54 protein-coding genes, 2 pseudogenes and 1 riboswitch are annotated in these 55,325 nt (G+C 69.3%); of the genes and pseudogenes, 27 read left to right on the top strand and 29 right to left on the bottom strand.

Annotated elements, in window-relative coordinates; genetic code table 11:
* Positions 1-405: 405 nt before the first annotated feature.
* The 3 genes from gcvP to gcvT are packed head-to-tail and all read right to left on the bottom strand — an operon-like array spanning position 406 to position 4,988.
* On the bottom strand, positions 406-3,381 hold the full coding sequence (gcvP, locus tag E3T24_RS16825) for an aminomethyl-transferring glycine dehydrogenase (protein WP_134366486.1): 2,976 nt from the start codon (positions 3,379-3,381) through the stop codon (positions 406-408).
* A gap of 29 nt (positions 3,382-3,410) precedes the next feature.
* Positions 3,411-3,782: a glycine cleavage system protein GcvH gene (gene gcvH, locus E3T24_RS16830; RefSeq protein ID WP_134366487.1), complete on the bottom strand. Its 372-nt coding sequence runs from the start codon at positions 3,780-3,782 to the stop codon at positions 3,411-3,413.
* Positions 3,783-3,815: 33 nt separating this feature from the next.
* Positions 3,816-4,988 carry a glycine cleavage system aminomethyltransferase GcvT gene (gene gcvT, locus E3T24_RS16835; RefSeq protein WP_134402764.1) on the bottom strand — a complete coding sequence of 391 codons (1,173 nt, stop codon included), beginning with the start codon at positions 4,986-4,988 and terminating at the stop codon, positions 3,816-3,818.
* Positions 4,989-5,168: 180 nt separating this feature from the next.
* Positions 5,169-5,266: riboswitch (glycine riboswitch) on the bottom strand.
* Positions 5,267-5,491: 225 nt separating this feature from the next.
* On the opposite strand from gcvT, the gene E3T24_RS16840 reads away from it, so the two are divergent.
* Positions 5,492-5,836: a LysR family transcriptional regulator gene (locus E3T24_RS16840; protein WP_134366489.1), complete on the top strand. Its 345-nt coding sequence runs from the start codon at positions 5,492-5,494 to the stop codon at positions 5,834-5,836.
* Here the strand turns inward: E3T24_RS16840 and E3T24_RS16845 are convergent.
* From E3T24_RS16845 to E3T24_RS16860, 3 genes and pseudogenes are all read right to left on the bottom strand, one after another.
* Entirely contained in the window at positions 5,833-7,071 is a 1,239-nt protein-coding gene (locus E3T24_RS16845) for an FAD-binding domain-containing protein (protein ID WP_198416026.1), read from the bottom strand. The two genes, E3T24_RS16840 and E3T24_RS16845, sit on opposite strands and share 4 nt — an antisense overlap.
* 38 nt (positions 7,072-7,109) lie before the next feature.
* A pseudogene (locus E3T24_RS18135) lies at positions 7,110-7,829 on the bottom strand (DUF2461 domain-containing protein).
* A 59-nt stretch (positions 7,830-7,888) separates the two neighbouring features.
* The gene (locus E3T24_RS16860; protein WP_198416027.1) at positions 7,889-8,083 is read right to left on the bottom strand and encodes a hypothetical protein; all 195 of its coding nucleotides are present in this window, start codon (positions 8,081-8,083) and stop codon (positions 7,889-7,891) included.
* 88 nt (positions 8,084-8,171) lie between these two features.
* Here E3T24_RS16860 and E3T24_RS16865 point away from each other — a divergent pair, with 88 nt between their 5' ends.
* Positions 8,172-8,978, top strand: a complete 807-nt coding sequence (locus tag E3T24_RS16865; RefSeq protein WP_134402761.1) for a 2'-5' RNA ligase family protein — start codon at positions 8,172-8,174, stop codon at positions 8,976-8,978.
* A gap of 245 nt (positions 8,979-9,223) precedes the next feature.
* Here E3T24_RS16865 and E3T24_RS16870 read toward each other — a convergent pair whose 3' ends face one another.
* Positions 9,224-9,793: an HhH-GPD-type base excision DNA repair protein gene (locus tag E3T24_RS16870; RefSeq protein ID WP_174235670.1), complete on the bottom strand. Its 570-nt coding sequence runs from the start codon at positions 9,791-9,793 to the stop codon at positions 9,224-9,226.
* A 185-nt stretch (positions 9,794-9,978) separates the two neighbouring features.
* A complete protein-coding gene (locus E3T24_RS16875) occupies positions 9,979-10,290 on the bottom strand; it encodes a hypothetical protein (RefSeq protein ID WP_134366493.1) in 312 nt (103 codons plus the stop codon).
* Between the two features lie 274 nt (positions 10,291-10,564).
* Between E3T24_RS16875 and E3T24_RS16880 the strand changes: the two genes are divergently transcribed.
* From E3T24_RS16880 to E3T24_RS16910, 8 genes are all read left to right on the top strand, one after another.
* The gene (locus tag E3T24_RS16880) at positions 10,565-13,279 is read left to right on the top strand and encodes a LuxR C-terminal-related transcriptional regulator (RefSeq protein ID WP_134434886.1); all 2,715 of its coding nucleotides are present in this window, start codon (positions 10,565-10,567) and stop codon (positions 13,277-13,279) included.
* Between the two features lie 127 nt (positions 13,280-13,406).
* Positions 13,407-14,096: a hypothetical protein gene (locus E3T24_RS16885; RefSeq protein WP_134366495.1), complete on the top strand. Its 690-nt coding sequence runs from the start codon at positions 13,407-13,409 to the stop codon at positions 14,094-14,096.
* 33 nt (positions 14,097-14,129) lie between these two features.
* Positions 14,130-14,342 (top strand): hypothetical protein, encoded by a 213-nt coding sequence (locus E3T24_RS16890; protein WP_134366496.1) that lies wholly within the window; start codon positions 14,130-14,132, stop codon positions 14,340-14,342.
* 5 nt (positions 14,343-14,347) lie between these two features.
* Entirely contained in the window at positions 14,348-15,040 is a 693-nt protein-coding gene (locus E3T24_RS16895) for a DUF2306 domain-containing protein (RefSeq protein ID WP_134366497.1), read from the top strand.
* Positions 15,037-15,414 carry an alcohol dehydrogenase catalytic domain-containing protein gene (locus E3T24_RS17715; RefSeq protein ID WP_198417467.1) on the top strand — a complete coding sequence of 126 codons (378 nt, stop codon included), beginning with the start codon at positions 15,037-15,039 and terminating at the stop codon, positions 15,412-15,414. The genes E3T24_RS16895 and E3T24_RS17715 overlap by 4 nt, the downstream gene beginning before the upstream one ends.
* Before the next feature lie 45 nt (positions 15,415-15,459).
* A complete protein-coding gene (locus E3T24_RS17720) occupies positions 15,460-16,059 on the top strand; it encodes an NAD(P)-dependent alcohol dehydrogenase (protein ID WP_198416907.1) in 600 nt (199 codons plus the stop codon).
* Positions 16,060-16,229: 170 nt separating this feature from the next.
* Positions 16,230-16,502, top strand: coding sequence for a DUF2277 domain-containing protein (locus E3T24_RS16905; protein WP_134366498.1), 273 nt, complete (start codon positions 16,230-16,232; stop codon positions 16,500-16,502).
* Between the two features lie 152 nt (positions 16,503-16,654).
* A complete protein-coding gene (locus E3T24_RS16910) occupies positions 16,655-17,086 on the top strand; it encodes an SRPBCC family protein (RefSeq protein ID WP_198416030.1) in 432 nt (143 codons plus the stop codon).
* A 24-nt stretch (positions 17,087-17,110) separates the two neighbouring features.
* On the opposite strand, the gene E3T24_RS16915 is transcribed toward E3T24_RS16910, so the two are convergent.
* Together E3T24_RS16915 and ychF are read right to left on the bottom strand one after the other, a co-directional pair.
* The gene (locus E3T24_RS16915) at positions 17,111-17,890 is read right to left on the bottom strand and encodes an SDR family NAD(P)-dependent oxidoreductase (RefSeq protein ID WP_241978729.1); all 780 of its coding nucleotides are present in this window, start codon (positions 17,888-17,890) and stop codon (positions 17,111-17,113) included.
* A 759-nt stretch (positions 17,891-18,649) separates the two neighbouring features.
* The gene (ychF, locus tag E3T24_RS16920; protein WP_134366499.1) at positions 18,650-19,723 is read right to left on the bottom strand and encodes a redox-regulated ATPase YchF; all 1,074 of its coding nucleotides are present in this window, start codon (positions 19,721-19,723) and stop codon (positions 18,650-18,652) included.
* Between the two features lie 83 nt (positions 19,724-19,806).
* Between ychF and E3T24_RS16925 the strand changes: the two genes are divergently transcribed.
* Entirely contained in the window at positions 19,807-20,424 is a 618-nt protein-coding gene (locus E3T24_RS16925) for an exonuclease domain-containing protein (RefSeq protein ID WP_134366500.1), read from the top strand.
* Between the two features lie 89 nt (positions 20,425-20,513).
* Positions 20,514-21,851 carry a DNA recombination protein RmuC gene (rmuC, locus tag E3T24_RS16930; RefSeq protein WP_134434887.1) on the top strand — a complete coding sequence of 446 codons (1,338 nt, stop codon included), beginning with the start codon at positions 20,514-20,516 and terminating at the stop codon, positions 21,849-21,851.
* A gap of 101 nt (positions 21,852-21,952) precedes the next feature.
* Here rmuC and glpX read toward each other — a convergent pair whose 3' ends face one another.
* Positions 21,953-22,885: a class II fructose-bisphosphatase gene (gene glpX, locus E3T24_RS16935; protein WP_241975912.1), complete on the bottom strand. Its 933-nt coding sequence runs from the start codon at positions 22,883-22,885 to the stop codon at positions 21,953-21,955.
* Positions 22,886-23,131: 246 nt separating this feature from the next.
* On the opposite strand from glpX, the gene fbaA reads away from it, so the two are divergent.
* The 3 genes from fbaA to E3T24_RS16950 all read left to right on the top strand — a co-directional run bounded on the left by fbaA (position 23,132) and on the right by E3T24_RS16950 (position 25,297).
* On the top strand, positions 23,132-24,157 hold the full coding sequence (gene fbaA / locus E3T24_RS16940) for a class II fructose-bisphosphate aldolase (RefSeq protein WP_134366503.1): 1,026 nt from the start codon (positions 23,132-23,134) through the stop codon (positions 24,155-24,157).
* 12 nt (positions 24,158-24,169) lie between these two features.
* Positions 24,170-24,739 (top strand): DUF6264 family protein, encoded by a 570-nt coding sequence (locus tag E3T24_RS18140; RefSeq protein ID WP_241975909.1) that lies wholly within the window; start codon positions 24,170-24,172, stop codon positions 24,737-24,739.
* A 129-nt stretch (positions 24,740-24,868) separates the two neighbouring features.
* The gene (locus tag E3T24_RS16950) at positions 24,869-25,297 is read left to right on the top strand and encodes a VOC family protein (protein ID WP_134366505.1); all 429 of its coding nucleotides are present in this window, start codon (positions 24,869-24,871) and stop codon (positions 25,295-25,297) included.
* Positions 25,298-25,315: 18 nt separating this feature from the next.
* On the opposite strand, the gene E3T24_RS16955 is transcribed toward E3T24_RS16950, so the two are convergent.
* Positions 25,316-26,356 carry a 4-hydroxy-3-methylbut-2-enyl diphosphate reductase gene (locus E3T24_RS16955; protein WP_134366532.1) on the bottom strand — a complete coding sequence of 347 codons (1,041 nt, stop codon included), beginning with the start codon at positions 26,354-26,356 and terminating at the stop codon, positions 25,316-25,318.
* 90 nt (positions 26,357-26,446) lie between these two features.
* Here E3T24_RS16955 and xseA point away from each other — a divergent pair, with 90 nt between their 5' ends.
* From xseA to E3T24_RS16980, 5 genes are all read left to right on the top strand, one after another.
* Positions 26,447-27,679, top strand: coding sequence for an exodeoxyribonuclease VII large subunit (gene xseA, locus E3T24_RS16960; RefSeq protein WP_134366506.1), 1,233 nt, complete (start codon positions 26,447-26,449; stop codon positions 27,677-27,679).
* 1 nt (position 27,680) lies between these two features.
* On the top strand, positions 27,681-27,923 hold the full coding sequence (locus E3T24_RS16965) for an exodeoxyribonuclease VII small subunit (RefSeq protein WP_198416031.1): 243 nt from the start codon (positions 27,681-27,683) through the stop codon (positions 27,921-27,923).
* Complete coding sequence (locus E3T24_RS16970) at positions 27,920-28,579, top strand: DUF4245 domain-containing protein (RefSeq protein WP_166789230.1); 660 nt, start codon at positions 27,920-27,922, stop codon at positions 28,577-28,579. The genes E3T24_RS16965 and E3T24_RS16970 overlap by 4 nt, the downstream gene beginning before the upstream one ends.
* Entirely contained in the window at positions 28,576-29,217 is a 642-nt protein-coding gene (locus tag E3T24_RS16975) for a carbonic anhydrase (RefSeq protein WP_134366509.1), read from the top strand. Before E3T24_RS16970 ends, E3T24_RS16975 begins: the two co-directional genes overlap by 4 nt.
* Positions 29,218-29,327: 110 nt before the next feature.
* Complete coding sequence (locus E3T24_RS16980; protein WP_134366510.1) at positions 29,328-30,743, top strand: class II fumarate hydratase; 1,416 nt, start codon at positions 29,328-29,330, stop codon at positions 30,741-30,743.
* Positions 30,744-30,871: 128 nt separating this feature from the next.
* Here E3T24_RS16980 and E3T24_RS16985 read toward each other — a convergent pair whose 3' ends face one another.
* From E3T24_RS16985 to E3T24_RS16995, 3 genes are all read right to left on the bottom strand, one after another.
* Positions 30,872-32,224: a PhoH family protein gene (locus E3T24_RS16985; RefSeq protein WP_241975908.1), complete on the bottom strand. Its 1,353-nt coding sequence runs from the start codon at positions 32,222-32,224 to the stop codon at positions 30,872-30,874.
* Between the two features lie 215 nt (positions 32,225-32,439).
* On the bottom strand, positions 32,440-33,561 hold the full coding sequence (locus tag E3T24_RS16990) for an aminotransferase class V-fold PLP-dependent enzyme (protein WP_134366511.1): 1,122 nt from the start codon (positions 33,559-33,561) through the stop codon (positions 32,440-32,442).
* An 8-nt stretch (positions 33,562-33,569) separates the two neighbouring features.
* On the bottom strand, positions 33,570-34,355 hold the full coding sequence (locus tag E3T24_RS16995; protein WP_134366512.1) for an isoprenyl transferase: 786 nt from the start codon (positions 34,353-34,355) through the stop codon (positions 33,570-33,572).
* A 70-nt stretch (positions 34,356-34,425) separates the two neighbouring features.
* On the opposite strand from E3T24_RS16995, the gene E3T24_RS17000 reads away from it, so the two are divergent.
* Positions 34,426-35,127 carry a hemolysin III family protein gene (locus tag E3T24_RS17000; protein WP_134434888.1) on the top strand — a complete coding sequence of 234 codons (702 nt, stop codon included), beginning with the start codon at positions 34,426-34,428 and terminating at the stop codon, positions 35,125-35,127.
* A gap of 24 nt (positions 35,128-35,151) precedes the next feature.
* On the opposite strand, the gene E3T24_RS17005 is transcribed toward E3T24_RS17000, so the two are convergent.
* Both E3T24_RS17005 and mca read right to left on the bottom strand, forming a co-directional pair.
* On the bottom strand, positions 35,152-35,424 hold the full coding sequence (locus tag E3T24_RS17005; RefSeq protein WP_241975907.1) for a hypothetical protein: 273 nt from the start codon (positions 35,422-35,424) through the stop codon (positions 35,152-35,154).
* A complete protein-coding gene (gene mca, locus E3T24_RS17010; RefSeq protein WP_174776564.1) occupies positions 35,421-36,284 on the bottom strand; it encodes a mycothiol conjugate amidase Mca in 864 nt (287 codons plus the stop codon). The genes E3T24_RS17005 and mca overlap by 4 nt, the downstream gene beginning before the upstream one ends.
* A gap of 76 nt (positions 36,285-36,360) precedes the next feature.
* Here mca and E3T24_RS17015 point away from each other — a divergent pair, with 76 nt between their 5' ends.
* Both E3T24_RS17015 and greA read left to right on the top strand, forming a co-directional pair.
* On the top strand, positions 36,361-36,756 hold the full coding sequence (locus tag E3T24_RS17015; RefSeq protein WP_166787177.1) for a DUF4307 domain-containing protein: 396 nt from the start codon (positions 36,361-36,363) through the stop codon (positions 36,754-36,756).
* Positions 36,757-36,923: 167 nt separating this feature from the next.
* Positions 36,924-37,415 (top strand): transcription elongation factor GreA, encoded by a 492-nt coding sequence (gene greA, locus E3T24_RS17020; protein ID WP_134366515.1) that lies wholly within the window; start codon positions 36,924-36,926, stop codon positions 37,413-37,415.
* Between the two features lie 254 nt (positions 37,416-37,669).
* On the opposite strand, the gene ilvA is transcribed toward greA, so the two are convergent.
* From ilvA to E3T24_RS17050, 6 genes are all read right to left on the bottom strand, one after another.
* Positions 37,670-38,905, bottom strand: coding sequence for a threonine ammonia-lyase (gene ilvA, locus E3T24_RS17025; RefSeq protein WP_134366516.1), 1,236 nt, complete (start codon positions 38,903-38,905; stop codon positions 37,670-37,672).
* On the bottom strand, positions 38,898-40,202 hold the full coding sequence (locus tag E3T24_RS17030; RefSeq protein WP_241975906.1) for an AI-2E family transporter: 1,305 nt from the start codon (positions 40,200-40,202) through the stop codon (positions 38,898-38,900). The genes ilvA and E3T24_RS17030 overlap by 8 nt, the downstream gene beginning before the upstream one ends.
* Positions 40,203-40,264: 62 nt before the next feature.
* A complete protein-coding gene (locus E3T24_RS17035; protein WP_134366517.1) occupies positions 40,265-41,392 on the bottom strand; it encodes an ABC transporter ATP-binding protein in 1,128 nt (375 codons plus the stop codon).
* Complete coding sequence (locus E3T24_RS17040) at positions 41,389-42,252, bottom strand: ABC transporter permease subunit (RefSeq protein ID WP_134434889.1); 864 nt, start codon at positions 42,250-42,252, stop codon at positions 41,389-41,391. The genes E3T24_RS17035 and E3T24_RS17040 overlap by 4 nt, the downstream gene beginning before the upstream one ends.
* On the bottom strand, positions 42,249-43,112 hold the full coding sequence (locus E3T24_RS17045) for an ABC transporter permease (protein ID WP_174235672.1): 864 nt from the start codon (positions 43,110-43,112) through the stop codon (positions 42,249-42,251). The genes E3T24_RS17040 and E3T24_RS17045 overlap by 4 nt, the downstream gene beginning before the upstream one ends.
* Positions 43,099-44,235, bottom strand: a complete 1,137-nt coding sequence (locus tag E3T24_RS17050; protein WP_134366519.1) for an ABC transporter substrate-binding protein — start codon at positions 44,233-44,235, stop codon at positions 43,099-43,101. Before E3T24_RS17050 ends, E3T24_RS17045 begins: the two co-directional genes overlap by 14 nt.
* A 197-nt stretch (positions 44,236-44,432) precedes the next feature.
* On the opposite strand from E3T24_RS17050, the gene E3T24_RS17055 reads away from it, so the two are divergent.
* Positions 44,433-45,302 carry a crosslink repair DNA glycosylase YcaQ family protein gene (locus E3T24_RS17055; protein ID WP_134434890.1) on the top strand — a complete coding sequence of 290 codons (870 nt, stop codon included), beginning with the start codon at positions 44,433-44,435 and terminating at the stop codon, positions 45,300-45,302.
* A 41-nt stretch (positions 45,303-45,343) separates the two neighbouring features.
* Here E3T24_RS17055 and E3T24_RS17060 read toward each other — a convergent pair whose 3' ends face one another.
* Positions 45,344-46,228, bottom strand: a complete 885-nt coding sequence (locus E3T24_RS17060; RefSeq protein ID WP_134405487.1) for a M48 family metalloprotease — start codon at positions 46,226-46,228, stop codon at positions 45,344-45,346.
* Positions 46,229-46,240: 12 nt separating this feature from the next.
* Entirely contained in the window at positions 46,241-46,807 is a 567-nt protein-coding gene (locus E3T24_RS17065; RefSeq protein WP_134366522.1) for a LemA family protein, read from the bottom strand.
* A 221-nt stretch (positions 46,808-47,028) separates the two neighbouring features.
* Between E3T24_RS17065 and E3T24_RS17070 the strand changes: the two genes are divergently transcribed.
* Together E3T24_RS17070 and E3T24_RS17075 are read left to right on the top strand one after the other, a co-directional pair.
* A complete protein-coding gene (locus tag E3T24_RS17070) occupies positions 47,029-47,796 on the top strand; it encodes an ABC transporter ATP-binding protein (protein WP_134366523.1) in 768 nt (255 codons plus the stop codon).
* Complete coding sequence (locus E3T24_RS17075) at positions 47,793-48,527, top strand: ABC transporter permease (RefSeq protein WP_134366524.1); 735 nt, start codon at positions 47,793-47,795, stop codon at positions 48,525-48,527. Before E3T24_RS17070 ends, E3T24_RS17075 begins: the two co-directional genes overlap by 4 nt.
* Positions 48,528-48,735: 208 nt before the next feature.
* Here E3T24_RS17075 and E3T24_RS17080 read toward each other — a convergent pair whose 3' ends face one another.
* The 4 genes from E3T24_RS17080 to E3T24_RS17095 are packed head-to-tail and all read right to left on the bottom strand — an operon-like array spanning position 48,736 to position 54,021.
* Complete coding sequence (locus E3T24_RS17080; protein ID WP_134434891.1) at positions 48,736-50,205, bottom strand: family 1 glycosylhydrolase; 1,470 nt, start codon at positions 50,203-50,205, stop codon at positions 48,736-48,738.
* A complete protein-coding gene (locus E3T24_RS17085) occupies positions 50,202-51,515 on the bottom strand; it encodes a D-arabinono-1,4-lactone oxidase (protein ID WP_134434892.1) in 1,314 nt (437 codons plus the stop codon). The genes E3T24_RS17080 and E3T24_RS17085 overlap by 4 nt, the downstream gene beginning before the upstream one ends.
* Positions 51,512-52,747, bottom strand: a complete 1,236-nt coding sequence (locus E3T24_RS17090; protein ID WP_134366527.1) for an amino acid deaminase/aldolase — start codon at positions 52,745-52,747, stop codon at positions 51,512-51,514. The genes E3T24_RS17085 and E3T24_RS17090 overlap by 4 nt, the downstream gene beginning before the upstream one ends.
* Positions 52,747-54,021: an MFS transporter gene (locus E3T24_RS17095; RefSeq protein ID WP_134366528.1), complete on the bottom strand. Its 1,275-nt coding sequence runs from the start codon at positions 54,019-54,021 to the stop codon at positions 52,747-52,749. Before E3T24_RS17095 ends, E3T24_RS17090 begins: the two co-directional genes overlap by 1 nt.
* Positions 54,022-54,179: 158 nt before the next feature.
* Here E3T24_RS17095 and E3T24_RS17100 point away from each other — a divergent pair.
* Positions 54,180-55,325 (top strand): annotated as a pseudogene (locus tag E3T24_RS17100) (hypothetical protein); the annotation flags it as partial.

The following is a 55,325-nucleotide window of genomic DNA, read 5'->3' on the forward strand; positions in this document are numbered from 1 at the left end:
ACCTGCCCGCCGCGCCCCGCCTCCCCTGCCCGCCGCGCCCCGCCTCCCCTGCCCGCCGCGCCCCGCCTCACCTGCCCGCCGCGCCCCGCCTCCCCCGCCGAACCTCGCCCGCCGGTGCCCGTGCGAATTCGACGGAGATTCTGCTGCAAAAGGCTCAAATCGGGCCGAAAAGCGGCCGGATGCTCAAAATCTCCGTCGAATTCGTCCAGGAGGCCTGGCCGACCGGCGCCGGCCGTGCCGCCCGGCAGGGTGTCTGCGAAAGCAGGCACGGAGACGCAGGGTGCACCGAAACCTCGCCGAGCCGTGAGTTGCGACTCTCTATTTCCAAAAAAGAGGAGCTTTCCTCACGGCTCCGCGGACGCGGGCGGGGCCTCTGCGAAGCAAGGGGGGGCAGGGGCCGCCCTACTACTCGAAGGCCTCGGGCGGCGGGCAGGCGCAGACGAGGTTGCGGTCGCCGAAGGCGTTATCGATGCGACGCACCGGCGGCCAGTACTTGCCACGGATGAGCGAGCGCACCGGGTAGACCGCGGTCTCGCGGTCGTAGGCGTGCGTCCACTCCCCCTCGATCACCGACTGCGCCGTATGGGGGGCGTTGTGCAGCGGGTTGTCGTCGGCCGGCCAGCGACCGGAGGCCACGGCATCCGCTTCGGCCTTGATCGCGATCATGGCCTCCACGAACCGGTCGATCTCGCCCAGGTCCTCGCTCTCGGTGGGTTCGATCATCAGCGTTCCCGACACCGGGAAGCTCATGGTCGGCGCGTGGAAGCCGTAGTCGACGAGGCGTTTGGCGACATCATCGACGGTGACCCCGGTGGCCTCGGTGAGCGGGCGGAGGTCGAGGATGCACTCGTGCGCGACCAGCCCGTTGTCGCCGGAGTAGAGCACGGGGAAATGCGCGTCGAGCCGCTTGGCCACGTAGTTGGCGGCGAGCACAGCGGCGCCGGTGGCCTCCTTGAGCCCCTCGGCCCCCATCATCCGCACATAGGCCCAGGAAATGGGCAGGATGCTCGGGCTGCCGTAGGGCGCCGCCGAGACGGGTCCGCCGGCGTGCACGATCGTGCCGCCTGATCCATCGCCCGAACCGGCACCGGCACCAACACCGGCACCCCCGCCGGCACCGAGCAGGTAGTGCTCGTCGCTCTGTGCGAGCGGGTGGCCGGGCAGGAATGGGGCGAGGTGCGCCTTGGCCGCGACCGGCCCGACGCCGGGTCCGCCGCCGCCGTGCGGGATGCAGAAGGTCTTGTGCAGGTTCAGGTGCGACACGTCGCCGCCGAAGTCGCCGTAGCGGGCGAAGCCGAGCAGCGCGTTCAGGTTCGCACCGTCCACGTAGACCTGGCCGCCGGCGTCGTGCACGGCACGGCAGATGGCGCCGACCTCGTGCTCGTAGACGCCGTGCGTGGAGGGGTAGGTGATCATCAGCGCGGCCAGGTTGTCGGCGTGAACGGCGATCTTCGCGCGCAGGTCGTCCAGGTCGACGTTGCCCAGCTCGTCGCAGGCGACGACGACGACCTTCATGCCGGCCAGCACAGCGGAGGCCGCGTTCGTGCCGTGGGCGCTGGACGGGATCAGGCAGACCAGGCGCTCCGCGTCGCCGTTGGACAGGTGGTAGCCGCGGATGGCGAGCAGGCCGGCCAGTTCGCCCTGGCTGCCCGCGTTGGGCTGCAGCGACACGGAGTCGTAACCGGTGACATCGCTCAGCCAGGTCTCGATCTGGCGGACCAGTTCGAGGTAGCCCTCGACGTCGGCGCGCGGGGCGAAGGGGTGCAGCCCACCGAATTCGGGCCAGCTGACGGCCTCCATCTCGGTGGCCGCGTTCAGCTTCATCGTGCAGGAGCCGAGCGGGATCATGCCCCGGTCGAGCGCGTAGTCGTAGTCGGCGAGGCGCTTCAGGTAGCGCATCATGCTCGTCTCCGAGCGGTGCGTGTTGAACACCGGGTGGGTGAGGAACTCGCTGGTGCGGTGCAGCTCGGGCGGCAGGCCGGCCTCGACCATGCTGAAGTCGACGAGGCCGAAGGATTCCCGGCCGCCGAACGCCCCGACGACCAGGGCGAGGTCGGCGAGCGTCGTCGTTTCGTCGACCGAGATCCCGATCGTGTCCGCGTCGACGAGGTGCAGGTTGACTCCGCCGTCGGCGGCCGCGGCGACGATCTCGGCGGCGCGACCCGGGCTCGACACCCGGACGGTGTCGAAGAAGGTCGCGGTCACGACGTCGGCTCCGGCGGCGAGGAGCGCCACAACGAGCTGGCCGGCCCGTTCGTGCACCTGACGTGCGATCGTCTTCAGCCCGTCGGGGCCGTGGTAGACGGCGTACATGCCGGCCATCACGGCCAGCAGCACCTGGGCCGTGCAGATGTTCGACGTGGCCTTGTCACGACGGATGTGCTGCTCACGCACCTGAAGCGACAGTCGGTAGGCCGGGTGGCCGACCGCGTCCACGCTGACGCCGACGAGCCGGCCGGGAAGCTGGCGTTCGAGGCCCTGGCGCACGGCCATGTAGCCGGCGTGGGGACCGCCGAAACCCATCGGCACGCCGAAGCGCTGGCTGGTGCCGACGGCGACGTCCGCGCCGAGCTCGCCGGGCGAGGTGATCAGGGTCAGGGCGAGCAGGTCCGCAGCGACGACGGTGAGCGCGCCCTGCGCCTGGGCGGCGGCGATGACGGCCGCCGGGTTCCAGACCCGGCCGGACGCGCCGGGGTACTGCACGAAGATCCCGAAGTGCTCGCCGAGGTCGGCCACGGTGGCCGCGCCGGTCGCGACCTGGCCGGCGCCGCCGGTGCTGACGTCGGCGAGGGCGATCTCGACGAGGTCGATTCCGAGTGCGGCCGCGCGGTTGGCCAGCAGCGCCTTCGTCTGCGGCAGGGCGTCGGCGTCGACGATGAACCGGTTCGACTTCGACTTCGACGCGCGGCGGGTGAGGAGCATGCCCTCCACGACGGCGGTCGATTCGTCGAGCATGGACGCGTTGGCCGTGGACAGTCCGGTGAGGTCCGCGATCATGGTCTGGAAGTTGATCAGGGCCTCAAGCCGGCCCTGCGAGATCTCGGGCTGGTAGGGCGTGTACGCCGTGTACCAGCTGGGGTTCTCGAACACATTCCGCTTGATCACCGCCGGGGTGACGGTGTCGTAGTAGCCCTGCCCGATCATCGACCGCTTGACGGTGTTACGGTCCGCCAGCGTGCGCAGTTCGGCGATCGCCTCCCGCTCGGTGGCGGCCGGCGGCAACGTGCTGTCGCCGAGCACCCGGAACTGGTCGACCTGGATCGAAGCGGGCACGGCGGCGTTGACGAGAGCGTCGACCGAGTCGTAACCGAGGATGGCCAGCATGCGGGACTGGGCGTCGGCATCCGTGCCGATGTGGCGTTGGGTGAAGGGCTGTGACATGTGTCGGGAACCTGTGCTTCTTGTTTTCGTTACTCGCCGACGAGGGCGGAGTACTCGGCGTAGCTGAGGAGGGGAGGAAGCTCGGCGTAGGTGACCTTGATCAACCAGCCGGCGCCGAACGGGTCGCTGTTGACGAGCTCGGGGCTGTCGACGACGGCGTCGTTGGTCTCGGCGACGGTGCCCGTGACGGGGGCGAACAGCTCGCCGACCGACTTCGTGGACTCGATCTCGCCGACGACGCTGCCCCCGGCGACATCGCTGCCCACGGCGGGCAGCTCGACGAAGACGACGTCGCCGAGCTTGTCGGCGGCGTAGGCGGTGATGCCGACGGTGACGGTGTCGCCGTCGACCAGCACCCACTCGTGCTCGGCGGTGTACTGGAGTTCAGTCTTGTCTGCCATGGGGTTTCCTCTCGAGGGATGGATTAGGGGTGTCTATTTCTGGCGCTGGTAGAACGGAAGGGCGGTCACGGTGGCGGGGATGCGGGTGCCGCGCACGTCGATGAAGACCTCGGTTCCGAGGCGGGCGAGGCCCGGCGCCACGTAGGCCATGGCGATCGGATGTCCCAAAGTCGGTGACAGCGCCCCGCTCGTGATCACGCCGTCGGCCACGGTCGCGTCGGCGCTGCGGAAGATCGCGTAGTCGGCCCGGCCGGCGCGTTTGCCGGCCGAGGCGAGTCCCACGAGCACGCGGGCCTCGGCGCTGGGACCTTCCTCACTGGCTTCGCGGCCGATGAAGTCGACCTCCTTGGCCAGGTTGACGACCCGGCCGAGCCCGGCCTGGGCCGGGTAGGTGGAGGTTCTGAGTTCGTGGCCGTAGAGGGGCATGCCGGCCTCGAGCCGCAGGGTATCGCGGCTGGCGAGCCCGGCCGGGACCAGCCCGTGGACCTCGCCGGCGACGAAGAGGGCGTTCCAGAGAGCCAGGGCGTCGGGCACGTCGACGTAGAGTTCGAACCCGTCTTCGCCGGTGTAGCCGGTGCGGGCGATCAGTACCGAGGCGCTCTGGAAGGTGCCGCCGAGGGCGCGGTAGTACTTGAGCGCGGCCAGGTCGCCGTCGACGGTGAGACCCGCGGTGGCTTCCAGGATGGCCCGGGAGTTCGGGCCCTGCACGGCGATCAGGGCGACTGCGTCGCTCCGGTCGGTGACGGTGACGTCGAAGCGGGCGGCGCGCGCGGAGAGCGCTTCGACGGCCTGGAACCGGTTGCCCGCGTTGGCGACGACGAGGAACTCCTCCTCCGCCGTGCGGTAGACGACGATGTCGTCGATGATGCCCCCGGCGCGGTTCAGGATGAGGCTGTACTTGGCCTGCAGCAGCTCGATCACGGAGAGCTTGCCGGCGAGCGCGTAGTCGAGGAACGCCCCGGCATCCGGCCCGACGACGACGATTTCGGCCATGTGCGAAAGGTCGAAGATGCCCGCGCCGGTGCGCACCGCGTGGTGCTCGGCCAGGTCGCTGGAGTACCGCACCGGCATCTGCCAGCCGGCGAAGTCCGTGAAGCTGGCGCCGGCTTCGACGTGCGCCTGGTGCAGCGGGGAGAATCGCTCCGTGGCGGCGGGAGCGGAATCGGTGTCGGCAGAAGAAGTGAGGGCGGCGTTGTCCGAGGTCATGAGTTCTCCAGGTCGTCGTCGGCTAAGAGCCGAGCGAGATTCTCCGGGGCACGATCGAGCGATCGAACTCCTGGGAACTCCCCCTCTGTCGTCAGGCCTGAGAGCTTCACCGCATCCGTCGGGACGTGACTTTCACCATGGGCGAGCCGCGTTGGTGCCGCGACTACTTTTCAGAGTGGCCAGTTCGATGCGGTACGAGTACCTGAGAGATTGTCGGGGAGGATTGCTCCTTCGGTGTTCGCTCGCCTCCCGGCGTCGAACTCTCCCGCATCGACCTTGATGGCCCGGTATTCACTTGAGGGTATTCACTTGATGCTGGTGCTGCGCGCTTGGGCGTGTGCGCTCTCAGCCTAGCGTGCGCCGGGCACCGGGCGAGCGGGCAGCGGACGAGCCGGCACGGGGGCCGTGACGGATGCCGCGGCCTCCGGGCGACGCCCGCGGGAGGGAGCGCGTACCCTGTTACTCTGCCCGCGATTCATGCGGGGCACGAAGAAAGGCGTTCCGTGGACATCACCCTCCTCCGGCATTTCATCGCCGTCGCCGAGGAGTTGCATTTCCCGCGCGCCGCGATGAACCTCAATGTCTCCACCCCGAAGCTGCGTTCCTCGATCGCGAAACTCGAGACGAACCTCGGCGTCGTGCTCATCGACCGCACCACGGAGACCACCCGGCTGACCACGGCGGGCAACCTGTTTCTGACGGAGGCCCGCGCCGAGCTGGCCGCCTCGGATGAGCCCTGGCAGCCGCCGCTGCCCGCGGGCGGCAAGGCCAAGGCCTCGAAGGGCAAGGGCCGCGCGCCCGAGGTCAAGGGCCAGCCGCGCCCGGGGAAGCGCCGCCAGGGCCGCTAGCCCGCGCCCGGATCGTCGGCGACGACCCCGGCCGAGGCTCGGCGCCAGGCCGAGAAACTGGCCACCGAGCCGCTGTGCGGCGCCACCAGCCACGGCCACGGATGCAGTTCGGCCGCGCCCTCCGCGTAGCGCGCGAAGCTGGGCACCGGCGCGGACGTGACGGCCGCGTCGAGGCTCGGAACGACCACCCGCGGGTCGCCCAGGTGCACGACCACCTCGCGCCGCCGGGCCAGATCCTGCAGGGTTTCGACGGTGAAGATCAGTCTTTTGCTCGAGAGCCGCAGCCGGGCCAGGGCCGGCTCGTCGAAGACGAAGACGACCGGAAGCGCGGAATGCGCCTCGAGGGCCGGATCGGCGTCGCCCAGGGAATCCACCGTCAGCAGGACCGACCGGGCCGCGCGGCGCCGGACGGCGACGGAGGGTCCCCTTGTGGCGGCCAGGTGCGGATCGCGTGTCAGGTTCGCCGGCGCATCCGTCACCGGCGCCGGTGCGGCGGCCGCCGGGAACTGCTCGATCGGGCAGGCCTGGGCGAGCGGGCAGGCACGGCAGAGCTGCGGGGCCCGTTTCTCCACCTGCCAGCGGGCGAAACCGTAGGGGCTGCCGGTCCCGGCGCCCACGGTCCACTGCCAGCCCAGCAGGTTGGCCGCGCGCGAGCCGTCGAGCAGGTGCCGGTAGAACTCCTCCTGGCCGGCATGCCACCCGGCGCCAAACCTCACCGTGTACTGGGAAGCCAGCCACATCCGGGTCTGGTTGACCAGCCAGCCGTCGGTTTCCAGCTCCGACACGACCGAATCGACGCAGTGCATGCGCCGCGGCCAGGCCTCGGGTTCGAACCCTCCGGCCCAGGGCGCCGCGAACCGCAGGTTTCGGTGCAGGGCCACGCCCACCCGCGCATAGAGATGTCGGGCGTATTCCTGCCAGAGCAACTCGTCCCGGAATTTGCGGGTGTCCCGGGCGGGTCCGTCTGCGACGTGATCCCACGCCCGGCCGAGCGGCACCAGCCCGTGCCGGATGTACGGGGAGAGCCGGGAGGCCCCGCGGTCGGTTTCCGGCAGTACCTGACTGCGCCTGGCCGCATAGCCCGCGACCGAGAACCCGGCCAGGGCACGGTCGGCGCTGGTCTGGCCGCCCCGGATGCCCGGACTCGCCCGCACCTCGTCGTCGTCGTCGACCAGGTGGCGCAGGTGGCGGCGCACGACGGCTTCCGCGGTTCCGTCGTTCAGGGCGATGAGCACGTCTGATTTTAGACTCCGCCCCACGGCGCCAGGAAGCGCTACGCCTGCTTGCGGCGACCGGCCGCTGCCTCGCGCTGCAGGGGCGTCACCGAGGCCAGCGGCACGTTCAGCCGCTCGACCAGCGGGGCGAACGCCCGGAACCGCTCGAGCACCAGGTCGGTGAAGTCTTCGCCGAGGGCCACCGCGCCGGGCAGGGTGCCGGTCAGCGCCCAACTGCGGTTCTGCAGCAGGTCGGCTGCCGGGTGCTCCGCCGGGAATCCCTTGGGCGCCCGGATGAGCGGGTTGCCGTCCAGCGGGTCGGCCAGCCCGGTGCGCGACACGTCGGCGAGCACGCCTCTCATGGCGCCGTGGTGCTCGAGCAGGTAGTCGCGGATGGCCCGCAGTTGCTGCGGGCCGGGACCCCAGGAACCGCCCGCGACCATCACGCTCTGCACGCCCACCTGCAGGAAGAAGCCCGCTCCCCCGCTCTTCTCCAGACCCTGGCGCGGCCAGAACGCCGCCAAATTGGTCTTCTAGGGGGTCTTGTCATGGGAGAACCGCACGTCGCGGTAGATGCGCATCATGGCCTTGTTCGGCGGGCGCAGATGGTTTGGCGCGAACTCGGCCAAGCTGACGTTCACCGCCTCGGCGACGGCCAGCATCCGTTTCTTCAATTCGAGCTCGTAGGTCGGTTTGTGCTCTTCGAACCATTCGCGGTTGTTGCGGTGCTCCAACTCCTCGAGAAAATCGAAGGTCTGTTCGCTGAAATGGGGACCCACTGCACGCTCCTTGACGTGGCCGGCGGCGCCTAACCGCGGGGCCGTCCTTCTTAGCCACCCTACGCAGGAACAGCAGCGGCAAGGTCACGGTCGCGAGGGCCGTGACCAGCCACACCACCAGCGTGGCCAGGACCCAGGCCTGCCAGCCATCCCTGCCAGGTGAGGGTGAAGCCGTCGAGCACCAGCGACGCCACCCAGAGGCCGAGAGTGCCGGAGCCGAGGAAGATGGCCGTGCGAATCAGAAAGCGGATCATGACTGCCCCTTTCGTGGCCGCGGCCTTCGCCGCGTCCGAGCATTGTGTCACCCGCGGCGCTCCAGCGGGAAGCACCTAGAATCGGCGCATGTCCCGCCTCGTCGTCGTCCTTCCGCTCACGGCGCTGCGCACCGGTGACAGCTTCCCGGTGTCGGAGTGGCCCCTCCACATCACCGTGCTGCCTCCTTTCCACACGGATGCCGCGGCATCCGTGATCGCCGGCGTCGTTGCCGGCGTCGTTGTGGGCGTCACCGGAGGTGTCGACGCCGTCTCGGCCGGCGGCCGCACCGCCATCACGGCCGTCGCGGGCGTCGAAGCGCTGTTCGGACGGCGTGAGGACGTGCCGGTGACCCTGGTCGTGGACGACGCGGCCCTGACCGAGCTGCACCGGGCACTGGTGGACGCCGTGCGGCCCTTCGCGTCCTCCCCGGACGAACCCGCGTTCACCGGCCCCGGCTTCCGGGCCCACATCACGATCAAGAACGGCGCCCGCGTGCACGAGGGCGAGGTGCTCACCCTCGCCCAGATCGCCCTCGTGGACATGGCGCCCCGGGCGGCGGCCGGCGGCCGGAGCGTGCTCGCCGTTTTCCCCCTGGCGGCTCCCGCGGCGACCGCGCTCGGCCCAGGCAACGGGGTTTCAGGCTCCGCCCAGGCCCTCGCCGACCACGAAGACGGTGAAGAACAGGGCGGCCGGTACCGCCACGGCGAGGGCGATGATGTTCAGCACCGAGCGCTCCCGCCACAGCCAGACGCAGAGCAGGTTCACGATGGCCGCGGCATCGATCAGCACGGTTCCGATCGCGGGCATCACCCAGGTGTCGGTGACCGGGTAGGTCTCGCGGAAGAGCGTCGTGATCAGCGGCAACACCAGCCAGGACGCCAGTCCGAGGGCTGACAGCACGATCGCCCAGCAGCCGATCGGGCTGCGCGGAAACGCCTGGGTGATGCCGCCGCCCTGGCGGGGTGAGGTCGAGTGAGGGGGGGTGGTATCGGGGCCGGGGGCGGGCTCGTCCCGTGGATTCGACACGAGCATCCACCTCTTCTCCCTGTGCACGCTTCTCCAAATGCGCGGCCGCGGCTGCGTAACCGGCTGGCGGCCACTGTATTCCCCGGACGCGGGCCGCGCGAGGTTGCGCCCGGTTAGGCCTTTTTCGCGGCTGCCTTGGCCGCCCGCTTCGTCTCCCGCACCAGGGCGAGCGATTCCGGGTCGACGATGTCGGCGACGGAGCGGTGCGAGCCCTCCTCGCCGTACGGGGCGCACACTTCCCGCCACCCCGGCGCCTCGACCCCGAGCCGCTTGCCGAGCAGGGCGAGGAAGATCCTGGCCTTCTGCTCGCCGAACCCGGGCAGCCCCTTCAACCGGCGGAGGATCTCGGCGCCGTCCGGGGTGCCGGTGGTCCAGATTGCGGCGGCGTTGCCGTCCCACTCTGTGGCCACGACTTCGGCCACGGCCTGGGTGCGCGCGGCCATCGAGCCCGGGTAGCGGTGCACGGCCGGGGTGCTCCGGAACACCTGGGCGAAGGCGTCAGCATCGAAACCGGCGATCACCCCCGGGTCGAGGGTCCCGATCCGGTCGCGGATCTTGGCGGGACCGGCGAACGCCGTCTCCATCGCGATCTGCTGGTCGAGGAGCATTCCGACCAGGAGGGCGAACGGGTCCTCGCTGAGCAGGGTGTCGGCGGCGGCGTCACCGGTAATGTGCAGCGTCATGGTGCTCATTGTGTCACCGGCCGGCGCTGGCGGTGCCGTTCGCCGGCCATCGCCCCCGCCGAGTTCGACAGTCTCGGTCGAGTTCGACCGTCTCGGTCGAGTTCGACCGGCGCGCCCCTCGAACTCGACCGGAAGTGTCGAACTCGCCGCACCGGCAGCTCGATCGAGCGTGCCCATCGATACGACTAGGTCGTGTCGAAACCGTCCTCCACGACGAACCAGCTGTGCGTGTGTTCGGCTCCGACGCCGTCGAGAAGGGCCTGCGCCGCGTGCGGCACGCCCGCCTTGCGCAGGGCCAGGAGGGCCTCCATGTCCCACCAGGTGGACTGGATTCGCCAGGACCCGTCCTGGCCGCGCAGGAGCTCGGACCTGACCAGCCCGTCCGGCTGCCCCGCCGCAAGCATCCGCCGGTAACCGTCGAGGAGGTCGCCTTCACGCTCCGGCAACCCCCTCGCGTCGACTGAAGTGACGACAGGCTTGTCCCTGGGAATGTCCATCTGCGGCCTCCGATCGATCCGGTCGAAGCCAATCTAACCCAGGACGCCGTACGACTGAATGCCGCCCGGCGACAATCGGGGCGCGGATGCGTCGGCAACCGCCGCGAGCGGCGATGGCACCCCGCCGAGCTCGACACTTGCGGTCGAGTTCGATCGGCACGCCTGCCGAACTCGACCGGAACCGGCGATCTCAGCGACTCCCGCCGCCGCGGATAGCCAGGCCCCAGGATTTCGGTGCGGTTGTCGTGACGTCGTCTGTCTCTAGGATGAGGGCATGGCGATGCCGGTCCTCGCGACCAAGCTCTTCATCCCCCGACTCCGGTCCCGAGCGGTTCCTCGACCGCGCCTCGTCGAGCGTTTGCGCGAGGGGCTGCACTCCGGCCGAAAGCTGACGCTCATCTCCGCCCCGGCCGGTTTCGGAAAGACCACGCTGCTGAGCGAGTGGATCGCGGATGCCCGGCGCCGCGACCCCCAGCTGCGCGTCGCCTGGCTGTCGCTCGACGAGGGCGACAACGACCCGTCCCGCTTCCTCACCTACCTCGTCGGAGCCCTGCAGCGGGCCGATCCCGCTCTCGGCTCGGAATCGTTGACGCTCTCGCCGGCCTCGATCGAACCGGCGCTGACGGGGCTGATCAACGACGTCGCCCAGAGCCCGGCCGAGATCATCCTGGTACTCGACGACTTCCAGCTGATCGAGGAGAAGACGATCCGGGACGCCCTCGTCTTCTTCCTCGACCACCTTCCGTCGAATCTGCACCTGGCTGTCGCGAGCCGCTCCGATCCCCTTCTCCCGGTGGCGCGACTGCGCGCCGGCGGCGAGCTCACCGAGTTGCGTGCCGCCGACCTGCGGTTCACTCCGGACGAGGCCGCCGCCTTCCTCAGCCAGATGGCGGGCCTCGAGCTCTCCCCCGAGGACGTCGCCGCTCTCGAATCGCGCACGGAGGGCTGGATCGCCGGCCTCCAACTGGCCGCTCTGTCCATGCGGGACCGCTCGGACGTCTCCGGTTTCATCCGGGGATTCACCGGAAGCAACCGCTTCGTGATCGACTATCTCGCCGAAGAGGTGCTGCAGCGTCAGCCCGAGCAGGTGCGGGAATTCCTGCTCCGCACCGCGATCCTGGACAGGCTCAGCGGATCCCTCTGCGAGGCCGTCACCGGGCAGGCCGGCGGCAGCGACGTGCTGGAGTCGCTCGAGCGGGACAACCTGTTCCTCGTTCCGTTGGATGACGGACGGCAGTGGTACCGCTACCACCACCTCTTCGCGGATGTGCTCCGGGCGCGGCTGCTGCGCGACCGGCCCGACCTCGTGCCGACCCTCCACCGTCGCGCCAGCGAATGGCACGAGCGGAACGACCTGCCGGAGGAGGCGGTCACGCATGCCCTGGCGGCGGCGGATTTCGCCCGCGCAGCCAGAGTGATCGAGGGCTCCGTTCCCGCGGTTCGCAAGAGCCGGCAGGATGCCACACTGCTCCGCTGGCTGACGCTGCTGCCCGAGGAGGTCATCGATCGCCGACCCGTGCTGGGCGTGTACCGCGCGTGGTCGTCGCTGGTCTCCGGCGACGTGGAAGCGATCGAACCGCGCCTGCGCGTCGCGGAGAGGGCGTTGGCTGCCACGACGGATGACGGCGCCCCCGGCCACGACTCGGCCGACAGCGAGGAACTTCGCACTCTCCCCGTGACCATCGCCGTCTACCGGGCTGCCGCAGCGCAGGCGCGCGGGAAGGTGGTCGGCATGAAGGAACACGCCGAGCGAGCCCTGGCGCTCACCCAACCCGACGATCATCTGGGGCGCGGCGCGGCAGCTGGGTTCCTCGGGCTCGCTTCGTGGACGACCGGCGATCTCGAGTCCGGGCTGCGTGCCTTCGGCGAGGTCAGGTCCAGCCTGCGTCTGGCCGGCAACCTGGCCGACGTGCTCGCGACCACCATCGTGCTGGCCGACATGCTCGTTCCGCTGGGCCGGTTGCGGGAGGCGCAACGGGCATACGAGCAGGCGTTGCAGCTGGCGGCCGAGCAGGGCGACCCGCCCCCACAGTCAACGGCGGACCTGCACGTCGGGATCAGTGAACTGCTCAGGGAGCGGGGCGAACTACCGGCCGCCGCCGAGCACCTGGCTGCGAGTGAGGCGCTGGGCGAACAGGCCTCGTCGAGCGAGAACCGGCATCGCCGGTTCGTGGCGATGGCGCGAATCAGGCAGACCGAGGGAGATTTCGACGCCGCCCTCGACCTGCTCGGCACGGCTGAGGGCCTCTACCGGCGCGGGTTCTTCCCGGAGGTGCGCCCGATCGCCGCGATCAGGGCACGGATCTGGATTGAACAAGGCAGGCTCGCCGAGGCCCTCGCCTGGGTCACGGGCCAGGGCCTGTCCGTGGATGAGGACCTCACCTACCTGCGCGAGTTCGGGCACATCACCCTGGCGCGGCTGCTGATCGCGCAACAGCGGGCCGATCCGCGGGGGTCGATCCAGGCGGCCACCGGATTACTCGACCGCCTTCTCGTCGCCGCGGAAGCGGGCGGACGCACCGGCAGCGCGAACGAGATCCTCATCCTGCAAGCGCTGGCGCAGGAGGCGCAGGGCCGGATTCCCTCGGCGCTGCCACCGCTCCACCGAGCACTCTCCCTGGCCGAACCGGAAGGCTACCTGCGGCTCTTCGCCGACGAAGGTGCGCCGATGACGGCGCTTCTGGACGCGGCCGCCGACGCGGGAATCCTCCCCGACTACGTTCGCCGGCTCGGTCGGGCCCTGCGGCAGACCGACGTCGACAGGGCGAGTCTCCCGGGCATCCCGGAGGCGTTGAGCGAGCGGGAGTCGCACGTGCGCCGGCTGCTGGCGACCGAGCTCAGCGGCCCCCAGATCGCGAGCGAACTCTACGTCTCGCTCAACACGCTGCGCACCCACACCAGGCACATCTTCGCCAAGCTCGGCGTCAACAGCCGCCCGGCCGCCGTCACCCGCGCCGCCGAGCTGGGTCTGATCCAGCGCCGGGTCTGATCTGGCTCCGCGACACAATCACCACCTCAATCACCACGCACGGTGATGCCGCGTCATCACATGTCTCCGTAGATTCGGGTCGTTCTCAGGTAGTGGCCTGGGGCACTCAGAACGAAGGAGAGCAATCATGATCACAACGTCCACCCTCACCCGGGCGGCCGCCGTCGCCGCCGCCGTGTCGGGTCTGCTCTACATCGTCATCCAGTTCATCCATCCCGCCGACGAGGTCGCCTCCCTCACCACCCAGATGTGGGTGAGCGTTCACAGTCTCAGTTTCGCGATGGCCATCCTCGGCCCGATCGGCCTCACGGGCATCTACCTGCGCCAGGTGCGAGAATTCGGGCTGCTCGGCCTGATCGGATACGCGCTGTTCGCACTGTTCTTCATCCTGCAATCCGCCTTTGTCTTCGCCGAGGCGTTCATCGCGCCCCTGGTCGCGGCGGACGCACCGCAGTTCGCCGAGGACTTCGTCGGACTCTTCGGCCGGCACCCGGCCGTGACCGACCTCGGCCCCCTCGCCGCACTCCCCCTGGTCGGAGCCGCCGTCTACGTCATCGGCGCGATCGTGTTCGGGATCGCCGTCCTCCGTGCCCGGGTGCTGTCGCGCGGCGCCGGCATCCTTCTCATTGCCGCCGCGGCGGTGACGCCCGTCGCGGGCGCGCTGCTTCCGCACACGCTCGAACGGATGGCCGCCATCCCGATGGGCCTGGCCCTGATCTGGCTCGGCTACTCCCTGTGGTCGGACCAGCGCAGGATCGCAGGCCGGACGGCTCCCACCGGGCACGGCACCCGACTCGACCGCACGCCGGCGGTCTGACCGGACGCGGGTCTGTGCAAGAGGAGGAGAGCGATGACTGAAGTCGATTGGTATGAGATTCGCCTCCGGGGGCAGCTCGACGGGTCCTGGAGCGACTGGTTCGGGGGCTTCACCCTCACCAGCGAAAGCGATGGAACAACCACCCTCACAGGCCCGGTCATCGATCAGGCCGCGCTGCACGGGCTGCTGCGACGGGTCGGAAACCTGGGCGTGACACTGATCTCGGTCAACATTCTGAGGAGCTGAAAACCATGACGAAAGACACCCGGAGCCCTCGAGGCCAGTGGCCGGCCCCCACCGGATTGATCCTCCTCTCCCTCATCCCGCTGCTCGCCGGTGCTGCGCGACTCACCGAGCTGACGGGCGGAGCCGCCTCGACTCCGCAGAACGCCCGTTTTCTCGACTCCCCCGTACCGGTCGTGACGCACATCGTGAGCGTGACCGTGTTCAGCCTGCTCGGAGCGTTCCAGTTCGTCCCGGCTCTGCGGCGCCGCAGGGTAGCCTGGCATCGTCTCGCCGGACGCATCCTCATTCCCGCCGGCCTGCTGGCGGCGCTCTCCGGCATGTGGATGGCGGCCTTCTACCCGCACCCGCCCGGGGACGGCGCGATTCTGGTGGTTCTTCGGTTGGTCTTCGGGGCCGCGATGGTGGCGGGCCTCGGACTGGGGATTCGAGGCATCGTGCGTCGAGATTTCGTCCAGCACGGCGCCTGGATGACCCGCGCCTACGCGATCGGGGTCGGGGCGGGCACCCAGGCCCTCGTCCTGATCCCGCAATCGATGATCTTCGGCTCAACCGACGAGCTGTCCCGGGCCGTGTTCATGGGTGCCGCCTGGGTGATCAATCTCTCGGTGGCCGAGTACGTCATCCGTCGCCGTGCCCGGCCGGCACGAAATGCAGTCCGACCATCAACAACCGCATCACTACTCAAGGAGTCGACATGAAGTCACAACCAGCCACTCGCACTCACGCTCAGGATGCCCGGATGCGAGCCGCCGTCTATCGCCGGTTCGGGTCCCCGGAGGTGGTGCACATCGAGGAGGTCCCCAAACCTCTGCCGGGGCCGGACGAGGTGCTCGTCCAGGTTCACGCGAGCACGGTGAGCGCCGCCGACCACCGGGCCCGGGGACGCACCGTCCCAAAAGGGCTCGGACTGATGAGCGCGCTCGCGCTCGGCGTCTTCCGCCCTCGCACGCGGGTCCTGGGCATGGATGTCGCCGGCGTCGTGGAAGCGGTGGGAGCGGACGTCGCGTCGTTCACACCCGGCGACGAGGTGATCGCGATGCTCGGCGGCAGGTTCGGCGGGCACGCCGAATAAGTCTGCGTCCCACAGAGCGGCGCGATCACGGCGAAGCCGCGGAACATGACCTTCGAGGAAGCCGTGACAGTCGTGTTCGGGGGAATCACCGCCCGTGCCTTCCTGAACCGGGCCGCCCTCGCACCGGGTGGCACCGTCCTCGTCAACGGCGCGTCCGGCGCCGTGGGCACCGCGGCGGTGCAGCTCGCCGCGGAACTTGGGGCGCGCGTCACGGGCGTGTGCGGCGGCGGCAACCGGGAATTGGTGACCTCGCTCGGCGCGGACCGGGTGATCGACTATGCCGAGGAGGATTTCCTCGCCGAGGGCCGGTCCTACGACGTCATCATGGACTGCGTCGGGAACCTTCCCTTCGAGCGGGCCGCGGCGTGCCTCAATCCCGGCGGCGCCCTGCTGCTCGTCATTTCCGACCTGCAGGGAATTCTCCTGGCGTCCCGGCGCAGCAGGAAGAGCGGGAAGCTCGTCACCGCGGGCAACGTCGACTACACGGCCGAAGACCTGGCGTTGCTGGTCGACCTCGCCGAGTCGGGCCGGTTCAGGGCGGTCATCGACCGAACCTACGACCTTGCCGATGTCGCCCTGGCCCACCGCCACGTCGACACGGGGCACAAGAAGGGCAACGTGGTGCTGCGGGTCGCGGCCGGTTGATCGGAGCGGATCGCAGTCTTCTTGTGGTCCCGCTCCCCTCGACTTCGACGGTTCCGGTCGACTTCGACAGGTACGCCTGTCGAAGTCGACCGGAACTGACGATTTCGGCGGTCGCGACGGTCCCGGAACTGCGGGGTGACGGCTCCGGGTCGGTTGGCTATTCTGGGTGCATGGGCCGGAACATCCATACGCTGCATAATTTTGAGCCGGCGGCCACCGACGATGAGGTACACGCGGCCGCCCTGCAATTCGTGCGCAAGATCAGCGGATCCACGAAGCCCTCCAACGCCAATGCCGAGGCGTTCAACCGGGCTGTCGAGGAGATCGCCCACATCTCGAGGCACCTGCTCGAGGACCTGGTGAGCACGGCTCCGCCCAAAAACCGCGAAATCGAGGCGGACAAGGCGAAGGCCCGCTCGGCGAAACGGTTCGCCGCCGCTTAACAGCTCGGCAGGGAGGTTCCGCGGGAGGCGACGAGCGGCCCGCCGTCCTGGCCCTCTCGAGCTTGCCAAACGATGAGAACGAGGGCACACTCCCCCACTGTGCGATACAGCCCCATCCGGTTGGATCGCCGTCGTCGAAGGAGCGGAGCATCATGGCCTCGGATAAGCACACACACAGCATCCACATCGACGCGCCCGTGGCGAAGGTCTTCCACTACGTCGAGGATCCGGCGCACTTCGTCGGCGCGATGCCGGAGGAGGACCACAGCACCCTGGGGGCGGTGCAACGGACGCCCGAAGGGGCGGTGGTCAGCTACGAGATCAAGTACCGCGAACTCGGCATGCACCTCACCGCCGTCGTCACCAGAGAGGAGTATGTGGTCAACGAGCGCATCGTGGACCATTCCTCGGTGGGCCCGATCTTCACCATCTCCGTCGAGGCCGACGACAGCGGAACGTCGCTCACAGCCAGCTGGGACTCCTCCACGCTGATGAAGATGATCGACGCGGTCTTCTTCCACGGGGACAGGGACATCGAGCGCGCCCTCGCCACCTACAAGCTCGAGATCGAGGCCCTGGCCTGAGCCGACCCCAACAGCGGGGTGCCCCTACTCCCTGCCGTCCTCGAGCGGGATGAGCATCGTTCGAAAGGGACCGGCAACGGCGTGGAGGTCCCAAATGCGATCGGCGACGCCGTCGATGCCATTGTCAAGCTGAAGCTGAGGAATCCCTCCCGGGATCACGAGTTGGCTGACACGGACTCCCTCACCCTCGAGTGCGTCGTGGAGCATCTCACCGTAGGCGCTCTCGGCCGGGAAGGCGACCGATGTACCTGCGAAGTCAGCGCGGGCCTTCACCGAGGTTCCGCCGTTGATCATGATGATGCTGCCGCTTCCTGCCTGCCGCATGGCCGGGAGCACCGTACGCACCGCGTGAATGAGCCCGAGAGCCGAGAACTGCAATGCCTCCAAAGCCAGTTCCGGAGTCATCTCCAGCACCGGCTTCAGGTAGTCACGCGACGGGAGCGGACTGTACTGCAACGTATTGATGGGTCCCAGCTCTGCCGCGGCACGCGCAAGGGCATCTTCAAGCGCCGCCGGTACTCGGACATCCGCAGCGTAACCACTCACGGTGAAGCCGGCGGCAGTGAGCTCCGCAGCCATGGAGTCCAGCTTCGACTGGTTCCTCGAGATCAGGGCGATTGAGAAGCCCTCGCGCCCGAACCTTCGCGCAACTGCAGCTCCGAGTCCCGGTCCAGCTCCGATGATGGCGATGACAGGCACGGTGGTCTCCTTCGAGTGATGATGTTGTGGTGTCTGGAGTGAGGTCAGATTGGACGACAGCCCTTCGGGATCACGCAGCTGAGCAAATTCGCTGACGCGAAGCAAATACTGAGAGCTCCTGCGAGAGGTAGGCGCGGGCCCCCTCCGACCTGCCCGAGCCTAGACGTTGAAACGGAAATCCACCATGTTCCGTCACCGAAAGACGCGTGGAGCCCTGTGAAGTGTGGCTAATTCAGGAAAATCATCCGGCTGAGACTGGATCCACTGAGAAAGACCGGCCTGGCGGCATCCCCGGCTGACGGATCTCCTGAGTAAGCCACACACCCACGTGTCAGATTGCGTCGCGGGAGGCTCGCCGCGAATGTCCTGCACCGGATGTTCCGTCGGGAGTGCTGGCCGCCGAGGGCGACGGATGCGGTTGAGTTCGGCTGGTACGCCTGCCGAAGTCGACCGAAACTGTCGATCTCGACGAGACTCCCCACCGCTGGCCGAGGCGGACCTGCCGCTCGGGCCAGCCCCACGCGCTACTACCGCGAGATACACGTTGAAGCGGAACTCCACCACGTCGCCGAAAGACGCGTGGAGCCCTGACAAGTGTGGCTAATTCAGGAATATCATCCGGCTGAGACTGGATCCACTGAGAAAGACGAGCCTGACGGCATCCCCGGCCGACGGATCTCCTGAGTCAGCCACACACCCACGGCGCCGGATTCTGCCGCGGGAGGCTCACCGCGAATTTTCATCCGCGCGGTGCTCCGCCGAGACGCTGCCAGCCGAGTTCGCCCTTTGCGGTCGAGATCGTCCAGCACACAGGGTGAACTGGACCGGAACTGTCGATCTCGGCCGCGAGCCGCAGAGGGCGAGCTAGACGTTGAAACGGAACTCCACCACGTCGCCGTCCTGCATGATGTATTCCTTGCCCTCGATCCGGGCCTTGCCCTTCGAGCGGGCCTCCGCCACCGAGCCGGCGTCCATCAGGTCCTCGAAGGAGAAGATCTCCGCCTTGATGAAGCCCTTCTGGAAGTCGGTGTGGATGACTCCGGCGGCCTGCGGGGCGGTCCAGCCCTTATGGATGGTCCAGGCCCGCGTTTCCTTGGGGCCCGCGGTCAGGTAGGTCTGCAGGCCGAGCGTGTCGAAGCCGATGCGGGCGAGCTGGTCGAGTCCGCTCTCGGCCTGGCCGGTCGACGCGAGCATCTCGGCGGCGTCCTCGGCGTCGAGCTCGCTGAGTTCGGACTCGAGCTTCGCGTCGAGGAACACGGCGTTGGCCGGGGCCACCAGCGCGGCCAGCACGGCGAGCTTCTCGGCATCCTGCAGCACCGCTTCGTCGACGTTGAACACGTAGATGAACGGCTTGGCGGTGAGCAGGCCCAGTTCACGGATCGGCTCGATGTCGAGCGTGGCGGACGACAATGGCGCTCCGGCGTCGAGGATCGCCTGCGCTTTGAGGGCGGTCTCCAGCACGATCGGGGGAAGCTTGCGGCCCTTGACCTCTTTCTCGAAGCGGGACACCGCCTTCTCGAGGGTCTGCAGGTCGGCGAGGATGAGCTCGGTGTTGATGGTCTCCATGTCGCCGGCCGGGTTCACGGCGCCGTCGACGTGCACCACGTCGGGGTCGGCGAAGCCACGGATGACCTGCGCGATGGCGTCGGCCTCACGGATGTTGGCGAGGAACTTGTTGCCGAGCCCCTCCCCCTCGCTGGCGCCGCGCACGATCCCGGCGATGTCGACGAAGGACACCGGGGCGGGCAGCAGGCGTTCGCTGCCGAAGACCGAGGCCAGCTTGGCCAGGCGGTGGTCGGGCAGGTTGACGATGCCCACGTTCGGCTCGATGGTGGCGAACGGGTAGTTCGCCGCGAGCACGTTGTTCTTGGTCAACGCGTTGAAGAGGGTGGACTTGCCAACATTGGGCAGTCCGACGATTGCAATAGTAAGAGCCACGAGAGTCCATCGTACCGGGTGTGTCCCCGGCCCCGTCGAGCCGACCGGGACGGGCTGTCAGCGGCCCGTGAAATGATGATGCGGTGCCAGTCAACTTCACCGCCATCGATTTCGAGACCGCCAACTCCTCCAGCGCTTCGGCGTGCTCGGTCGGGCTGGTGAAGGTTCGAGACGGAAAAGTCGTCGACAAGATCGCCTGGTTCATCAAACCGGCGGTCGGGCACGACGCTTTCCTGGCCTGGAACATCAAGATCCACGGCATCCGGCCGACGGATGTCGTGGACGCGGCCACGTGGGCCGAGCAGCTCCCCGACCTGGTCGCCTTCGCCGACGGCGACCACCTCGTCGCCCACAACGCCGGCTTCGACCTGGGAGTCATCAAGACATCCTCCACGGTCGCCGGCCTGTCGGTCCCGGACTTCAACTACGTCTGCAGCCTCCAGGTGGCCCGCCGCACCTACCATCTCGACTCGTACCGCCTGCCCGTCGCGGCGATGGCGGCCGGTTTCGAAGGCTTCGCCCACCACGACGCCCTCGCCGACGCGGAGGCCTGCGCCGCCATCATGGTGCACGCGGCCGGGCGGCACGAGGCAGACACCCTCGAAGATCTGGCCCGCATCACCGGGGTGAACATCGGCGCGATCGGGCCGGTCGCCACGAAGGAGAAGGCCGCGACGCACGGCCCGATGGCGCTCAGTTAGGTCCCTCCTCCCCTGCGCGCCGAGGCCGCGTCGAGGCCCTCCAGCCGCCGTGTCGAGGTCGTGTCGGTGGTCACTGGCAGAGTGGAGCCATGGATTCCTGGTTCCCTCTTCTCCTCGGTATTGTCATCGGCGCCCTCCTCGGCGCCCTGGTCGCGATCGTCGCCGGTCAGCGGCGCCGCGCTGCCTCAGTGAACGCTTCAGCGGGCGACGACCCGGCCGTGATCGAGGCCCGTCACCAGGTGGCGCTGGTCGAGGCGCGCTCCCGAGAGGCCGCCGTCCAATCGCTGCTCCGGGAAGAACTCGCCTCGGTGCACGCCACGGCCGACGCCCTGCGCGGGCAGGTCGTCGACGCCGGGCGGCAGTACCGCGAGCTGCTCCAACGGCAGCAGGGTGACCAGGACGCTGAGGCCGTGCGGCAGAAGCAGGAGAGCAAGGTGTTGCAGGCCCTGGCCCCGGTCAAGGAGAGCCTGCAGGACATACAGCAGAAGGTGTTCGAGCTGGAGGCCCAGCGCAGCCTGCAGCACGGCGAGTTGAGCCAACAGCTGCGGTCCGCCACAGAGTCGGAGGAACGTCTGCGCAGCACCGCGGAGGCGCTCGCGTCCGCCCTGCGCGCCAACAACACCCGCGGGGTCTGGGGCGAAACCCAGCTGCGCAGCGTGGTGGAGGCGGCGGGCCTGATCGAGCGGGTCGACTTCGACCTGCAGTCGAGCATCAACTCGGATGCCGGCGCGGGTCGCCCCGACATGGTGGTGCACCTGCCCGGGGGGAAAAACATCGCCGTCGACGCCAAAGTGCCGTTCACGGCGTTCCTGGAGGCCAGCCAGATTCCGGTCACCGCCACCGGCGCCCTGGGCGCGCAACGGGCCGCGTACATGAAGGCGCACGTCAAGGCCGTGCGCGACCACATCACCGCCCTCGGCAGTAAGGCCTACTGGCAGGGCCTGGAGGCCTCGCCGGAGATCGTGATCGCCTTCATCCCGAGCGAATCCCTCGTTTCGTCTGCGTTGGAGGCCGACCCGTCGATCATGGAGTTCGCCTTCTCCAAGCGGGTCGCCCTGGCTTCCCCCGTGACCCTGTGGTCGGTCTTGAAGACGGTGGCGTTCAGCTGGCAGCAGGATGTGCTCACCCATGACGCCAAGGTCCTGTTCGACCTCAGCCGGGAGCTCTACGCCCGCCTGGCCACCACGGCCACCCACATCGAGAAACTCGGCCGGTCGATCGAGCGCACCGTCAAGGACTACAACGGCTTCGTCGGCTCGATGGAGCGCCAGGTGCTGCCCACGGCCCGCAAGCTCAGCGCGCTGGACGAGTCGAAGGTGCTGGCGCCGCTGGTCGGCATCGAAGAGGCCCCTCGGGAGCTGGCCGCCTGGGAGTTCGTGACGGAGCTCCAGTCGGCCGAACTGGAGGCCGCCGAGAATCGCCCTTAACGCCGAGAATCGCCGTCGGAACGGCGATTCTCAGCGTATTGGGCGACACTCGGCGGCGACCTCAGCGGGTCAGCGTGCCGAGCGAGCCCCGCGCCCGGTGGCTAGAGCCACTTGGAGGCGAGGTGCTCCGCGACCACGCGGCGGGTGGTGCCCGACTTGGCGCGCAGCACAATGCTCTCGGTGCGGATGATCGGGCCCTGGCGGCGCACGCCGTCGACGAGTCCGCCATCCGTCACGCCGGTCGCCACGAAGAACGTGTTGTCACCGCTGACCATGTCATCGAGTTCGAGCAGCTTGTCCACGTCGAGCCCGGCCGCGACCGCGCCCGCGCGCTCGGCGGTATCCTTCGGTGCGAGGCGTCCCTGCATGTAGCCGCCGATCGCCTTGAGCGCGCAGGCCGTGGTGATGCCCTCGGGGCTGCCGCCGATGCCGACGCACATGTCGATCCGGGTTTCCCAGCGGGCCGCGTTGATGCCGCCGGCGACGTCGCCGTCGCTCATCAGCCGGGTGCCGGCGCCGGCGCTGCGAATCTGGTCGATCAGTTCGGCGTGGCGGGGACGGTCGAGCACCGCGATGACCATTTCGCCGACCGGCTTGCCGGTGGCTCGGGACAGCTCACGGATGTTGTCGCCGATCGGTGCGTCGAGGCTGACGACTCCGCGGCCGGCGCCGCCGGTGACGATCTTGTCCATGTAGAAGACGGATGACGCGTCGAGCATGGTGCCGCGGGAGGAGACCGCGATCACGGAAAGGGCGTTCTGGCGGCCGGCGGCGGTGAGGCTCGTGCCGTCGATCGGGTCGACCGCGATGTCGCAGTGCGGGCCGGTGCCGTTGCCGACGCGTTCACCGTTGAAGAGCATGGGGGCTTCGTCTTTTTCACCCTCGCCGATGACGATGAGGCCGTCGAAATTGACGGTGCCGAGGAAGACGCGCATGGCGTCGACGGCCGCCTTGTCGGCGGCGTTCTTGTCACCGCGACCGATGAACGGAACCGCACGGATTGCGGCAGCCTCTGTCGCTCGCACCAGCTCCATGGCCAGGTTGCGGTCGGGGTGCGTGAAATTGAGGGCGATTTCGGGGCTGTTCACAGATGGTCCTTCCCGGACGAAGAGTGCGGCAGTGGCAAGACCCATCTTTGGGCCGGCATCGGTGATACCGGTGCTGCCTCCTTCAGCCTAGCGCCCGCTCCCCGCGCACCGCCTCTTCCGGCGCTGGCACGTCCGGGTACCCATCTCGGTAGGATGAGAGAACCGAAACGGTTCAACCGAGGAGACTCAACAATGCCCATCGCTTCCCCAGACCAGTACGCCGAGATGCTCAGCAAGGCCAAGACGAAGGGGTTCGCTTACCCGGCGTTCAACGTTTCGTCCTCGCAAAGCATTAATGCTGTCCTTCAGGGCCTGACCGAATCCGGCTCAGACGGCATTATCCAGGTCACCACCGGTGGCGCAGATTATTTCGCCGGCCACACGGTCAAGAACCGCGCATCCGGTGCGCTCGCCATGGCTCACTTCGTGCAGTCCGTCGCCGACAATTATCCCGTCACCGTCGCCCTGCACACCGACCACTGCCCCAAGGGCGCCCTTGAAGACTTCGTGCTGCCGCTCATCAGCGCCTCCGAAGAAGAGGTCAAGGCCGGCCGCAACCCGATCTTCCAGTCGCACATGTGGGACGGTTCCGCCATCGCTCTCCCCGAGAACCTGGAAATCGCCAAGGACATCCTCAAGCGCACCCAGGCGATCAACGCGATCCTCGAGGTCGAGATCGGCGCCGTCGGCGGCGAAGAGGATGGCGTCGAAGGCGACATCAACGAGAACCTGTACACGACCCTCGATGACGCACTCGCCATGATCGACGCCCTCGGCATGGGCGAGAACGGCCGCTACATGGCCGCGCTCACCTTCGGCAACGTGCACGGCGTCTACAAGCCCGGCAATGTCAAGCTGCGCCCGGAGCTGCTTAAGGAGATCCAGGACGGCATCGCCGCCAAGCTCGGCACCGGCCCGAAGCCGCTCGACCTCGTCTTCCACGGCGGCTCGGGCTCAACCGACGCCGAGATCGCCGAGGCCGTCGCCAACGGCGTCGTGAAGATGAACATCGACACCGACACACAGTACGCGTTCACGCGCGCGGTTGCCGGCTACATGCTCAAGAACTACGACGCCGTGCTCAAGGTTGACGGCGAAGTCGGCAACAAGAAGGTCTACGACCCCCGCGCCTGGGGCAAAGTTGCCGAGACGGCCATGGCCGCCCGCGTGTCCGAAGCCACCCGCCAGCTCGGTTCCGCCGGCCAGTCGAACAGCTAGCACCGAATGACGATGGCCGAGAATCCCCTGTCGACTCCTTCGGGAACCCCTCCGGAGGATTCCCGGCCACGTCCCCGGTACGGCGAGCTTGCGCCCGAAGGCTGGAGTTGGACTCCCGCCCCGGATGAGCGCACGCTCCCCGCACCGGCAGTCGCACCGGCTGCCGCCCCGGCTGCCGGCCCGGGTTCCCCGGAAAAACCCGCCGGGCCCTTCCGCGGCGGCAAGACGCCGGCCTGGGACCGCCCCGTGACCCTGAGCCTGCTCGTCTTCGGGCTCCTGGCGACGATCTTCTTCATCGGTGCCCTGAGCGGGCTCCCCGACGCGTTCAAGATCCTCTACGAGCAGCGAGACCTGGGCACATACACACCGGACGACGCCATCCCGGGCCTGATCGTGGCCGGGAGCATCGCCGAAGCCCTGATCTGGCTCGCCACCGCCGTCGGCTCGATCCTGATGACGGTGCGCGGCAAGCGGGCCTTCTACCTGCCCCTGATCGGCGGGGTCGTGTCCTTCACCGTGCTCATCGTCATCGTGAGCGTGGCTCTGACCACCGACCCGACCCTGCTCAACCTGAAGCCGTAACGCTCAGCCGCTGAGCGGTTCGGCCGCCCAGACGTTCAGCCGCACGAATCGTGTGCATGACACGGTCACCGTGGATGTGACGGTCGACGCCTCCTTGCGCGCACCGGCCACCGTTCCTAGCCTGAACGCATGAACGATGAGACCGTACCGATACCGCCCGTCCTCCAACTGCGCCTGGTCGTCGAGGCGGCAGACTACGACGCCGCCGTGCGCTTCTACCGTGACGCTCTCGGCCTCACCGAGGCGGAGTCCTTCGAGGACGAGAGCGGGGCCCGCGGCATGGTCCTCGACGCCGGCCGGGCGACCCCGGAGCTGCACAATCCAGCCCAGCGGCGGATGGTCGACGATCTCGAGACCGACGGCAACCCGAGCGGGCACATCCGTGTGGCCTTCGAGGTCTCCGACGCGGCCGGCAAGACCCGGCAGCTCACGGATGCCGGCGCCGCGTTGATCGCCTCGCCGCGGGTCACCCCGTGGCAGTCACTCAACTCTCGCCTGCAGGGGCCGGCCGACCTGACCGTGACCCTCTTTCAGGAGCTGGAGTTCCAGACCGGCTGAGGGGCCCCGTCAGGCTGCCTATTCGGGCCGGCTGACCCGCCCGCCGAGCGCGCGCGCATCCGCGTTGCCGGCCAGGTCCTTGCGGAGTTCCTTGGGCAGGGAGAACAGGAGGTCCTCCTCGGCCGTCTTGACCTCCTCGACGTCGCCGTAGCCGGCTTCGGCGAGGTCGGCGAGCACCTCGTGCACGAGCTCGTCCGGAACGGATGCCCCGCTCGTCACCCCGACGGTGACGACGCCGTCGAGCCACTCCTGCTTGATCTCGCTGGCGTAGTCGATCCGGTAGGCGGCCTGGGCGCCGTACTCGAGCGCCACCTCCACCAGACGCACCGAGTTGGACGAGTTCGCGGAACCGACGACGATGACGAGGTCGGAGTCGCGGGCTACCTTCTTGATCGCTACCTGGCGGTTCTGGGTGGCGTAGCAGATGTCGTCGCTGGGCGGGTCCTGCAGATTAGGGAACCGGGCGCGCAGGCGTCGAACGGTCTCCATGGTCTCGTCCACGCTCAGGGTGGTCTGGGACAGCCAGACGACCCTGTCCGGGTCGCGCACCTCGATGGTGTCGGCCTCGTCGGGGCTGCCCACGAGCGTGGTGTGCTCCGGCGCCTCGCCGGCGGTGCCCTCGACCTCTTCGTGGCCTGCATGGCCGATCAGGAGGATCTGGAAGTCGTCGCGGGCGAACCGCACGGCCTCGCGGTGCACCTTGGTGACCAGCGGGCAGGTGGCGTCGATGGCGAGGAGTCCACGGTCGGCCGCGGCGTTCACCACGGCCGGCGAGACGCCGTGGGCGCTGAAAACGATATGGGAGCCGGCGGGCACCTCGTCGACTTCCTCGACGAAGATGGCGCCCTTCTTCTCCAGCTCGGAGACCACGTGCACGTTGTGCACGATCTGCTTGCGCACGTAGACCGGGGCCCCGTACAGCTCGAGCGCCTTCTCGACGGCGATCACGGCACGGTCCACGCCGGCGCAGTAACCGCGGGGGGCGGCCAGCAGCACCCGCTTGTGTCCGTGCACCGGGGTATCGTTGAGCCTGTTGCGTGCCCGGGGAATCCGGGGCATGCCGAGGCCGATCACAGGCGAATCCGTACTGATAGTCACGCCATCCAGTCTATGGGTGCCCGACTGCACAGTCCGTGGGAGGAACGATTGATGACGGATGCACCGCCCACCCTGGAGACCCCGTGGCCGGTCGCGCTGCTGGCCAACAAGATCCGCGGCTACATCGACCGGCTCGGCACCGCCTGGGTGGAGGGCGAGATCGTCCAGTGGGGCGCCAGCGGCGGCAACGTCTACGGCAAGCTGAAAGACCTCACCGAGGACGCCACGGTCAGCTTCACGGTCTGGTCGTCGGTGCGCGCGAAGCTCACCAGCGACTTCAAGCAGGGCGACCGTGTCATCGCCCTCGTCAAACCCAACTTCTGGGTCAAGGGCGGCACCCTCACCATGCAGGTGTTCGAGATGCGCCATGTGGGCCTGGGCGACATGCTGGAGCGGCTCGAGCGGTTGCGCAAACAGCTGGCCGGCGAGGGGCTCTTCGACGCCGCCCGCAAGAAGCCGCTGCCCTTCCTCCCCCATTGCATCGGGCTGGTCACCGGCAAAGACTCCGACGCGGAGAAAGACGTCATCCGCAACGCCCAGCTGCGCTGGCCGGCCGTCAGCTTCCACCTCGCCTACGCGGCCGTGCAGGGCGACCGCATGGTCGCCGAAGTGACAGCGGCCATCCAGAGGCTCGACGCCGACCCGGAGGTCGACGTGATCATCGTCGCCCGCGGCGGCGGCGACTTCCAGAACCTGCTCGGCTTCAGCGACGAGAGACTGGTTCGCGCGGCGGCCGCCTGCGTCACCCCACTGGTCAGCGCGATCGGGCACGAGGCCGACCGGCCGCTGCTGGACGAGGTGGCCGACCTGCGTGCCTCGACGCCCACGGATGCCGCCAAGCGCGTGGTTCCCGACGTGTCCGACGAACTGAACCGGGTACAGCAGGCCCGTGCCCGCCTCAGCAACCGGCTCACCGGCATCCTCGCTCATGAGGTCGACCGGATCGGGCAGCTCCGGTCCCGCCCCGTACTCAGCACCCCCGAGTGGCTGATCGATTCCCGCTCGGAGGACCTCACCCGTTTCGTCGCGCGCGGCACCGAGCTGGTCGGCCGGGCGGTCGAGCGCGCAGGCACCACGGTGCTCGAGCTGCGATCCCGGCTGCGCGCCCTCTCGCCCCAGGGCACCCTTGACCGCGGGTATGCCATCGTGCAGCTGGCGGACGGGCGGATCGTGCGCGCACCCGGCCAGGCGCCCGCCGGCACCGCGCTCCTGATCACCCTCGCCGAGGGGAACCTGCCCGCCACCGCGGGCGCCGCCCCGTCCGCCCCTCTCCCCTCGACTTAGAATGGAAGCCATGACCCCGGCAGCAGATGACATCACAGCCCTGAGTTACGAACAGGCCAGGGACGAACTCGTGCGCGTGGTGAACGCCCTCGAGCAGGGTTCATCGACGCTCGAAGAATCCCTCGCGCTCTGGGAGCGCGGCGAGGCCCTCGCCCGTCGCTGCGAGGAATGGCTGATCGGCGCGAAGGCCAGGCTGGACGCCGCCCGGGCCGGCCAGGCCCCGTCCGCCGCGACCGCCGGATGAGCGCCGCCAGGCGCGCTCCCCGCGTCGTCGCTGAACTCGGACGCCCCGAGACGCCGGAAGAGACGAAGAGCAGGCTGGCCGAGAATTCGCGCAAGTACCGGTCTCACAAGACCGTGAACAACCTGGTGCTGTCGCTGCTGGCCACACTCGGCACGGTGCTCGTGCTCGTGCTGCTGGTTCCGCGCAGCGAGGCTCCGATCGACCGCCCCGTCGACTTCGCCACGGTCGCCGCCCAGGCTCAGACCGGGCTCGACCAGACCCTGATCGTGCCGAAACTGCCCACCGGCTGGAAGGCGAATGCGGCCCAGTGGCGCCTCGGCGGCACCGACAGGATCCCGTCCTGGTACATCGGCCTGCTCACCCCGGGCAAGGAGTTCATCGGCCTCACCCAGGGCCTCGACGCGAACCCGAGCTGGCTCGCCGAGAAGCTGGACAACGCGCCGGTCGTCGACACCGTCACCATCAACGGGGTCACCTGGGACGTCTACCGCAACACCGCGCCGCAGCAGGATCACGGCAACTTCGATTCCGCCCTCGTGACCACCACCGCGGGCAGCACCTACGTTCTGGTCGGCACGGCCGGCGAAGACGAATTCGCGGCCCTCGCCGAGGTACTCGCCGCGCAGATCAGCACCAACACCGGAGGAACACAATGACCGGCAAATCCACTCCGGCCGAGGTCTGGAGCGACCTGCAGCGGGGCAACGACCGCTTTGTGGGGGGCGAGCCGCGGCATCCGCGCCAGGACGTCGACCGCCGTGCCGAACTCGCCTTCGTGCAGACCCCCGATGCGGCCCTGTTCGGGTGCAGCGACTCGAGACTGGCCGCCGAGATCATCTTCGACAAGGGTCTGGGCGACCTGTTCGTCGTGCGGAACGCCGGCCAGGTCATCTCCGACTCCGTGCTCGGCTCGCTCGAATACGCCGTCGCCGTGCTGGAGGTGCCGCTGATCCTCGTGCTCGGACACGACGGCTGCGGCGCCGTGCGGGCCGCGATCGATTCGCAGTCCGCCGACGCGGTCGCCCTGCCCGTGCACATCACGAAGATCATCGAGAAGATCGTGCCCGCCGTGCGCCGCGTCAGCGGGGCGACGGATGCGACGCCGATCGACCCGGATCACGTCGACGCCCTCGCGGTGGGTCGCGAGCACCTGCGCGACACCGTTGCCGAACTGCTGGAGCGCTCGGAGGTGATCAGCGCCGCCGTCGCAGAAGGTACATTGGCTATCGTCGGGGCTAATTACCGGCTGCTCGAAGGCCGTGCCGTGCCCGACATCGTCGTCGGCGTGGTCTAGGTCGACGTGTCCAGCCGCGCTCCGGCGCGCATTGTGGCGTTCCGCCGGCCTGCCGGCGTCGCTCACATTTTACGAACTGCAGTTTCCCCAACCGAAAGGTAATACACACAGTGGTGGACAAGACCGTTGAAGCCGACTACCGGATCGAACACGACACGATGGGCGCGGTCCGGGTTCCGGCCGCCGCCCTCTACGGGGCCCAGACGCAGCGCGCCGTGGAGAATTTCCCGATCTCCGGCTCCGTGCTGGAGTCGGCCCAGATCGGCGCGCTGGCCCGGATCAAGAAGTCCGCCGCCCTGGCCAACGCGCAGCTCGGCGTGCTCGACGGCGACATCGCCAACGCGATCGCCGCGGCGGCCGACGAGGTCATCACCGGCCGCTACGACTCCGAATTCCCGATCGACGTCTACCAGACCGGCAGCGGCACCTCCTCGAACATGAACATGAACGAGGTCCTCGCGACCCTCGCGACCCGGAGCCTCGGCCGCCCGGTGCACCCGAACGACCACGTGAACGCGTCCCAGTCCTCGAACGACGTCTTCCCGACATCCGTGCACCTGGCGGTCACTAGCGCGCTCATCGACGAGCTGATTCCCGCCCTCGACCACCTGGCCGTGTCACTCGAGGCCAAGGCCGAGCTGTGGGTCGGCGCCGTTAAGGCCGGCCGCACCCACCTGATGGACGCCACCCCGGTCACCCTCGGCCAGGAGTTCGGCGGCTACGCGCGCCAGATGCGCCTCGGCATCGAGCGCGTGCGCTCCGCCCTCCCCCGCGTCGCGGAGGTCCCCCTCGGCGGCACCGCCGTCGGCACCGGCATCAACACGCCGGCCGGGTTCCCGCAGCTCGTGATCGAGCTTCTGGTCGAGGAGACGGAGCTGCCGGTCACGGAAGCACGCGACCACTTCGAGGCGCAGGCCAACCGTGACGGCCTCGTCGACGCATCCGGCGCCCTGCGCACCATCGCGGTCAGCCTGACCAAGATCTGCAACGACCTGCGCTGGATGGGCTCGGGCCCAAACACCGGCTTCGCCGAGTTGAACATCCCCGACCTGCAGCCCGGTTCCTCGATCATGCCCGGCAAGGTCAACCCGGTCATCCCCGAGGCCGTGCTGATGGTCTGCTCGCGGGTCATCGGCAACGACGCCACCATCGCCTGGTCCGGCGCGTCCGGGTCGTTCGAGCTGAACGTCGCCATCCCGGTGATGGGCACCGCACTGCTCGAGTCGATCCGGCTGCTCTCGAACGCGACCCGCGCGCTGGCGGACAAGACCGTCGACGGCCTGACCGCGAACGTGGAGCGCGCCCGCGCGCTGGCCGAGTCGTCCCCCGCGATCGTCACCCCACTGAACCGGGTGATCGGCTACGAGGCCGCCGCCAAGGTCGCCAAGCACGCCGTGGCCGAGGGGCTGACCGTGCGCGAGTCCGTGATCGCCCTCGGTTTCGTCGAGCGCGGCGAGGTCACCCTCGAGCAGCTCGACACGGCGCTCGACGTGCTCAGCATGACCCGTCCGCCCCAGGCCCGGTAGCCCGCCCCGAGCGCCCGGCACCTCCGCCGCTCGCGCAGTCACCAATTCGACGGAGATTTTGCTCCCAGAAGTCTGTTTTCGGTCCGAAAACGGGTTTTGGGGCAAAATCTCCGTCGAATTCGTTGGGGCTAGGCGATCTCGTTGCCCTCGAGCATCTCGGTGACCAGGGCCGCGATCGCGCTCCGCTCGGAGCGGGTCAGGGTCATGTGGGCGAAGAGCGGATGCCCCTTGAGCGTCTCGATCACGGAAGCCACCCCGTCGAACCGGCCGACCCGCAGGTTGTCCCGCTGCGCCACGTCATGGGTCAGCACCACCCGGGAGTTCGTGCCGATCCGGCTCAGCACGGTCAGCAGCACATTGCGTTCGAGGGACTGCGCCTCGTCGACGATGACGAAGGCGTCGTGCAGCGACCGGCCACGGATGTGGGTGAGCGGCAACACCTCGAGGATGCCACGGTCGATGACCTCCTCCAGCACGTTCTCCGAGACGATCGCCCCGAGCGTGTCGAAGACCGCCTGCGCCCACGGGCTCATCTTCTCGTTCGCGTCGCCCGGCAGGTAGCCCAGCTCCTGGCCGCCCACCGCGTAGAGGGGGCGGAAGACCATGATCTTGCGGTGCTGCTGGCGCTCCAGCACCGCTTCGAGCCCGGCGCAGAGGGCGAGCGCCGACTTCCCCGTCCCGGCTCGACCTCCCAGCGACAGGATCCCGATCTCCGGGTCGAGGAGCAGATCGATGGCGAGCCGCTGCTCCGCCGACCGGCCCTTGAGCCCGAAGACGTCGCGGTCGCCGCGGACGAGCTTCATCTGGCCGCTGCCGGTGACCCGGCCGAGGGCCGAGCCCCGGTCGGAGTGGATGACGAGCCCGGTGTTGATCGGCATGTCCTGCACGAGGCGGGTGTGCATGACCTCGTTCTCGTAGAGTTCGTTGATCTGGTTGGAGCCGAGCGTGATCTCATCCATCCCGGTCCAGCCCGAGTCCACGGCCAGCTCGTGGCGGTACTCGTCCGCCATCAGGCCGATCGAGGCGGCCTTCACCCGCAGGGGAAGGTCCTTGGAGACCACGGTCACGTTCAGCCCGTCATTGGCGAGGTTCAGGGCCACCGCGAGGATGCGGGAGTCGTTGTCGCCCAGTTGCAGCCCGGAGGGCAGCACCGACATGTTGGAGTGGTTCAGCTCCACCCGGAGGCTGCCGCCCTCACCGACCGGGATCGGGAAGTCGAGCCGTTCGTGCTTGATCCGGAGCTCGTCGAGCAGCCGCAGCGCCTGGCGGGCGAAGTACCCGATCTCCGGGTCGTTGCGCTTGGCCTCGAGTTCCGCGATGACCACCACGGGGAGCACGACGGAGTGCTCGGCGAAACGGAAGATCGCCTTGGGATCCGAGAGCAGAACCGAGGTGTCCAGCACATACGTGCACTGCGCCTGTTCGGCCTCAGCCGAGGCCGCCCGGTTCGAACCCGCATTGTCAACCTGATTAGCGGTCACAATCACTCCCACCCCGCGCCCCCGGGGGCGCAGATTGTGTCGGCGAGAGGCCACAGGGTTATCGAGCCGTACTTATGTGGCCGTCTCGACCAGGCAGTATGCCTGATGAGGATGACGTTAGTGAGCGCGGCCCGGCAAGGGAAGAGCGACACGCCCATTGAGACCGTACGTTAACCCGCCCGCAGTCAGCAGGTCATCCGTCAGCACGTCAGCGGTCAGTAGGTCACCGCGGTGGCATACGAGGTCAGTGCCCCGCGCAGCATATCTACCGTGTCGACGCTCAGGGCCGCGTGGACGCTGAGCCGCACGGTGCCCTGGCGGGCGGTCGCGGTGACCCCGTGGTTGTGCAGGGCGGCGCTGAGCAGGGTGAACTGGCTCGCGGGCGGTTCCAGCACCACGATCCCCGCACGTTCGCGTTCGTCCCGGGAGGACGCCACGGGCACGGCGAATTCGTCGGCGAGGTCGATGAGTGTGGACACGTTCACGGCGACCGCCGCTTCAATCGAACGGATGCCCACCTCCGCCACCTCTTCGAGGGCGGTCGCGAACCGCGCCTGCGCGATCGGGTCGGGGTTGCTGACCCGGAAGGCGTTCGCGCCGCGGCTCGGGGGCAGGATCTCGTCCCACGGCTCGGCCGTGTCGGTGCCGGCGAAACCGGAGAACACCGGGATCAGCCGTTCGATCGCGCGGTCGCTGAGGGCCAGGAACCCGGTGCCCCAGCCGGCCCTGGCCCATTTCTGTCCGCCCGAGGCGACGACATCCGCGACCTCGTACGGGACATCCGTGATTCCGAACCCCTGAATGGCGTCGACGATGAGCAGGCGGTCGCCGATGACCTGACGGATGCCGTCCAGGTCGACGCGGTACCCGGTGCGGGAGTCGACCAGGCAGACCGCCACCGCGGCGGTGGCCGGGGTGAGTTGTTCCCTGATCTCCCCGGGGGTCACCCGGCCGTGCTCGGTCTCCAGCCAGAGCGGGGTCACCACCCGCAGCGCCTCGGCCGCACGCGCGGCGGCGAAGGGGACCGTGGGGAAATCCCCGGGCGAGAGCAGCACTCCCCCGGTCAGGCCGAACATGGCCTGCATGATCCCGGTGGTGGTGTTGGGCTCGGAGACGACCTGGTCGGCGCGGAAGCCGGTGGCCGCGGCGACCGCGGCACGCAACCGTTCATCCTGGGTCCGGAAGTGGTCCAGGCTGCCGTATCGGGCGCGGGAGAGGACATCCGTCTGGCCGAGCGTCTCGCTCACCACGCCGGCGGACAGCGGCCCCACCCTGGCATAGTCCAGGTACCCGGGCTCCTCGAGGAACCCCGCCGTGAACCGTTCGATGGAGCTCATGGGGTCTCCTACCCGCCGAACCGGCGCTGGCGTTTGGCGAAGTCACGCAGGGCACGCAGGAAGTCGACCTGCCGGAGGTCCGGGCCGAGGGCTTCCACGAAGTAGAACTCGCTGTGGGCGCTCTGCCACAGCATGAAGTCGCTGATCCGCTGCTCGCCCGAGGTGCGGATCACCAGGTCGGGGTCGGGCTGGCCGCCCGTGTAGAGGTGCTGGCCGATCAATTCGGGGGTGAGCGTTTCCGCCAGGTTCTCGAGCGACCCGCCGCTCGCGTGGTGGGCGCCCACAATGCTGCGCATGGCGTCGGTGATTTCGGTGCGCCCGCCGTAGCCGACGGCGAGGTTGATGTGCAGGCCCTTCTTGCGTGCCGTCCGCGCCTCCGCGGCGTCCAGGGCCGCGATCAGCGGTTCCGGCAGGCCGGCCTTGGACCCGACCTGCTGCACCCGCCAGTCCCGGTAGCGGGAGAGCTCCTCCGCGAGCTTGGCGATGATCTTCGTCAGCTCGGTGAGCTCCTCGCTCGGCCGGTTGGTGAGGTTGTCGGAGGACAACAGGTAGAGCGTGACCACGGAGATCCCGAGGTCGTCACACCATTTGAGGAACTCGCGCATCTTGGCGGCGCCGGCCCGGTGCCCGTGGGCGGCGGAATCGAAGCCGAGTTGCTTGGCCCACCGACGGTTGCCGTCGATGATCATGGCCACGTGATCGGGCAGCACCTCCGGGGTCAGTCCGCGTCGGAGTCGGCGCTGGTACACCCCGTAGAGGATGCCGCGCGCTATTGGAATGTCCCGCTTCTGCACACATCGACGCTAGCCCACTCGGGGCCGTTGCGTACCGCTCCGGGCATGAAGCCTGCCGTATTCTTGCCTCATGGCCACACCAGATGACATCCCCAACCTGCCGTTTCTCGAGGATGACACCCCTCAGCCGGTGGACGTCAGACCCACCTGGCGCGGCTGGATCCACGCCGGCACGTTCCCGGTGACGATCGTCGCGGGCATCATCCTGCTGCTGGCCGCCGATGGCGCCGCGGCCCGGTGGAGCTCGCTCGTGTTCGTGCTCAGTTCCATGCTGCTGTTCGGCAATTCGGCGCTGTACCACCGGTTCGACTGGCAGCCCCGCACGAAGGTGATCCTGAAGCGGATCGACCACGCCAACATCTTCCTGCTGATCGCGGGCTCCTACACGCCGATCGCGGTGCTGGCGCTGCCGCCGGAGAAGTCCACGCTGCTGCTGTCGCTGGTCTGGGGCGGGGCGATCCTGGGGATCGCCTTCCGGGTGTTCTGGATCCATGCCCCGCGCTGGCTGTACGTTCCGCTGTATCTGGCGCTCGGCTGGGGCGCGCTGATGTTCATCGTGGACTTCTTCCAGGCCAATGCCGCGATGATGACCCTGATCATGATCGGCGGGCTCTGCTATTCCGTGGGCGCCGTGGTCTACGGACTCAAGAAGCCCAACCCGGTCCCGGGCGTGTTCGGGTTCCACGAGATCTTCCACACCCTGACCGTCGTGGCGTTCCTCTGCCATTGGGTGGCCATCCTGATCATCGCCACCCACCCGCTCTACCCCTAAGGGTGCGGACCTGACCCTGCCGGGCTATCCCTGCGGGCGGCCCTGGTCCGGTGAACCGGCCTCGGCCGCGGCATTGGCGGCCATCTCCGCCGCCAGACGTTCCTGGATCTCGGCCCGGTAGGTGTTGCGACGGATGCGGCGGGCCATGTCGATCGCCAGCAGCACCGTGCCGGCAGCGACCACCGCGATCGCCACGAAGCCGGCCGGCCCCGGCGTCACGGTCGTGGGGTCGAACTCGGGCGGCGGCGTCGCGGCGAGCACGAACGAGACCACGGGGCTCAGGAAAACGGCGCTCATGCGTCTTCCCGCACTCCGGCAAAGAGATCGGATTCAGGTATCACGGTGTCCACTTTCGATTCGACGAGCTGGAAGTCCTCGTACGGCCAGGCCTCTCGGATGAGGTCGTTCGGCCAGAAGAAGAAGCTGCTTTTGGGGGAAACCTGGCTGGCGTGGGCGCGGAGCGCCGCGTCCCGCACCTCCAGGAAGTCGCCGACGTTCACATGGGTCGTCGCCAGTTTCGGGTAGTCCTTCATCCAGTCCCGCGCGGCGCCCAGCGGCTCCAGCACGGGCGAGTCGGGTTCCTTGACGCTCAGTTCGAGGAGCATGGCGTCGATCCGCTCGAGGTTGAAGATGCGGTCGAAATAGAGCTTGTCGACCTGCCAGGGCTCACCGGCGTCCGGGTACCGGGCCGGGTCGGCGGCGGCCCGGTAGGCCTCCATCGACACGTCGTGGCAGCGGATGTGGTCCGGATGCGGGTAGCCGCCGTTCTCGTCGTACGTGATCAGTACCTGCGGCTTGAATTCACGGATCAACCGCACGACCGGTTCGGCCGAGATCTCGACCGGGATCGAGGCGAACGAATTCGTCGGCACCGAGCCGTCGTCGTTCATCCCGGAGTCCTCGTAGCCGAGCCACCGGTGCTGCACGCCGAGTGCCCGCTGGGCCTCCTTCATCTCCAGCCGGCGCAGGCCGGCGAGGTCGCGCTCCGCCATCGGGTGCCCGACGAGGGCTTCGTTCAGGATGCTCCCCCGTTCGCCGCCGGTGCAGCTGAGCACCATCACCTCGGCGCCCCGGCTCCGGTAGTAGGCGTAGGTCGCAGCGCCCTTGCTCGACTCGTCGTCGGGATGGGCGTGCACCGCCAAGAGTCGCAGCGTCATGAAACTCCTCAGAAATGCCAGATAACCTTGGTACTAAGACTAATCGTTGATCCGTGAGTGTGGAGTCTGAGTGGCCGTGAGCAACAACCTCGACACGCGCTACGGGCGCGCCGCGAACCGGGGCATCCGGGACCGCCGTGTGCTGTGGACCGTCGCCGGAACCCTCGCTGTCGTCCTCGTCGCTTGGGTGGTCTGGGTGGGGCTCGGCGCGTCCAAACCCCTGATCGAGACCCGGGACATCGGTCACAGCATCGTCGACGAGAACGGCGTCAGCATCACGTTCGAGGCGTCGATCCCGGTCGGCCGGAGCGCCGCCTGCGCCGTGCAGGCCCTGAACGAGAGCTTCACGGTCGTCGGCTGGAAAGTGATCGACGTACCGGCGAGCACCGTCTATTCCCGGTCGTTCACGACGGATGTCCGCACCACCGAGCAGAGCAACACGGGATTGATTTACCGCTGCTGGCTGACCTAGACTGAGGGTTCGCCCTGACGGTCAACGTCGGGGCGTCCGTCATATAATTGCAGTTTGACCTGCACAGTCTGATCCGCGCGGTTTCATCCGCGTTCATCCGCGCAGACGTATCTGCGAATGGCGGGATCATTGCGCGGGCACCACACGAGCACGAGGAGGGGACCACCATGACTACCGAGACCACTGTCACCTGGCTGACGCAGGAGGCCTACGACCGCCTCGCTGCCGAGCTGGAGACGATGAGCACCGTCGGCCGCGTGGAGATCGCGAAGAAGATCGAATCTGCGCGCGAAGAGGGTGACCTCAAGGAGAATTCCGGCTACCACGCCGCCAAGGACGAGCAGGGCAAAATGGAGGCGCGCATCCGCACGCTGGTCCTGCTACTGCGCAACGCCGAGGTCGGCCACGCCCCCGAGAGCAAGGGCGTCGTCGAACCGGGCACGGTCATCACCGCCACGATCGCCGGCGAGGAGAACCGCTTCCTGATCGGCAGCCGCGAGATCGCCGGGGACAGCGACCTCGACGTCTTCAGCGAGCAGAGCCCGCTCGGCGCGGCGATCCTCGGCCTCAAGGTCGGCGCGAAGACGTCGTACATCACCCCGACCGGCAAGGACATCGCCGTCGAGATCTTCCTCGTGGAGACCTGGACCGGCAACTAGCCGAACCGCTCCCCGCACCCGATTGGCCCCGCCGGCAGGCGGGGCCCATCGCTCGTTAACCCGTCCGGCCCCGAACCAATTCGACGGAGATACCGCTGTAAAAAAGCGTTTTCAGCCGGTTTGGGGCCTATCCGGGCAAAATCTCCGTCGAATTGGTTCCACGCCGAGACGGGAGGAGTCGAGACGGGAGGAGTCGAGACGGGAGGAGTCGAGACGGGAGGAGTCGAGGCGGTGGGAGTGGCCGGGCGGTCCGGCTAGTCGAACTGGGGGTCGTAGCCGGCCGCGCGCAGCACGTCGACGACGAGCTGCCGGTGGTCCGGTCCCCGGGTCTCCACGCTGACGTCCAGCTCGACTTCGCTGATCTGCAGCCCGACCCCGTGGCGGGTGTGCAGCACCTCGATCACGTTGGCGTGCGCCTCGGCGAGCAGCTCGGAGATGCGGGCCAGCTGCCCCGGCCGGTCCGGCAGCATGATGCGCAGGGTCAGATAGCGCCCGGATGCCGACAGGCCGTGACTGATCACGCGCTGCATCAGCAGCGGGTCGATGTTGCCCCCGCTGAGGATCGCGACCGTGGGGCCCGACGCGGTGACCTTGCCGGCCAGGATGGCCGCGACCGCCACCGCGCCGGCCGGTTCGACCACGAGCTTCGCCCGCTCGAGCAGCACCAGGAGCGCCCGGGCGATGTCGTCCTCGCTGACGGTGACGATCTCGTCCACGGTGTCGCGCACGATCTCGAAATTGAGCAGGCCCGGCTTGGCCACGGCGATGCCGTCGGCGATGGTCGGCGTGATGGTGATCTCCAGGGCCCGGCCGGCCTCGAGGGAGGGCGGGTAGGCCGCCGCGTTCTCGGCCTGCACCCCGATCACCCGGATCCGGCGGCCGTCCCGGAGCGCGCGCTGCTTGAGCGCGCTGGCCACGCCGGAGATGAGACCGCCGCCGCCGATGGGGACGATCACGGTCTCGAGGTCGGGAACCTGATCGAGGATTTCCAGGCCCAGCGTGCCCTGGCCGGTGACGACATCCGGGTGGTCGAACGGCGGGATCAGGATCGCGCCGGTCTCCTCGGCGTAGGTGGCCGCGGCGAGGAGCGGCTCGGCCACCGTGTTGCCGCGCAGGATGACGTGCGCGCCGTAGTCGCGGGTCGCCTGCAGCTTGGGCAGCGCCACGCCCACGGGCATGAAGATGGTGGCCTTGATGCCCAGCTCCCGGGCCGCGAAGGCGACGCCCTGAGCGTGGTTGCCGGCCGACGCCGCCACCACGCCGCGCTGCTTCTCCTCGTCGGTCAGCTTCGAGAGGCGGTTGTAGGCGCCGCGGATCTTGTAGGAGCCGGTGCGCTGCAGGTTCTCGCATTTGAGCAGGACCGGTGCGCCCAGGACCTCGGACAGGTAGCGGGAGGTTTCCATCGGGGTCACGGCGGTGACCCGGGCGACGACGGCACGGGCGGACTCGAAGTCGGCCAGGGTCGGTCCGACGAGGGAGGCGTTAGTCATGGGTGGCACTTTTCTCGATGCGGTAGCCGGTTCGGCGGAATCCGGGGCGTTGCGGAACGGTCTGCCAGAGCGGGGAACGGGCGACGGGGACCGTCGTGGGCGGTACGTCCCGCCAGACTCCGCTGTTGATGTAGGTGATCATGACGTTGAGCACGGCCGCGACCGGCACTGCGAAGAGCGCCCCGGCGATGCCGGCGAGCAGTGATCCCGCGGCGACCGCGAGCACGACGCCGAGCGGATGCACCTTGACCGCGGTTCCCATGATTAGCGGCTGCAGGACATGCCCCTCGACCTGCTGCACCAACAGCACCACCCCGAGCATCAGCAGGGCCACCACCCAGCCGTTGAAGATCAGGGCGATGACGACCGCCACGGCTCCGGCGGCGACGGCTCCGATGATGGGGATGAAGGAGCCGAGGAAGACCAGCACGCCGATCGGGATGGCCAGGGGCACGCCGAGCAGCGCCGCCCCGACGCCGATGCCGACCGCGTCGATGGAGGCCACCAGGATCTGCACCTTCGCGAAGTTGCCCAGGGCCGCCCAACCGACCGTTCCCGCGCCGTCCACGGCCGCCCGGGCCCGCTGCGGGAAGATGCGCACGACCCAGGCCCAGATCCCCCTGCCGTCGATCAAGATGAACAGGAGGCTGAACAGGGCCAGCAGCAGCCCGGTCAGGAGATGCCCCAGCGAGGATCCCACGGTCAGGGCCCCGCTCACGAAGACCTGGCTGTCAGCCTGGACGGCCTTCCACACCTGCTGCAGGAACGCGTTCAGCTCGGGTTCGGTCAGCTGCAACGGGGAGGCCAGGAGCACGGCCTTCAGGCTCTGGTAGGAGGCGGCGACCCGGTCGTTCAGGCCGACCGTGCCGACGGCGATCTGGGTCACAGCCAGCGTGATCAGCCCGGCGACGACCGCGAGGGTGCCGAGAAGGGCCGCCGCGACGGCCAGGCCCCTGGGCCACCGATGACGCACCAGGAAGCCGACGAGGGGCACGAGGAGCGCGGATACCAGCACGGCCACGAGCACCGGGATGACGATCAGCCGCAGCTGGATGACGATGAAGATGAACACCGCGATCGCGGCGGTGAGCGCGAGCAGGCGCCACGACCAGGCGGCGGCCAGACGCAGACCGGGCGGAAGGTTCTCGTCGACGCCGTTCGGGACCGTGCCGTTCGGGACCGTGCCGTTGGGGGCCTCGGCGGTCGGGACCTGGGTCCGGATCGAAGCCGGCACCCGGCGGCGTCCCCGCGCACCGAACAACCTGCCACGGGCCGGGTTTGTCTCGGATTCAGTCACGGCATCATTCTAGGCAGTCACACGTGCCGGGTCAGGCATGTTCCGCCGTTTCCGGGCCGGGGTCAGGCCTCCGGCCGCACCGTTTCCACCGACACCGGCACCCCCGTGAACCGCACCCCGATTCGGTCTCCCTTCGACGGATGCAGCCGGGCACCGTGCTGCACGAACACGAGCGTCCCGTCATCCAGCCGCACGGTCGTGCGGCGCAGCGAACCGTGGAAGCTGGTGGACAGCACCTGGCCCCGCGCGTCATCCTCGGTCAGTTCGAGATCGGTCAGTTCAAGGTCCTCGGGGCGCACCGAGACCAGCACGTCGCCGTCGGGGTGCGAGGGATCGACCAGCGGCAGCACCGCGCCCTGCACGCGGGCGAAGCCGTGACGCACCTCCCCGGCGAGCCGGTTGCTCAGCCCCACGAAATCGGCGATGAACGGCGAGGCGGGCCGGGTGTAGAGCTCCTCGGGCGTGCCGACCTGCTCGACCAATCCGTCCCGCATCACGGCCACCCGGTCGGCGACGGCGAGCGCCTCATCCTGGTCGTGGGTGACGAACAGGGTGGTGATTCCCAGTTCGGTCTGGATCCGCCGGATCTCCTCGCGCAGCTGCACGCGCACCTTGGCGTCGAGGGCGGACAGCGGCTCGTCCAGGAGGAGCACGCGCGGCCGGGTGACGAGGGCGCGGGCCAGGGCCACCCGCTGCTGCTGCCCGCCGGACAGCTGGTGGGCGAAGCGGTCGTAGTGGGCGTCCAGGCCCACCAGCGCCAGCGCCTCGGCGGCACGGCTGCGACGTTCCTCGCCCCGGACCTTGCGCATCCGCAGCCCGAACTCGACGTTCTCCCCGGCGCTGAGGTGCGGGAACAGGGAGTACGACTGGAACACCATCCCCATGTCGCGCCGACTCGTCGCCATCCGGGACACGTCGGTGCCGTCGATCAGGATGCTGCCGGCATCCGTGGATTCCAGGCCGGCGAGCACCCGGAGCGCCGTGGTCTTGCCGCTCCCGCTCGGACCGAGCAGGGCCACGAACTCCCCTGCGTGCAGCGTGAGATCGAAACCGGCCAGTGCCCGGTGGCCGGCGAATTCCTTGACGACCCCGGAGAATTCGACGACCGCGCCCGGCCGGGGGCGGCTCTCCGCCTGTGTCCGGGGCCGGGTCTCCGCCTGGATCGTGGGCTGGGTCTGAGGCTGGATCATGGCTGACCTCCGGGGGTTGGTCGACGTACGGGGCGCGTGCGGACCGCGCCCAGCCGCCCGATGACGAGCAGGAGCACGAAGGCGAACCCGAGTGCGAGCAGGGACAGGATGACGGCCGTGTACGGGTCGGCCTTGCTGACGACCACGAGCGCCGTCTGCAGGGTGATGCGGTTGAGCAGGGACGCGATGGTGAACTCGCCGAGCACCACCGCGATCGCGATGAAGGCCCCGGCCAGGATGCCCCGGCGGAGGTTGGGCACGAGCACACGCAGGAGCACGCTGCCCCACCCGGCGCCCAGGGTGCGGGCCGCCTCGCTCAGTGTGCGCACGTCCACGCCGTCGAGGTTCGACTGGATGGCCCGATAGGCGAACGGGAGCACCGTGATGCCGTAGGCGAAGGCGAGGGTCCAGACGCCGCTGCCGACGATCCCCGCGATCACCGAATACACGGGCGCCAGCCCGACGACGAGCACGATCGCGGGGATGCTGATCGGCAGGATGCAGACGAATTCGATCAGCCGCCGCAACCGTGGGAAGCGGAGGTGCACGAGCAGCAGGGTGGGCACGAGCAGCAGGAGCACGATCAAGACCGTGCCCAGGGCCAGCCCGACCGAGTTGCCCAGGGCGGTCAGCACCGGCCGGTACTGACCGCTGGCTCCGCCGGCGAAGAGTGCGCTCCAGCGGCTGAAGTCGTGTCCCCCGCCGAGGCCTTTGCGCAGCGTGAATTCGACCATCGCCACGATCGGCACGGCGAAGACCAGGCCGATCACGCCCAGGATCGCCGTTCGGACCGGGCGGGACGGGGCGTGCGCCACGGCGGGAGCCGCCGGCCGGCCGCTCGAAAGTTCGGAGCGGTTCATCGCTGCCACCTGGCCGCGCGGGCCTGCAGCGCCGAGTACCCGAACATGACCAGGCCCATGACCACGACCATCCCGAGTGCCAGCGCGCCGGCGAGGTTCTCCCGGCCCAGCAGGGTCTCGCTGGTCAGGGCGGATCGGATCTGCAACGGCACGATCTGCGAACCCTGGCTGGTGAGGGCCGCGGCGGTCGCATAGGACGAGAACGCGTTCGCGAAGAGCAGCAGCAGGCTGCCCAGGAAGGAGGGGGCGAGGATGGGCAGCGCGATGCGCAGCCAGTAGGTGGACCGGCTGCCGCCGAGCGTGGCGTTCGCCTCGGCCCAGGTGGGCTTCAGCGCCTGCAAGGCCGGCATGAAGGTGATGATCATCAACGGCACCTGGAAGTAGATATAGGGCAGCACCAGGCCTGGCATCTCGTAGAGCCAGACCCCGTCCGCGAAGATGTCGACGCCGAAGCTGTCGCGCAGGACCACGGTGACCATGCCCTGGATGCCGATGGTCGCGATGAACGCGAAGGCCAGCATGACGCCGCCGAACTGGGCCAGCACGCCGCTGAGGGAATCCACCACGGCACGCAGGGGGCCGCCGCTGGGGGCGCCCAGCAGCGCGTAGCAGGCCGCGGCGCCGACGGTGGCGCCGATCACCGCCGTCAGAGCGGACAGCCAGAAGGAGTTGAAGAACGCGCCGAGGACGACCGGGTCGCCGAGGGCGGCCACGGTGGCCAGAGTGAACGCGCCGTCCTGGTCGACGAAGCCGGTGCCCACCGCGATGACCGTGGGCACCACCAGGAAGAGCAGCACATACGCCGCGAACGGCAGCAGCCCGAAGGCCGCTGCCGGCGGGCGTCGTCTAGCGGACAGCAGCCGCCCACTTCTCGCCGAGCAGTGCGGCTCCCGTGGCGCTCTGGTCCTCGGTCGGCACGACGGTCTCCGCCGGTGCGGCGGGGAGGGCGTCGAAGAGGGCGGAATCGATGGTGCCGGCCTCGGCCATGGCCTCGGCTCGCACCGGGCGGGCCCCGCCGGCCAGCCAAAGGTTCTGCCCCTCGTCGCTGTAGAGGAACTCCTGCCAGAGCCTGGCGGCTGCCGGGTGCGGGGCATCCTTGCTGACGGCCTGGTTGTAGTACCCGGCGTAGCCGGTGCCGGGGAAGACGACGACCTTCCAGTTGCGCTCCCCCTTCAGCTTGGTGCCGTAACCCACGTTGAGGTAGTCCCAGTCGAGCACCACCGGGGTCTCGCCCGAGGCGATGGTGGCCGGGGTCGGGTCGATCTTGACGAAGTTGCCGGCCGTGTTGAGCTTGGCGAAGAAGTCGACGCCGGGCTGGAAGTCGTCGACCGTGCCGCCGTTCTGCACGGCGGCCATCCCGACGGCGGCGAACGCCGCACCGGCCTGGGTCGGGTCGCCGTTGATAGCGACCTTGCCCTTGTACTGGCTGCCGAGCAGGTCATCCAGCTTCTTCGGTGCCGGGACCACGTCCGGGTCGTAGCCGACGGCCATGTATCCGCCGTAGTCGCCGGTGTAGAGGCCGCTGGCCTCCTTGAGCGCATCCGGGATGTCGGCCCAGGTGGCGACCTGATACGGCGCGAACCGGTCGGTGCTCGACAGGGCGACGGCCAGGCCCAGGTCGAACACGTCGGGGGCGGTGTCCTGGCCCTTGAGGTTGTCGGCCGCCTGGATCTCCTCGGCGCTGGAACCGTCGGGCGAGGCCTCGGTGATGGCGATCCCCGGGTACTTCTTCGCGAACGCGTCGAGCACGGCGCCGTAGTTGGCCCAGTCGCGCGGCAGGGCGATGACGTTCAGGGCGCCCTCGGCCTGGGCTGCGTCCTCCAGCGCGGTCAGGTCGCCGAAAGCGGTGAGGCTGGTGGCGGTGGCGGCGTCGACCGCGCCGGCCGCCGGGGTGCCGCCCGCGGCCGATCCGCTGCACGCCGCCAGGCTGAGGGCGAGTGCGGCCGCGGCCAGGGTGGTGGCCAGGGTTCGGGTGCTGAACAATTTTCCTCCGTCGGACCAGGGCCCGGCCGCTCACGCGTCAGCGCGGGCCGTTCGTAACCGGGTAACTGGTCACCGCGAGACTAGGAGCGGAATTCGACCGGCAGGCGGCACCGACCTGAACGCCGCGTGAATGACGCATGACGGATGCCGGTGGGCGCCCGCGCCGACAGCGCGCCCGGTGCCGCTAGGGTCGGACTGTGCTCCAGACCGTCTCCCCCGCCCTCGCCCGCCGGATCGCGCTCGGCGCGCAGGGTTTCGGCCGGCGCTCGGGCGTGACTCCGGGCATCCGTCAGCTGGACGCCCTCGTGAACCGGCTGGAGCTGCTGCAGATCGACTCGGTGAACGTGTTCGAGCGCAGCCACTACCTGCCGGCGTTCAGCCGTCTCGCGGGGAGCGCCGGGCGTTCACGGTTCGAGCGGGTGTACGGGCTGCCGGAGCAGATCTTCCCGGCCGAGCTGCTCGGCCGAAGGGTCGAACCGGCCGACGCGCACCGGGAGCTGGTGCGCCGGGCGGCGCGCGCCCACGGCATCGGCACGGCGAACGATTTCGCCGACTACTTCCGGTTGAAGAGCGCACCGACGCTGGCCGCCATCCGGGACCTGACGGATGCCGGCGAGCTGCTCCCGGTCGAGGTGCCGGGCTGGGGCCCCGCGGGCTCACCGGGAGCCGCCTGGCTGCACCGGGACGCCCGCCTGCCGCGCAGCGTGGACGCCGACGCGGTGCTCTCGCCCTTCGACCCGGTGGTCTGGAATCGGGGCCGGGCCCAGCGCCTGTTCGGCTTCCACTACCGGATCGAGATCTACACCCCGCAGCCCAAACGGGTCTTCGGCTACTACGTTCTGCCGGTGCTGCTGGGCGACACGATCGTCGGCCGGGTCGACCTCAAGAACGACCGCCAGGCGGGGGTGCTCCGGGTGCAGGCGGCCTGGTCAGAGCCCGGCGCGCCCCGCGACACGGCCGAACGGCTCGCCGGCGTGCTGCGCGAGACCGCCGCCTGGCAGGGACTGGGCGCGATCGACGTCCGGCCGCGCGGCACCCTCGCGGCCGCGCTGGCCGCAGAGCTCTGACAGTTCCCGTTCCGGTCGCTCTCGGGCGGCGGGAACGGCAGTTAGAACTTGCGGCCCATGGTGTGCAGGCGTTCGATCCGTTCCTCGATCGGCGGATGCGTGCTGAACAGCTTCGCCATCGCGCCCGGCTTCAGCGGGTTGGCGATCCAGAGGTGCGCCATCGACGTGTTCTGCTTGCGCATCGGCCGGGCGTAGGTCTCGAGTTTGGCCAGGGCGCTGGCCAGCGCGTCCGGGTTGCGGGTGGTCATCGCGCTCGTCGCATCCGCCAGGTATTCGCGCTGACGGGACACGGCCAGCTGCACCATGCTGGCCACCAACGGCGCCACGACCATGGCGACCAGCCCGAACACCATCACGACCGGGTTGCCGTTCTTGTTGTCGCGGCCGAAGAACGCCATCCGCAGGAACATGTCGGAGATGAAACCGACGGCGACGACCAGCCCGAAGACGACCATCGACACCCGGATGTCGTAGTTGCGCACGTGCCCGAGCTCGTGCGCCATGACGCCCTCGAGTTCGGAATCGGTCATGATCTCCAGCAGCCCGGTGGTGGCCGCCACGATCGCGTGTCGGGGGTCGCGGCCGGTCGCGAAGGCGTTCGGGGCCGGGTCGTTGATGACGTAGATCTCGGGCATCGGGGTGCCGGTCGTGATCGACAGGTTCTCGACGATGTTCCACAGCCGCGGATTCTCCGCCTTGCTGTTCAGGCGCACTCCACCGCTCAGGGCAACCGCCTGGCGGCCGGCCATGAAGTACTGCACCAGGGCGTAGCCGGAGGCGATCACGATCGTCATGATCAGGATGCCGTAGCTGCCCGGAGGACTGTAGACATAGTTGGCGAGCCAGCCGAGGCCCGCGATCATCACCAGGAACAGGATGATGATGAAGACCGTGTTGCGCTTATTGCGCGCTATCGCGCTGTACATATCGGCCGGCCGCTAGAACTGCACGCGAGGCGGCTCCGCGATGGCGGCGGAGTCGGACACCTCGAAGAAATCGCGCTGGGTGAAACCGAGATTGCGGGCGATCAGGTTGTTGGGAAAGACCTGGATCTTCGTGTTGAGCTCGCGCACGCCGCCGTTGTAGAAGCGGCGTGACGCCTGGATCTTGTCCTCCGTGTCGACCAGCTCGGCCTGGAGCTGCAGATAGTTCTGGCTGGCCTGCAGCTGCGGGTAGGCCTCGGCGACGGCGAAGATGCTGCGCAGGGCGGATTGCATGTGGTTCTCCGCGGCGGCGGCCTCGGCCGGGCCCTGCGCGCTAAGCGACTCGGCGCGCGCCTTGGTGACGTTCTCGAAGACCGCCTTCTCGTGCGCGGCGTAGCCCTTGACCGTTTCGATCAGGTTGGGGATCAGGTCGGCCCGCCGCTTCATCTGCACCGTGATGTCACTCCACGCCTCGTCGACGCGAACCTTGAGCGTGACGAGGGAATTGTAGGTAGCCCACAGGTAGATCCCGACGATGGCGACGAGTACAACGATGATGAGGACCGGGATGAGCCATTCCATGGCAGCTTCTCCTTGAGACGGGTGAGGCAATTCTGAGCGGGCGATTGAGCTTGTGTTTGAGAGAGGAGACACGGACTGAACAAGCTCGCCTCGGAGGCGTACTCGCAGTTCGTGACCATCATAACCGCGCGTCCTGAGGCTCCCATCCGCTTCCCATCAGACTCCAAGAATCGCCCCGGCGGTTGATCGACATTCCCGCAGCACGGGCGAATAATGCAGGAGTGACCTCCGAAACTTCCGCCGTCGTGGTGCGCGACCTTCGTGCCCGTCGCGGCGCGCATCCGGTTCTGCACGGCCTGAACCTCACGGTGCCCAGCGGGCTGGTCGTCGGCCTGATCGGACCCAGCGGATGCGGCAAGACCACCCTGATGCGGGCGATCGTCGGCGTTCAGATCGTGCGGTCCGGCACCGTGACCGTGCTCGGACGTCCCGCCGGTTCCGCGCCGCTCCGGCGCCGGGTCGGCTACGTCACCCAGGATGCCAGCGTCTACGACGACCTTACGGTGCGCCAGAACCTGCTGTACTTCCGCTCCGTGCTCGGGGTGCCCCTGGGCGACGTCGACCGGGTGATCGACGCCACCGACCTGGCCCCGTATGCGGGCCAGCTGGCCGGGTCCCTCTCCGGCGGCCAGCGCAGCCGGGTCTCCCTGGCCGGTGCGCTGCTCGGCTCGCCCGAGCTCCTGGTGCTCGACGAACCGACGGTCGGCCTGGACCCGGTGCTGCGGGTGGAGCTGTGGAGCCTGTTCCACCGCCTCGCGGCGGCCGGAACGAGCCTGCTCGTCTCCAGCCACGTGATGGACGAGGCCAGCCGCTGCGACCGGCTCCTGCTGATGCGCGGCGGTGAGATCCTCGCCGACGATACACCGGCGGGTCTCCTGGGCACCACCGGCACCCCCGATATCGAGGCGGCGTTCCTCGCGCTGATCGCGTCACATCCGTCGGTCGATGACACGTTCCCCGCCGGCCCGACGGACGCGGGCCATTCGTGAATCCGCGCCGCACCCTCGCGACGGCCGGACGGGTGCTCACCCAGATCCGGCACGACCCGCGCACCGTGGTGCTCCTGCTGGCCGTGCCCAGCCTGCTGATCGGGCTGCTGGCCTGGATCTTCTCCGACACCCGGGTCTTCGACACGGTCGGCCCGGCGATGATCGCCCTGTTCCCGTTCACGATCATGTTCGTCGTCACGAGCATCACGACCCTGCGGGAGCGGCGCACCGGAACCCTTGAGCGGCTGCTCTCTATGCCGCTCGGCAAGGGTGATTTCATCCTCGGCTACACGCTCGCGTTCGGTCTGCTCGCGGTGCTGCAGTCTTCGATCGCGGTCGGTTTCTCGGTCTGGGTCTGCGGGCTGGAGATCCAGGGCTCGATCTGGCTGCTGCTCGCCGTCGCGGTCGCCGACGCGATTCTCGGCACCACCCTCGGCCTATTGGCCAGCGCGTTCGCCCGCACCGAATTCCAGGTGGTGCAGTTCATGCCGCTGCTGGTCTTCCCGCAGATCCTGCTCTGCGGCATTTTCCTCCCCCGCGACCAGTTGCCGGACGCCCTTCAGGCGGTCAGCGACTGGCTGCCGCTCTCGCACGCCGTCGACGCGCTTCGGGCGGTGGCGACCGATTCGCAGGATGCCGCCTACGTCGCCGGCGAGCTGCTGATCATCGGCGCCTGGATCGTCGGCGCCGTCGTGCTCGGCTCGATCACCCTGCGCCGCCGCACCCCGTAGCCGCCTCCTACGCTGCGCCCACCACCCTCCGCGCGCATCCACTGCTCTGCCCTCCCGTGGCCAACTCAGGAGATCCCGCCAGAGTGGCGGCATCCGTCGCACTGGTCCGCGGCCTGCACCCCGCGGTAGCCGCGTTTCTCCTGAGTTAGCCACACACGGGCAGGCGGGATTTGGGTAGCGAGGCAGGCGTGACGGGGAAGGGGGCGGGTCAGCGGGCGGCGAGCACCTTCTGCAGCCAGCGGTAGGAGGACTTGGGCGTGCGGGGACGGGTTCCGTCGAGGAAGTCCACGTGCACGAGCCCGTACCGGCGGGTGTAACCGGCCGTCCACTCGAAGCTGTCCAGCAGGGACCAGATGAAGTAGCCGCGGAGGCTGACCCCGGCCGCGGTGCCGCCCGGGGCGACCGCGGCGAGCGCGGCCGTGAGGTGCTCGGCGAGGTAGTCGATCCGGGCCGGGTCGTGCACGGCTCCCCACTTGTCGGCCACGTCGGGAAAGGCCGCGCCGCCGGCCGTGACGTACACCGGCGGCAGGTCGTCGCTGTAGCGGTCCCGCAGCTCGCCCAGCGCCACGCCGAGGTACTCCGGGGCGATGGCGGCGCCGGACCCGGTCACCGGGAACTCGCGGAACGGGATCACGTGGAAGGGGAACGCGACCACCGTCTCGGCCGGCCCCTCCCGGGGCGGACCCTGCGGGGTCTTCGGCGCGGCCGGGCCGGCCTTGATCCGGGACGGCTGCACGTAGTTGAGGCCGTAGAAGTCCAGCGGCTGCCGGATGGTGCGCAGGTCGTCGGGGTCGGTCTCCAGCAGCAGCCGCAGCGGGACCGCGTACGGTTCGGGCGGTTCCGGGTAGCGGCCGAGCAGGACCGCGTCGGCGAACATCCGATTGTGCAGCACGTCGAACAGCTGCGCCGCCACCTCGTCGGCTTCCCGGCCGCTGGCGGCCTGCACGGGCGAGTGCGCGTTGGCGATTCCGATGCCGCCGCGCACATCGGCGGCGCGGAGCCCCTGCACGGCGAGGCCGTGGGCGAGCAGCTGGTGGTGGGCGGCCGGCAGGGCACCGAAGAGCCGGGCCTCCCCGGGCGCGTCGGTGCCCAGGGCATAGCCGTTCAGGGTCACCGTCGCGGGCTCGTTCAGGGTCACCCAGGAATCGATCCGGTCCCCGAAGGCCTCGCCGACCTGGTGCGCGTAGTCACCGAACCGCATCGCGGTGTCGCGGTTCAGCCAGCCTCCGCGGAGTTTCAGCGGGGTGTCCCAGTGGTACAGCGTCGCCATCGGGCTGATACCCGCCGCGAGCAGGCCGTCGAGCAGGCGGTCGTAGAACGCCAGGCCCGCGCGGCTGAGCGCCCCGCGGCCGTCCGGCTGCACCCGCGACCAGGCCAGCGAGAACCGGTACGCGTCACCGCCCAGTTCGCGGAGGAAGACGACGTCGTCGTCGACCCGGGTGAAGTGGTCGGTCGCCACCGAGGCGTTCGAACCGTCACGGATGCGGCCGGTCGCCGCCGTGAACGGGTCCCAGCTCGATTCCCCGCGTCCGCCCTCGCGAGCCCCGCCCTCGATCTGGAAGGCGGAGGTGGCCGTGCCCACGACGAAACCGTCCGGGAGCCGGTCGCCCAACTCTACGGCCCGGTGTTCCCAGGCGCGCGCCGCGGGGGTGTTGCTGTTGACTGGCTTGGTGCTCATCGACCCAAAACTCTTTCCAGATAGCTGTTGCTGAAGCGGCGCTCCGGATCAAGCCTGTCACGCACCGAGAGGAAGTCGCCGAAGTGCGGGTAGCTCTGGCGCAGCGAGTCCGCGTCCCGGTCGTGCAGCTTGCCCCAGTGCGGGCGCCCGTCGTGCGCGCGCATGATCGCTTCCACCGCGTCGAAGTACTCGGTCGGGTCCTCCCGGAAGTAGCGGTGCACGGCGATATAGCCGGTGTCCCGCCCGCTGGCGGTGGAGAGCCACAGGTCGTCGGCCGCCGCGGAGCGCACCTCGATCGGGAAGGAGATCCGCCAGCCGCGCTCCTCGATCAGGGCCCGCACCTCGCGCAGCGCCGCCGGCACCTGCTCGCGCGGCAGGGCGTACTCCATCTCCCGGAAGCGCACCGTGCGGCGGGTCACGAACACCCGGTTGGAGACATCCGTGAATTCACGCCGGCCGCTGAGGCGGGTGGCGAGCCGGTTGAACGGGGGCACCGCCCGGGGCGCCAGCCGGCCGAGCGCGCAGATGGCGCGGTAGGCCCCGTTCGCGAGCAGTTCGTCGTCGACCCAGCGGGAGACCCGGCCGAGCGGGGACCGGCCCGCGTCCGCCGGGAGTCGGGTGTTGGTCTTGGTCAGCGCGGTGTCCGTGTGCGGGAACCAGTAGAACTCGAAGTGGTCGGGGTTCTCCGACCGATCGAGGTAGGTGTCCAGCACCTCCTCGAGGGGTTCGGCGGCCTCGACGGCGCGCAGCAGGTACGCGGGCACGCACTGCAGGGTCAGGTCCACCAGGATGCCCAGCGCCCCGAGCCCGAGCCGGGCCGCCGGGAGCAGCTCGGCGTTCTCGGTCTCGCTCACGCGCAGCAGGGTGCCGTCGCCGGTGACCAGGGTGAGGGCCGTGATCTGGGTGGCGAGGCCGCCGAAACGGCCGCCGGTGCCGTGCGTGCCGGTGGAGGTGGCGCCGGAGATCGTCTGCCGGTCCACGTCGCCCATGTTCGCCAGGGCCAGGCCGTGGGGTTCGAGCAGCCGCGGCAGCTCGAACAGGCGGGTGCCGGCGGCGAGCGTGACCCGGCCCAGAACCGGGTCGACGCTGATCAGGCCGGCCAGGTCGAGCAGGTCCAGCTGCACGCCGCCGGCCACCGCGATCGCGGAGAAGCTGTGCCCGGACCCCACCGCCTTGATCCGCAGCCCGGCCTTCCCGGCCGACACCACCGCGCGCTGCACGGCGCCGACGCTGCGGGGCCGTTCGACGCGCACCGGCCGCACGCTCTGGTTGCGGGCCCAGTTGGTCCAGACCCCTCCGCTCGCACTCACAGGAAGGCCTTCCCCTCGCCGCGGTAGGTCGGCAGGATGTCGACCACCCGCCCGTTGTCGACCAGGGCGAATTCGTTCACGTGCTCGCTCAGCTCCCCGGATTTGGCGTGCCGCAGCCAGACCCGGTCGCCGACGGAGAGGCCGGCCGCTCCGGGCCCGGTCAGCGGGGTCTGCACCTCGCCGGCCATCTCCCGCGGCATCAGGCGCAGGCCCTCCGGCCAGACCAGGCGCGGCAAGCGGTCGCGGCCGGGCACCCCGGAGGCCACCCAGCCTCCACCGAGCAGCGTACCCGTGGCCGGGCTCGGCTTGCGCACGATCGAGAGGGCGACCGCGGCGGCCGGCGCGGGCCGGAAACTGGCGTAGTGGTCGAACAGGTGCCCGCCGAAGAAGCCGCTGCCGGCGGCGATGTCGGTGACGGATGCGTCGGCGCGGGTGGTCTCCAGCGAACCGGTCCCGCCCCCGTTCACGAACTCGAGCGCGACGATCTCGCGCACCGCGGCGACGGCCGCGCTGCGCCGGTCCGCGATCTCGGCCACGGACCGCCGCCGCACCCAGCGGTTGACCCGCCCCTGCACCGGTTTGCCGGCCGGGCGGTCGCCGATTCCGGCCACCTGCGCCTCGTAGGCCATCAGGCCGACCAGGGAGAAGCCGGGCCGGGCCACGACGGCGGCGGCAAGGCTGCGGGCATCCGCCGGGGTGTGCACGGGCGAGCGCCACACGCCCAGGTGGCCGAGCACCGGGGCGTCCCAGGCGGCATCGAGTTCCAGGCAGACCCGGATCGGGGCCCGGCCGGCCGGCGGGAGCACGGCGTCGATTTCGTCCAGCTGCGCGACCGAGTCGATCATCAGCGTGACCGTCGCGGCCAGGTGTGGCGAGGTGCCCAGCCGCCGGATCGCGGACCGGTCGGCCGTGGGGTAGCCGACGACGACATCCGTCACCGTCTCGGCCAGCCAGAGCGCCTCGGCGAGCGTGTACGCGAGGACCCCCTGGAAACCGGGGAGGGTCAGGAGGGCCTCGATCACGCCGCGCACCCGGATCGACTTCGTCGCCACCCGGATCGGGGTGCCGCCCGCACGACCGAGGAGGGACCGGGTGTTGTGCCGCAGCGCGTCCAGGTGCAGGGCGGCGACGGGGGTCTCCAGCTGCGCCGTGGCGGCGGTCAGTCCGGGCCAGTACTGCCCGGGGGTCAGCCAGGGCTGCGACGCCGGCCGGGAGCCGAGGTCGAGGCCCATCAGCGCACCGCCTTCACCCGGGTGACCGCGAGGGCCCCGCCGAAGGCGCAGAGGCCCGCGAGCACGAACAGGGCCTGGAAGCCGCCGCCCACGGCGACCGTGAACGCCCCCAGCAGCGGCGCGAGCGCCTGCGGCACCGCGGTGGCGATGTTCATGATGCCGAGGTCCTTGCCGCGGGCGGCCGGGTCGGGCAGCACCTGGGTGGCCAGCGCCTGGTCGACGGAGAGGAAGCAGCCGTAGCCGAGACCGAGGATGCCGGCGGCCACCATCGCGACGCCCAGGTCGGGGATGAAGGCGAGCAGCAGCGCCGCGAACCCCTGCAGGCCGGCGGCGACGAAGACGAAGCCCTTGCGGATGCCCAGCGCGTCGCTCCACCGGCCCAGGAAGATCGACGCCAGGATCACGAACACCATGTAGACGAGGGTGAGCAGGATCAGGTCGTCTTCCGCATTCTCGTCGTTCAGCCCGAACATCAGGAAGTAGAGCAGCAGGGTCGTGCCGAACGCGTTGCCGAAGCTGACCAGCACCCGGCTGAGCAGGGTCCAGCCGAAATCGGGGTGCTCCCGCGGGCTGATCCAGAGGCTGGACAGAAGGCCCAGCACGGTCACCGGCGCGCGTTGGTGCGGCTGGAGCACCGCGTCGGGCAGCAGCAGGAACGGAACCGCCAGGACCAGCAGGAGCACCGCTACGACCAAATAGCCGGCGAACTGGCCGGTGAACAGCATCGTCACGAGCAGCAGGCCCACGATGATGCCCACCGCCTGCGGGGCGCTCAGCCAGCCGGACACGTACCCGCGCTGGTCGACCGGGACCTGGTCCGAGATGGTGGCGGTGAGCGCGGCCGTCATCACGCAGAAACCGGTCAGGGCGAGCGCCCAGAAGAACCCGATCCCCAGCATGGTGGTCTGCGCGCCGAGCAGCAGCAGGGCGGCCGCGAAGAGCACCGCCCCGCCGGCGATCCAGGGTCGGCGACGGCCGAACCGGGAGGTCGTGCGGTCGGACAGCGCCCCGGTCAGCGGGTAGGCCACGATCGCGCACAGGCCGGCGATGCCCGAGATCACGCCGAAGGCCACGACGCTGTCCACCCAATTCTCGGGCTGGAGGCGCCGGTCGATCTGGGCCGGCAGGAGGAGCTGCACCGGGGTGAGCTGCGCCATCCAGATGCCGAGCCAGGCCGTCGCAAAGACGGCGATCCAGCGCCCGGGAACGCGCCGGTTCGGTTCGGCGAAGACGGAGCCGGAGCCGGAGCCCGCGAGTAGGTTCGGTGCGCTCATGCGCCGTCCCGTTCTGGTTGGTGGGCGGGACAGATGACCCGATTTTTCAGTATGCACCATGCCCGGAAGATCACGAATGTGTCGCGGTGCAACCGGCACGGCGTGTCCGGCGTTGACTTTGAGGCCCCCACCCCCTGAAATGGTCACGGGGGGAAATCATGGTTGGGACACGCTTCACCGGATCGGGCTCATCGCGGGCCCGTCGGTCCTACCGCGCCGGCCGTCTCCTTGCAGGGGTCCTTCTGCTCGGCTTCCTCGTTCCGGCCCTCCTGGCGGGCGGCTCCGTCGGGTCCGCGGTCGCCGCCACTTCCTCCCCCACGCCGGCCCCCGCGCCGACCCCCGCAGCGACCCCCGCAGCGACACCGGCGCCGACCCGGTCGTCGGCGCCGCCCACCGTCTCACCGACGATCACCGGTCCACGGCCGGGCAGTTTCGTCGGCAGCGGCAGCACCACCGTCTCCGGCACGGGCGAGCCCGGCCAGGAGATCCAGCTCCTGTCGGCGTTCCCGGGCGAGGACCCGTCCTGCATCCTGGTCGTCGACGACTCCTCGGAGTGGAGCTGCACGGGGGTGCGCCTGCCCAGCGGCCCGTCGGTGCGGCTGCGGGTCGTGGTCACCGCCGACCCGGCCTTCGCCGCGGAGCAGACCATCGCCGTGCTGGCCGCACCGGTCGTGACCGGCGGGCCGAGCGGCCAGGCGGCATCGAACGGCGTGGTGCGCGGGACGGCGTACCCGAACGCATCCGTCATCGTCCGCCTGGCCGACGGCAATCGCTGCACGGCGACGGCCGACACCTCCGGCGCCTGGACCTGCGCATTCGGCGGGCGCCTTGCCAGCGGGGCCGCCGAGGTCACGGCAGCCCAGCAGGCCACCTTCAGCCTGCCCTCCTGGTCGAATGAGAGCGCCGCCATCGCCCTCCTGTTCGACGTCGACCGGCCCGCGCCGCCGACCGTGACCGAGCCGGCCGCGGGCGGACGGGTGCCGCTGGACCGGGCCACCTACGCCGGTTCCGGGGAGAACGGTTCGACCGTGACGGTCTTCGCGGGCGCGTACTCGGTCTGCAGCGGCGTCGTCGCCGGCGGCTCCTGGACCTGTTCCGCCGGCGGCGTGGCCGCCGGTTCGTACGCCGTGATCGCGGTGCAGCAGGATGCCGCGGGCAATGTGGGCCAGGGCAGCCCCGCCTTCACCCTCGCCTACGGCCCGGCCGCACCGGCACCGGCCGCCGGCCGGGCGACCCCCTCTCCGCGGGCATCCGCTCCACTCGCCGCCGCGACCGCGACCGCGGCGCCCGCGCCGGAACCGGCC

It is taken from the genome of Cryobacterium sp. TmT2-59 (genome assembly GCF_004403545.1).
Lineage (GTDB): Bacteria > Actinomycetota > Actinomycetes > Actinomycetales > Microbacteriaceae > Cryobacterium > Cryobacterium shii.

What these genes read in the sequence shown, in the direction of transcription:
- E3T24_RS16885 (WP_134366495.1), top strand. Translation starts at nt 13,407, where the DNA reads ATGATCACAACGTCCACCCTCACCCGGGCGGCCGCCGTCGCCGCCGCC.
- mca (WP_174776564.1), bottom strand. Translation starts at nt 36,284, where the DNA reads ATGACGCTGCGACTCTTGGCGGTGCACGCCCATCCCGACGACGAGTCG.
- glpX (WP_241975912.1), bottom strand. Translation starts at nt 22,885, where the DNA reads ATGGAGCTGGTGCGAGCGACAGAGGCTGCCGCAATCCGTGCGGTTCCG.
- E3T24_RS16905 (WP_134366498.1), top strand. Translation starts at nt 16,230, where the DNA reads ATGGGCCGGAACATCCATACGCTGCATAATTTTGAGCCGGCGGCCACC.
- E3T24_RS16990 (WP_134366511.1), bottom strand. Translation starts at nt 33,561, where the DNA reads ATGAGCTCCATCGAACGGTTCACGGCGGGGTTCCTCGAGGAGCCCGGG.
- E3T24_RS16860 (WP_198416027.1), bottom strand. Translation starts at nt 8,083, where the DNA reads ATGATCCGCTTTCTGATTCGCACGGCCATCTTCCTCGGCTCCGGCACT.
- E3T24_RS16970 (WP_166789230.1), top strand. Translation starts at nt 27,920, where the DNA reads ATGAGCGCCGCCAGGCGCGCTCCCCGCGTCGTCGCTGAACTCGGACGC.
- E3T24_RS16950 (WP_134366505.1), top strand. Translation starts at nt 24,869, where the DNA reads ATGAACGATGAGACCGTACCGATACCGCCCGTCCTCCAACTGCGCCTG.
- E3T24_RS16955 (WP_134366532.1), bottom strand. Translation starts at nt 26,356, where the DNA reads ATGCCCCGGATTCCCCGGGCACGCAACAGGCTCAACGATACCCCGGTG.
- E3T24_RS16880 (WP_134434886.1), top strand. Translation starts at nt 10,565, where the DNA reads ATGGCGATGCCGGTCCTCGCGACCAAGCTCTTCATCCCCCGACTCCGG.
- ilvA (WP_134366516.1), bottom strand. Translation starts at nt 38,905, where the DNA reads ATGACTAACGCCTCCCTCGTCGGACCGACCCTGGCCGACTTCGAGTCC.
- E3T24_RS17065 (WP_134366522.1), bottom strand. Translation starts at nt 46,807, where the DNA reads ATGGAATGGCTCATCCCGGTCCTCATCATCGTTGTACTCGTCGCCATC.
- gcvT (WP_134402764.1), bottom strand. Translation starts at nt 4,988, where the DNA reads ATGACCTCGGACAACGCCGCCCTCACTTCTTCTGCCGACACCGATTCC.
- E3T24_RS17040 (WP_134434889.1), bottom strand. Translation starts at nt 42,252, where the DNA reads ATGAACCGCTCCGAACTTTCGAGCGGCCGGCCGGCGGCTCCCGCCGTG.
- E3T24_RS16910 (WP_198416030.1), top strand. Translation starts at nt 16,655, where the DNA reads ATGGCCTCGGATAAGCACACACACAGCATCCACATCGACGCGCCCGTG.
- E3T24_RS17715 (WP_198417467.1), top strand. Translation starts at nt 15,037, where the DNA reads ATGAAGTCACAACCAGCCACTCGCACTCACGCTCAGGATGCCCGGATG.
- E3T24_RS17095 (WP_134366528.1), bottom strand. Translation starts at nt 54,021, where the DNA reads ATGAGCGCACCGAACCTACTCGCGGGCTCCGGCTCCGGCTCCGTCTTC.
- E3T24_RS17720 (WP_198416907.1), top strand. Translation starts at nt 15,460, where the DNA reads ATGACCTTCGAGGAAGCCGTGACAGTCGTGTTCGGGGGAATCACCGCC.
- E3T24_RS16965 (WP_198416031.1), top strand. Translation starts at nt 27,681, where the DNA reads ATGGAAGCCATGACCCCGGCAGCAGATGACATCACAGCCCTGAGTTAC.
- E3T24_RS16875 (WP_134366493.1), bottom strand. Translation starts at nt 10,290, where the DNA reads ATGGACATTCCCAGGGACAAGCCTGTCGTCACTTCAGTCGACGCGAGG.
- E3T24_RS16895 (WP_134366497.1), top strand. Translation starts at nt 14,348, where the DNA reads ATGACGAAAGACACCCGGAGCCCTCGAGGCCAGTGGCCGGCCCCCACC.
- E3T24_RS16870 (WP_174235670.1), bottom strand. Translation starts at nt 9,793, where the DNA reads ATGACGCTGCACATTACCGGTGACGCCGCCGCCGACACCCTGCTCAGC.
- E3T24_RS17060 (WP_134405487.1), bottom strand. Translation starts at nt 46,228, where the DNA reads ATGTACAGCGCGATAGCGCGCAATAAGCGCAACACGGTCTTCATCATC.
- xseA (WP_134366506.1), top strand. Translation starts at nt 26,447, where the DNA reads ATGACGGATGCACCGCCCACCCTGGAGACCCCGTGGCCGGTCGCGCTG.
- E3T24_RS17000 (WP_134434888.1), top strand. Translation starts at nt 34,426, where the DNA reads ATGGCCACACCAGATGACATCCCCAACCTGCCGTTTCTCGAGGATGAC.
- gcvP (WP_134366486.1), bottom strand. Translation starts at nt 3,381, where the DNA reads ATGTCACAGCCCTTCACCCAACGCCACATCGGCACGGATGCCGACGCC.
- E3T24_RS16890 (WP_134366496.1), top strand. Translation starts at nt 14,130, where the DNA reads ATGACTGAAGTCGATTGGTATGAGATTCGCCTCCGGGGGCAGCTCGAC.
- E3T24_RS16865 (WP_134402761.1), top strand. Translation starts at nt 8,172, where the DNA reads ATGTCCCGCCTCGTCGTCGTCCTTCCGCTCACGGCGCTGCGCACCGGT.
- E3T24_RS17005 (WP_241975907.1), bottom strand. Translation starts at nt 35,424, where the DNA reads ATGAGCGCCGTTTTCCTGAGCCCCGTGGTCTCGTTCGTGCTCGCCGCG.
- rmuC (WP_134434887.1), top strand. Translation starts at nt 20,514, where the DNA reads ATGGATTCCTGGTTCCCTCTTCTCCTCGGTATTGTCATCGGCGCCCTC.
- E3T24_RS17090 (WP_134366527.1), bottom strand. Translation starts at nt 52,747, where the DNA reads ATGGGCCTCGACCTCGGCTCCCGGCCGGCGTCGCAGCCCTGGCTGACC.
- gcvH (WP_134366487.1), bottom strand. Translation starts at nt 3,782, where the DNA reads ATGGCAGACAAGACTGAACTCCAGTACACCGCCGAGCACGAGTGGGTG.
- E3T24_RS17035 (WP_134366517.1), bottom strand. Translation starts at nt 41,392, where the DNA reads ATGATCCAGCCTCAGACCCAGCCCACGATCCAGGCGGAGACCCGGCCC.
- E3T24_RS17080 (WP_134434891.1), bottom strand. Translation starts at nt 50,205, where the DNA reads ATGAGCACCAAGCCAGTCAACAGCAACACCCCCGCGGCGCGCGCCTGG.
- E3T24_RS18140 (WP_241975909.1), top strand. Translation starts at nt 24,170, where the DNA reads ATGGCCGAGAATCCCCTGTCGACTCCTTCGGGAACCCCTCCGGAGGAT.
- E3T24_RS16975 (WP_134366509.1), top strand. Translation starts at nt 28,576, where the DNA reads ATGACCGGCAAATCCACTCCGGCCGAGGTCTGGAGCGACCTGCAGCGG.
- greA (WP_134366515.1), top strand. Translation starts at nt 36,924, where the DNA reads ATGACTACCGAGACCACTGTCACCTGGCTGACGCAGGAGGCCTACGAC.
- fbaA (WP_134366503.1), top strand. Translation starts at nt 23,132, where the DNA reads ATGCCCATCGCTTCCCCAGACCAGTACGCCGAGATGCTCAGCAAGGCC.